Origin of the sequence: Actinomadura sp. 3N407 (assembly GCF_052245875.1) — a bacterium.
Lineage (GTDB): Bacteria > Actinomycetota > Actinomycetes > Streptosporangiales > Streptosporangiaceae > Spirillospora.
This window is the reverse complement of record NZ_JBQQBP010000029.1, coordinates 1-55153: the sequence shown is the minus strand read 5'-3', so window position 1 is coordinate 55153 and position 55153 is coordinate 1. Positions and strand designations below refer to the sequence as shown.

At 70.4% G+C, this 55153-nt stretch carries 55 protein-coding genes and 2 pseudogenes (1 of these 57 cut by a window edge); 18 read left to right on the top strand and 39 right to left on the bottom strand.

What is annotated here, in order from left to right; all coding sequences use genetic code 11:
- Nucleotides 1-945, top strand: partial view of a hypothetical protein gene (locus ACTWPP_RS41235; RefSeq protein WP_443109921.1) — the 3' portion only. The gene continues 87 nt to the left of window position 1, outside the view; the window shows 945 of its 1032 coding nt (coding positions 88-1032); its start codon lies beyond the left edge, outside the window; the stop codon is at nt 943-945.
- Between the two features lie 35 nt (nt 946-980).
- A complete protein-coding gene (locus ACTWPP_RS41230) occupies nt 981-1295 on the top strand; it encodes a pilin (protein WP_443109920.1) in 315 nt (104 codons plus the stop codon).
- Between the two features lie 67 nt (nt 1296-1362).
- On the opposite strand, the gene ACTWPP_RS41225 is transcribed toward ACTWPP_RS41230, so the two are convergent.
- Nucleotides 1363-1737, bottom strand: a complete 375-nt coding sequence (locus ACTWPP_RS41225) for a hypothetical protein (RefSeq protein ID WP_443109919.1) — start codon at nt 1735-1737, stop codon at nt 1363-1365.
- Between ACTWPP_RS41225 and ACTWPP_RS41220 the strand changes: the two genes are divergently transcribed.
- The 9 genes from ACTWPP_RS41220 (at nt 1706) to ACTWPP_RS41180 (ending at nt 12603) form a co-directional block, all read left to right on the top strand.
- Complete coding sequence (locus ACTWPP_RS41220; RefSeq protein WP_443109918.1) at nt 1706-2929, top strand: proline-rich domain-containing protein; 1224 nt, start codon at nt 1706-1708, stop codon at nt 2927-2929. The genes ACTWPP_RS41225 and ACTWPP_RS41220 overlap by 32 nt on opposite strands.
- 88 nt (nt 2930-3017) lie before the next feature.
- Nucleotides 3018-4037: a PrgI family protein gene (locus ACTWPP_RS41215; RefSeq protein WP_443109917.1), complete on the top strand. Its 1020-nt coding sequence runs from the start codon at nt 3018-3020 to the stop codon at nt 4035-4037.
- A 2-nt stretch (nt 4038-4039) separates the two neighbouring features.
- Complete coding sequence (locus ACTWPP_RS41210) at nt 4040-5884, top strand: VirB4 family type IV secretion system protein (RefSeq protein WP_443109916.1); 1845 nt, start codon at nt 4040-4042, stop codon at nt 5882-5884.
- A complete protein-coding gene (locus ACTWPP_RS41205; protein ID WP_443109915.1) occupies nt 5881-8514 on the top strand; it encodes a type IV secretory system conjugative DNA transfer family protein in 2634 nt (877 codons plus the stop codon). The genes ACTWPP_RS41210 and ACTWPP_RS41205 overlap by 4 nt, the downstream gene beginning before the upstream one ends.
- A gap of 69 nt (nt 8515-8583) precedes the next feature.
- Complete coding sequence (locus tag ACTWPP_RS41200; RefSeq protein ID WP_443109914.1) at nt 8584-9486, top strand: replication-relaxation family protein; 903 nt, start codon at nt 8584-8586, stop codon at nt 9484-9486.
- Nucleotides 9483-10121 (top strand): hypothetical protein, encoded by a 639-nt coding sequence (locus ACTWPP_RS41195; RefSeq protein ID WP_443109913.1) that lies wholly within the window; start codon nt 9483-9485, stop codon nt 10119-10121. Before ACTWPP_RS41200 ends, ACTWPP_RS41195 begins: the two co-directional genes overlap by 4 nt.
- Before the next feature lie 143 nt (nt 10122-10264).
- Nucleotides 10265-11272 (top strand): C40 family peptidase, encoded by a 1008-nt coding sequence (locus tag ACTWPP_RS41190; RefSeq protein ID WP_443109912.1) that lies wholly within the window; start codon nt 10265-10267, stop codon nt 11270-11272.
- Between the two features lie 309 nt (nt 11273-11581).
- Entirely contained in the window at nt 11582-11992 is a 411-nt protein-coding gene (locus ACTWPP_RS41185; RefSeq protein ID WP_443109911.1) for a hypothetical protein, read from the top strand.
- On the top strand, nt 11989-12603 hold the full coding sequence (locus ACTWPP_RS41180) for a DUF4314 domain-containing protein (RefSeq protein ID WP_443109910.1): 615 nt from the start codon (nt 11989-11991) through the stop codon (nt 12601-12603). The genes ACTWPP_RS41185 and ACTWPP_RS41180 overlap by 4 nt, the downstream gene beginning before the upstream one ends.
- A gap of 154 nt (nt 12604-12757) precedes the next feature.
- Here the strand turns inward: ACTWPP_RS41180 and ACTWPP_RS41175 are convergent.
- Together ACTWPP_RS41175 and ACTWPP_RS41170 are read right to left on the bottom strand one after the other, a co-directional pair.
- Nucleotides 12758-12850, bottom strand: a pseudogene (locus tag ACTWPP_RS41175) (Lsr2 family DNA-binding protein); the annotation flags it as partial.
- A 9-nt stretch (nt 12851-12859) separates the two neighbouring features.
- On the bottom strand, nt 12860-13186 hold the full coding sequence (locus ACTWPP_RS41170) for a histone-like nucleoid-structuring protein Lsr2 (RefSeq protein WP_443109909.1): 327 nt from the start codon (nt 13184-13186) through the stop codon (nt 12860-12862).
- A gap of 633 nt (nt 13187-13819) precedes the next feature.
- Between ACTWPP_RS41170 and ACTWPP_RS41165 the strand changes: the two genes are divergently transcribed.
- Entirely contained in the window at nt 13820-14554 is a 735-nt protein-coding gene (locus tag ACTWPP_RS41165) for a hypothetical protein (protein WP_443109908.1), read from the top strand.
- Nucleotides 14547-15098, top strand: coding sequence for an ArdC family protein (locus ACTWPP_RS41160; RefSeq protein ID WP_443109907.1), 552 nt, complete (start codon nt 14547-14549; stop codon nt 15096-15098). Before ACTWPP_RS41165 ends, ACTWPP_RS41160 begins: the two co-directional genes overlap by 8 nt.
- Before the next feature lie 317 nt (nt 15099-15415).
- Here ACTWPP_RS41160 and ACTWPP_RS41155 read toward each other — a convergent pair whose 3' ends face one another.
- The 7 genes and pseudogenes from ACTWPP_RS41155 to ACTWPP_RS41125 all read right to left on the bottom strand — a co-directional run bounded on the left by ACTWPP_RS41155 (nt 15416) and on the right by ACTWPP_RS41125 (nt 23330).
- Nucleotides 15416-16327 carry an alpha/beta hydrolase gene (locus ACTWPP_RS41155; RefSeq protein WP_443109906.1) on the bottom strand — a complete coding sequence of 304 codons (912 nt, stop codon included), beginning with the start codon at nt 16325-16327 and terminating at the stop codon, nt 15416-15418.
- A gap of 58 nt (nt 16328-16385) precedes the next feature.
- Nucleotides 16386-17193: pseudogene (locus ACTWPP_RS41150) on the bottom strand (IS5 family transposase).
- Nucleotides 17194-17514: 321 nt separating this feature from the next.
- On the bottom strand, nt 17515-19269 hold the full coding sequence (locus ACTWPP_RS41145; protein ID WP_443109905.1) for a hypothetical protein: 1755 nt from the start codon (nt 19267-19269) through the stop codon (nt 17515-17517).
- 36 nt (nt 19270-19305) lie between these two features.
- Nucleotides 19306-20526: an AAA family ATPase gene (locus ACTWPP_RS41140; protein ID WP_443109904.1), complete on the bottom strand. Its 1221-nt coding sequence runs from the start codon at nt 20524-20526 to the stop codon at nt 19306-19308.
- Nucleotides 20527-20616: 90 nt separating this feature from the next.
- Nucleotides 20617-21642, bottom strand: a complete 1026-nt coding sequence (locus ACTWPP_RS41135; protein ID WP_443109903.1) for a MarR family transcriptional regulator — start codon at nt 21640-21642, stop codon at nt 20617-20619.
- 948 nt (nt 21643-22590) lie between these two features.
- The gene (locus ACTWPP_RS41130; RefSeq protein WP_443109902.1) at nt 22591-23079 is read right to left on the bottom strand and encodes a hypothetical protein; all 489 of its coding nucleotides are present in this window, start codon (nt 23077-23079) and stop codon (nt 22591-22593) included.
- Nucleotides 23076-23330, bottom strand: coding sequence for a hypothetical protein (locus ACTWPP_RS41125; protein ID WP_443109901.1), 255 nt, complete (start codon nt 23328-23330; stop codon nt 23076-23078). Before ACTWPP_RS41125 ends, ACTWPP_RS41130 begins: the two co-directional genes overlap by 4 nt.
- A 326-nt stretch (nt 23331-23656) precedes the next feature.
- Here ACTWPP_RS41125 and ACTWPP_RS41120 point away from each other — a divergent pair, with 326 nt between their 5' ends.
- On the top strand, nt 23657-24076 hold the full coding sequence (locus ACTWPP_RS41120; protein ID WP_443109900.1) for a hypothetical protein: 420 nt from the start codon (nt 23657-23659) through the stop codon (nt 24074-24076).
- A 737-nt stretch (nt 24077-24813) separates the two neighbouring features.
- Nucleotides 24814-25671 (top strand): DUF4062 domain-containing protein, encoded by an 858-nt coding sequence (locus ACTWPP_RS41115; RefSeq protein WP_443109899.1) that lies wholly within the window; start codon nt 24814-24816, stop codon nt 25669-25671.
- Nucleotides 25672-25735: 64 nt separating this feature from the next.
- Here ACTWPP_RS41115 and ACTWPP_RS41110 read toward each other — a convergent pair whose 3' ends face one another.
- From ACTWPP_RS41110 to ACTWPP_RS41100, 3 genes are all read right to left on the bottom strand, one after another.
- The gene (locus tag ACTWPP_RS41110; protein ID WP_443109898.1) at nt 25736-28210 is read right to left on the bottom strand and encodes a helix-turn-helix domain-containing protein; all 2475 of its coding nucleotides are present in this window, start codon (nt 28208-28210) and stop codon (nt 25736-25738) included.
- Nucleotides 28211-28386: 176 nt separating this feature from the next.
- Nucleotides 28387-28797 (bottom strand): ATP-binding protein, encoded by a 411-nt coding sequence (locus tag ACTWPP_RS41105; RefSeq protein WP_443109897.1) that lies wholly within the window; start codon nt 28795-28797, stop codon nt 28387-28389.
- A 344-nt stretch (nt 28798-29141) separates the two neighbouring features.
- Nucleotides 29142-29831, bottom strand: coding sequence for a uridine kinase family protein (locus tag ACTWPP_RS41100; RefSeq protein ID WP_443109896.1), 690 nt, complete (start codon nt 29829-29831; stop codon nt 29142-29144).
- On the opposite strand from ACTWPP_RS41100, the gene ACTWPP_RS41095 reads away from it, so the two are divergent.
- Nucleotides 29809-30057, top strand: coding sequence for a hypothetical protein (locus ACTWPP_RS41095; protein WP_443109895.1), 249 nt, complete (start codon nt 29809-29811; stop codon nt 30055-30057). The two genes, ACTWPP_RS41100 and ACTWPP_RS41095, sit on opposite strands and share 23 nt — an antisense overlap.
- 435 nt (nt 30058-30492) lie before the next feature.
- Nucleotides 30493-31611 carry a hypothetical protein gene (locus ACTWPP_RS41090; RefSeq protein ID WP_443109894.1) on the top strand — a complete coding sequence of 373 codons (1119 nt, stop codon included), beginning with the start codon at nt 30493-30495 and terminating at the stop codon, nt 31609-31611.
- 66 nt (nt 31612-31677) lie between these two features.
- Here the strand turns inward: ACTWPP_RS41090 and ACTWPP_RS41085 are convergent, their stop codons facing one another.
- The 21 genes from ACTWPP_RS41085 to ACTWPP_RS40985 form a co-directional block, all read right to left on the bottom strand.
- Nucleotides 31678-32331: a hypothetical protein gene (locus ACTWPP_RS41085; protein WP_443109893.1), complete on the bottom strand. Its 654-nt coding sequence runs from the start codon at nt 32329-32331 to the stop codon at nt 31678-31680.
- A gap of 229 nt (nt 32332-32560) precedes the next feature.
- Nucleotides 32561-33496, bottom strand: a complete 936-nt coding sequence (locus tag ACTWPP_RS41080) for an endonuclease/exonuclease/phosphatase family protein (RefSeq protein WP_443109892.1) — start codon at nt 33494-33496, stop codon at nt 32561-32563.
- A 72-nt stretch (nt 33497-33568) separates the two neighbouring features.
- Complete coding sequence (locus ACTWPP_RS41075; RefSeq protein ID WP_443109891.1) at nt 33569-34354, bottom strand: hypothetical protein; 786 nt, start codon at nt 34352-34354, stop codon at nt 33569-33571.
- Entirely contained in the window at nt 34347-34883 is a 537-nt protein-coding gene (locus ACTWPP_RS41070) for an HAD family hydrolase (RefSeq protein ID WP_443109890.1), read from the bottom strand. Before ACTWPP_RS41070 ends, ACTWPP_RS41075 begins: the two co-directional genes overlap by 8 nt.
- A 185-nt stretch (nt 34884-35068) precedes the next feature.
- Nucleotides 35069-35254: a hypothetical protein gene (locus tag ACTWPP_RS41065; RefSeq protein ID WP_443109889.1), complete on the bottom strand. Its 186-nt coding sequence runs from the start codon at nt 35252-35254 to the stop codon at nt 35069-35071.
- Between the two features lie 59 nt (nt 35255-35313).
- Entirely contained in the window at nt 35314-35607 is a 294-nt protein-coding gene (locus ACTWPP_RS41060; RefSeq protein ID WP_443109888.1) for a hypothetical protein, read from the bottom strand.
- Nucleotides 35608-35612: 5 nt separating this feature from the next.
- Nucleotides 35613-36584, bottom strand: a complete 972-nt coding sequence (locus ACTWPP_RS41055) for a CPBP family glutamic-type intramembrane protease (RefSeq protein WP_443109887.1) — start codon at nt 36582-36584, stop codon at nt 35613-35615.
- Between the two features lie 101 nt (nt 36585-36685).
- A complete protein-coding gene (locus tag ACTWPP_RS41050) occupies nt 36686-37645 on the bottom strand; it encodes a hypothetical protein (protein ID WP_443109886.1) in 960 nt (319 codons plus the stop codon).
- A 101-nt stretch (nt 37646-37746) separates the two neighbouring features.
- Complete coding sequence (locus ACTWPP_RS41045) at nt 37747-38988, bottom strand: acyl-CoA dehydrogenase family protein (RefSeq protein ID WP_443109935.1); 1242 nt, start codon at nt 38986-38988, stop codon at nt 37747-37749.
- Nucleotides 38989-39053: 65 nt separating this feature from the next.
- The gene (locus ACTWPP_RS41040; RefSeq protein ID WP_443109885.1) at nt 39054-39671 is read right to left on the bottom strand and encodes a GAF domain-containing protein; all 618 of its coding nucleotides are present in this window, start codon (nt 39669-39671) and stop codon (nt 39054-39056) included.
- A 17-nt stretch (nt 39672-39688) separates the two neighbouring features.
- On the bottom strand, nt 39689-40333 hold the full coding sequence (locus tag ACTWPP_RS41035; RefSeq protein ID WP_443109884.1) for a GTP-binding protein: 645 nt from the start codon (nt 40331-40333) through the stop codon (nt 39689-39691).
- The gene (locus ACTWPP_RS41030) at nt 40330-40713 is read right to left on the bottom strand and encodes a DUF742 domain-containing protein (protein ID WP_443109883.1); all 384 of its coding nucleotides are present in this window, start codon (nt 40711-40713) and stop codon (nt 40330-40332) included. The genes ACTWPP_RS41035 and ACTWPP_RS41030 overlap by 4 nt, the downstream gene beginning before the upstream one ends.
- Entirely contained in the window at nt 40703-41203 is a 501-nt protein-coding gene (locus ACTWPP_RS41025; protein WP_443109882.1) for a roadblock/LC7 domain-containing protein, read from the bottom strand. Before ACTWPP_RS41025 ends, ACTWPP_RS41030 begins: the two co-directional genes overlap by 11 nt.
- 41 nt (nt 41204-41244) lie before the next feature.
- A complete protein-coding gene (locus tag ACTWPP_RS41020; RefSeq protein ID WP_443109881.1) occupies nt 41245-42783 on the bottom strand; it encodes a sensor histidine kinase in 1539 nt (512 codons plus the stop codon).
- Nucleotides 42780-43148: a hypothetical protein gene (locus ACTWPP_RS41015; RefSeq protein ID WP_443109880.1), complete on the bottom strand. Its 369-nt coding sequence runs from the start codon at nt 43146-43148 to the stop codon at nt 42780-42782. Before ACTWPP_RS41015 ends, ACTWPP_RS41020 begins: the two co-directional genes overlap by 4 nt.
- Entirely contained in the window at nt 43145-44008 is an 864-nt protein-coding gene (locus ACTWPP_RS41010) for an SAM-dependent methyltransferase (protein ID WP_443109879.1), read from the bottom strand. The genes ACTWPP_RS41015 and ACTWPP_RS41010 overlap by 4 nt, the downstream gene beginning before the upstream one ends.
- Entirely contained in the window at nt 44005-44805 is an 801-nt protein-coding gene (locus tag ACTWPP_RS41005; RefSeq protein ID WP_443109934.1) for an SAM-dependent methyltransferase, read from the bottom strand. The genes ACTWPP_RS41010 and ACTWPP_RS41005 overlap by 4 nt, the downstream gene beginning before the upstream one ends.
- A 128-nt stretch (nt 44806-44933) precedes the next feature.
- Entirely contained in the window at nt 44934-45779 is an 846-nt protein-coding gene (locus ACTWPP_RS41000; protein WP_443109878.1) for an SAM-dependent methyltransferase, read from the bottom strand.
- A complete protein-coding gene (locus ACTWPP_RS40995; protein WP_443109877.1) occupies nt 45776-45988 on the bottom strand; it encodes a hypothetical protein in 213 nt (70 codons plus the stop codon). The genes ACTWPP_RS41000 and ACTWPP_RS40995 overlap by 4 nt, the downstream gene beginning before the upstream one ends.
- A 233-nt stretch (nt 45989-46221) precedes the next feature.
- Nucleotides 46222-46482, bottom strand: a complete 261-nt coding sequence (locus ACTWPP_RS40990) for a hypothetical protein (protein ID WP_443109876.1) — start codon at nt 46480-46482, stop codon at nt 46222-46224.
- Between the two features lie 505 nt (nt 46483-46987).
- Nucleotides 46988-48205: a helix-turn-helix domain-containing protein gene (locus ACTWPP_RS40985; RefSeq protein WP_443109875.1), complete on the bottom strand. Its 1218-nt coding sequence runs from the start codon at nt 48203-48205 to the stop codon at nt 46988-46990.
- Between the two features lie 1250 nt (nt 48206-49455).
- On the opposite strand from ACTWPP_RS40985, the gene ACTWPP_RS40980 reads away from it, so the two are divergent.
- On the top strand, nt 49456-50463 hold the full coding sequence (locus ACTWPP_RS40980; protein WP_443109874.1) for a phosphotransferase: 1008 nt from the start codon (nt 49456-49458) through the stop codon (nt 50461-50463).
- 30 nt (nt 50464-50493) lie between these two features.
- Here ACTWPP_RS40980 and ACTWPP_RS40975 read toward each other — a convergent pair whose 3' ends face one another.
- The 5 genes from ACTWPP_RS40975 to ACTWPP_RS40955 form a co-directional block, all read right to left on the bottom strand.
- On the bottom strand, nt 50494-51585 hold the full coding sequence (locus tag ACTWPP_RS40975) for a zinc-binding dehydrogenase (protein ID WP_443109873.1): 1092 nt from the start codon (nt 51583-51585) through the stop codon (nt 50494-50496).
- A gap of 25 nt (nt 51586-51610) precedes the next feature.
- Complete coding sequence (locus tag ACTWPP_RS40970) at nt 51611-52813, bottom strand: DegT/DnrJ/EryC1/StrS family aminotransferase (protein WP_443109872.1); 1203 nt, start codon at nt 52811-52813, stop codon at nt 51611-51613.
- The gene (locus ACTWPP_RS40965) at nt 52810-53199 is read right to left on the bottom strand and encodes a cupin domain-containing protein (RefSeq protein WP_443109871.1); all 390 of its coding nucleotides are present in this window, start codon (nt 53197-53199) and stop codon (nt 52810-52812) included. The genes ACTWPP_RS40970 and ACTWPP_RS40965 overlap by 4 nt, the downstream gene beginning before the upstream one ends.
- A gap of 13 nt (nt 53200-53212) precedes the next feature.
- Entirely contained in the window at nt 53213-54211 is a 999-nt protein-coding gene (locus tag ACTWPP_RS40960; RefSeq protein WP_443109870.1) for a phosphotransferase family protein, read from the bottom strand.
- Nucleotides 54208-55153, bottom strand: a 946-nt coding sequence (locus tag ACTWPP_RS40955) for a Gfo/Idh/MocA family protein (protein WP_443109869.1), incomplete at its 5' end; no start/stop codon positions are given. The genes ACTWPP_RS40960 and ACTWPP_RS40955, both read right to left, overlap by 4 nt.

The window sequence follows — 55153 nt, the reverse complement described above, 5'->3', positions numbered from 1 at the left end:
TTGCAGGCGATGCTGCTGCACCCGGCCACTGGCCGCGCCGCGCGTGATGCCGTCTGGCGGCGGGTGGTGGCCGAGGCGCACTCGGGGTCGCCCGCGTGGGTGCTCGGGGCAGTGGGGTTGGCGTTGCCGGCGTTGTGGCGGATGGCCGGTGATCTGGCCGAGGGCTACCGCGGTGAGCCGGCGGATCTGCACGCCGCGCTGTTGACCGGGTTCGTGGACGCGCTGCACCGCGTCGATACGAGTCGTCCGGGGATCATCACCCGGTTGCGGTGGTCGGCCTACCGTGCCGGCCTGCTGGCCCGCTACACCCGCCAGGGTGTCGCGCCGATGCCGCTGCCGCCGCTGGAGTCGTCGCCCCCGCCGCCTCCGTGGAGCCATCCCGACCTGCTGCTGGTCGACGCGGTCGCCAAGGGCGTGCTCTCGCCGCTGGCAGCGGAGTTGATTGGCCGGTCCCGGCTGGAGGACCTCACCCTCAAGCAGGCCGCAGCCGAACTCGGCGTCGGTGTCCAGGCCGCCTACAAGGCCCGGCAGCGTGGGGAACGTCGCCTGGTCGCTGCGCTGGCCTCCGGCGAGGTGGAGCACCGGGTGTCCAATCCGGACCGCGATCGCGGTCTTTTCCTAGTGCGGGCAGCAGACGCTCGCCGGGCTCAAGACCGGCGGCCGAGCCCTGCCGAGGGGTCCAGGGCAGGGCTGGGGCCGCGACCGCCTGGCGTGCGGGGCCGATCCACCCGGTCGGACGGCACAACCGACCCCGAACACCCTCACAACGAAGGAGGTGAAGCCTTCTGCGGCCCCGCACGCCAGTCTCCTGCGGCCCCGCAGCCCTCGTCCTCGTCTGCTTTTTCCTCTCCGGCATCGCTGTCCCGGTCGGGCCGGCGTCGGCGCCGCGGCGATAGCCGTGGTCGAGGCCGAGGGGCGCCAGGCGACTCCCGGGGGACGCAATGAGCCGCCGGGCCGGTCCCGTTCACGTGGTCACGACGATGCTGCTTCGCCTCGTCGCCGTCGCCGTGCTGGTGCTGGGTGCGGCGGTGGCGGGTGCGGGAGCGGCGTGGGCGGAGCCGCCGCAGGATCTGAACACGGTGATCAACAACATCACCCGGTGGCTGGTCGGGCTGCTGGTGTCGCTGGCCACCCTGTTCCTGACGGTCGGCGGGATCCGGTACCTGCTGGCCGGAGGTGACCCGGGTGAGGTGGGCAAAGCCAAGAACACCTTGAAGTATGCCGCGATCGGCTACGGCATCGCCGTGCTGGCACCGGTACTGGTGAACATCCTCAAAGGGTTCGTGGGGGCGTGAGCCGGATGCGTACCCGTCCTGGATGGCCGCGCCCGCCGCAGTGTATGGCGCGTCTGCGAAGGGGCACTCAGGTCAAGCCCGTGCTGATCTGCTGCGCCACCGGCTTGGCGGCCCTGGCCGTCACCGGCATGGTCTCCGGGGTCCGCGCCGAACAGGCCACGGAGCCGACGTCGGCAGCCGCGTCCACCCCATCGCCCTCCACCCCGTCGCCGACTCCGAGCACGTCGGCGCCCAGTTCACCGTCGGCTCCGGCGTCCCCGGCACCGGCTTCGCCGTCCCCGTCCGGCTCGGCCCCGTCGAGTCCGGCCCCGTCGAGCCCGCCTGAGTCGGATGGCGGTGCGGAAGGGTGCGGGTTGCTCGATGTGAGTTGCCGGTTCGAGGGGATGGTCAGCGGCTGGTTCAAGAGCCTGGTGACCTCGGCGATCAACCCGGTGTTCGACATGCTGGGCACGTCGCTGCTGGCCACCCCGCGGCTGGACCAGGCGCCCCGGGTCTCGGGACTGTGGACCGCTTCGCTGACGGTCGCCAACAGCGTCTTCGTGTTGTTCGTGCTGGCGGGCGGGCTGATCGTGATGGGCCACCAGAGCGTGCAGACCTCCTACACGGTCAAGGACATCGCGCCGCGCCTGGTGGTCGCGGTGGTGTTGTCCAACATCAGCTTGCTGCTGGTCGGCCAGGCGATCGAGCTGGCCAACGGCCTGTCGGGGGCGCTGCTGGGCGAGGGCGTGGACGCCGCGCAGGCGGCCGGGCAGCTCAAGAAGATCATCGTGCACTCCATCAACCCCGGCGACGTGGGTGTGTTCATGGTGCTGGTGATCTTCTGGGTCGTGCTGCTGGCGCTGATCTTGTCGATCATCTACATCGTCCGGGTGATGCTGACGATCCTGCTGATCGCGGCGGCCCCGCTGGCGTTGGCCTGTCACGCGCTGCCGCAGACCGAGCCGATCGCCAAGCTGTGGTGGCGCGCCTTCACCGGTGTTCTAGCCATTCAGGTGGCGCAGGCGCTGGTGTTCATCACCGCGATGCGGGTGCTGCTCACTTCCGACATGGTCTCCTGGTTCGGCGTGCGCGCTCCTGGTGATCAGCTCGATCTGTGGATCGCGATGTGCCTGCTGTACATCCTGGTGCGCATCCCATCGTGGATCTCCCGCCAGATCTGGCAGGGCGGCTTGTCGCGCAGCCCCCTGGTGCGGGCAGCCCGGACGGCCGCCATGCTGGTCATCTTCCGCGGCGTCCTCGGCAGAGTCAGGGGCGGCGGCCGGTCCGCAGCCACCGAAGGAAGAACACGCCCACCACCGCCATCGCCGGGACCGCAGCAGGCTCCTGCACCCGGCCCCGCGCCGCTCCCGCTCCCGCCCACGGCGTCCGAGCCGCAGGCGCAGCCGCGCTGGGGCCGCCCCGAGCAGCGGTGGACACCACCCGACCCCGCCGGCCATGAGCGCGCGCACCGCGGCCGACCTGATCCCGATAGCACCGGCCAGCAGCAGCGCTGGGGTAACCCGCACACGACCTGGGCGCCCCCGCACGCCGGGGACTGGCGCCAACCGCCCACGCCCCCGCGGCGATCGGCGCAGGGGGACCGGCAGGTGTGGCCGCCGCCTCATCCCGGGCGCCCATGGAACCCGCTCACCTAGCCGATCCCCGCCTCGGCATCGCCTCGCCCCCTGCCGACGCTTGTTGACCTGCCTGTTCGTGGTTCGTCTCGTGGTTTAGGAGCCTTGGATGTCCGAGCAGTACCGGGTGACCATCCCCGCCAATGTGGAGCGCCCCGATGTGATCGTGGCGAATCTGACCGCCCGGCAGTTGGCGATCCTGATTCCGGCCGCCGCGATGGTGTGGCTGGGCTACCAGGCCACCCGCACCTTGCTGCCGTTGCCTGTGGCCGCCGGGTTCGCGGTGGTGGTCTTGGGCGCTGCGGCGGCGCTGGCGCTGGCCGAGCGGGACGGCGTCGGGCTGGACCGGCTGCTGGTGTTCGCGCTGGCCCAGCGTCGCCACCCCCGCCTGCTGGTCCCCGCCTCCGACGAGCCGTCGGTCAGTTGGGCCGCAGCGGGCGAACCCAAAGGGCAGGCCACCGGGCGGGCGTCGCCGTTGCGGTTGCCCGTCCGGGCGATGGGCCCGGACGGTGTGCTGGATCTGGGCGCCGAGGGCGCGGCCGCGGTGGTTGCCTGCAGCACGGTCAGCTTCGGGTTGCGCACCGGTGATGAGCAGGCTGGTCTGGTCGGGGCGTTCGCGGCCTGGCTGAACTCGCTGTCGGGCCCGGCGCAGATTCTGGTGCGGGCGCAGCCGATCGATCTGCACCCGGCGATCGCCGCCGTGCGGCGGCAAGCCGGGGGCCTGCCGCACCCCGCGCTGGAAGAGGCCGCGCTCGAGCACGCCGATTACCTGGCCGAGCTGTCGGCGTCCCGTGTCTTGCTTGCCCGGCAGGTGCTGGTCGTGCTGCGCGAGGCGGCCGCCCCATCCGGCGCCACCTCGGCTACGGGCTGGGGGGGGCGAAGCGTGACGGGTGCGTCCGCGCGGGTCGTGCGGCGTGCCGAGCAGACCACCCGTGCGCTGTCGGCCGCCGGGATCAACGCACAGATCCTCGACGCCGCCCAGGTGTCCGCGGTGTTGGCGCAGGCGGCAGACCCGACCGCCCCACCCATGCCGCCGGGGGCGGCAGCGCCGGAGGAGACCATCACGGCCGCCCCGGAGCCCACCGGTGGTCGGCGCCGACGCGCCCACATCGAACCGGGGAGGCGGTAGTCATGCGCACCAGGCTGCGCGGCATCTCCCGGCGCCTGCTCGGGGGCGTTGCGGCCGAGACCTGGGCTGCCGCCTTGGGGATCGGGCCACCGGCGATCGAGGTCCACCCCCGCCGTCTGGACTTGGGGGAGGGGGCGTGCGCGTCGCTGGTGGTCACCGGGTACCCGCGCGAGGTCGGGCTCGGCTGGCTGGAACCCCTGCTGACCTACCCCGGCCGGCTGGACGTGTCCCTGCATATCGAGCCGATCCCGCCGCAGGTGGCCGCCGCCCGGTTGCGGCGCCAGCTGGCCCGGCTGGAATCGTCGGCCCGCTCCGATCACGAACACGGCCGCCTGGTCGACTTCGCGGGGCAGGCCGCGGCCGAGGACGCCGCCGAACTCGCCTCCCGCCTGGCCCGCGGCGAAGGCCGGCTGTTCCGCGCCGGGCTGTACCTGACCGTGCACGCCGGCGACCCCCGGCAGCTGGAGGAGGAGGTGGCGCGGGTACGGGCCATGGCCGCCGCGCTGCTGATCGACGCCAAACCCGCCACCTTCCGGTCGCTGCAAGGCTGGATCACCACCCTGCCGCTCGGCATCGACGTGCTGCAGAGCAGGCGGACCTTCGACACCGCGGCGCTGTCGGCTGCGTTCCCGTTCACCTCCCCCGACCTTCACGCCCCACTGGGCGAGCACGCGGTGCTGTACGGCACCAACGCGGGCTCGTCGTCGCTGGTGATGTGGGACCGGTTCGCCCAGGACAACCACAACTCCGTCATCCTGGCCCGCTCCGGCGCGGGCAAGTCCTACCTGGCCAAGCTGGAGATCCTCCGCTCGGCCTACACCGGCGTCGAAGTGTGCGTCATCGACCCCGAAAACGAGTACGCCCGGCTGGCCGCCGCGGTCGGCGGCGCGCACATCCGGCTCGGCGCCGCCGGGGTGCGGCTCAACCCCTTCGATCTGCCGCCTGGCGCTGGCCGCACGCCTGATGCGTTGACTCGCCGCGCACTGTTCATCCACACCCTGGTCGGTGTCCTGCTGGAGGAACCACTCGACCCGGCGGCGCGGGCGGCGCTGGACCGCGGCATCGTGGCCGCCTACCACCATGCGGGGCTGACCTCCGACCCGCGCACGTGGACCCGCCCGGCCCCCGTCCTGGCCGATCTGGCCGCCGCACTGCGAGACGACGGCGACGCCAAGGCCAGCGAGGTGGCCGCCCGGCTCGCTCCCTACACCACCGGGACGTGGCGGGGGCTGTTCGACGGGCCCACCACCACCCGCCCCGACTCCCACCTGATCGTCTTCAGTCTGCGTGACCTGCCCGACGAGATGAAAACCGTCGGCACCCTGCTCACCCTGGACGCCATCTGGCGGCGGGTGTCCGACCCGCACCAGCGCCGGCCCCGGCTGGTGGTGGTCGACGAGGGCTGGCTGCTGATGCGCCAGCCCGAAGGCGCGCGGTTCCTGTTCCGGATGGCCAAGGCCGCCCGCAAGCACTGGGCCGGGCTCACGGTGGTCACCCAGGACGCCGCCGACGTCCTGTCCTGCGACCTGGGACGAGCGGTGGTGTCCAACGCCGCCACCCAGATCCTGCTCCGCCAGGCCCCGCAAGTCCTGGACCAGGTCGCGGAGGCGTTCGCGCTCACCGACGGTGAACGACGCTTGATCGCCTCCGCCCGCCAGGGCCAGGGACTGCTGGTCGCCGGCGCCGACCGGGTGGCCTTCGACGTCGCCTCCAGCCCCGCCGAGCACGCCCTGTGCGAGACAGGCCCGGAGTTCCTCGCCGAAATCGGCGACATCGACACCGCCGGGGCCAGGTTCGGCGGTGCAGCCGACCTGAGCCGGCCCGATGACGCGGAGGACCCGCTGTGATTTCTGATGCGCTCATCGCGGTGCCGCTGGGCACAAGGCGTCCGCATCCGGCTCCGACGCTTGCGCCCTCACCGTCGAAGTCCCCGTCACAGCATCCACACCGCGCCCCTACGGATTCGCCGCTGGGGCGGCTGGTCGCCGATCCGCTGGGCACACTCGCGCACTGGTGGGACCTGGCCGCACAGTTCCTGCTCGCACACCTACCGCTGGTGATCGTGCTCGTCGTCACCGGTATCACGCTCATTGCGGCGGTGCGCCGCTTGATGCTCACCAAGAGGCACACGCACCTGGCCGCCGGGGCTCGCGTGGTGCAGGTGCAGGTCCCACCTCAGGTCGACCCGCCGGCCGCCGCAGCATTGTGGGCGAACCTGATCGGGCTGCTGCGCCCCCGGTGGCGACGGATCATCTTCGGGCAGCCGCACGTGGCCTTCGAATACTGCTGGACCGGAACGGAACTGGCCGTCCAAGTCTGGGTCGCCGGCCCGGTTCCCGCCGGGCTGGTCGCGCGTGCCGTCGAAGCGGCCTGGCCCGCCGCCCGCGCCCAGGTCCTCGACCCGCAGCCCCTCGTCCCTGCCGGGGCCGTCACCGCCAGCGGGACGCTGCGGCTCGCCCGTCCCGATCACCACCCCATCGCCAGCGACCACCGCACCGATCCGATCCGGGCGCTCCTCGGTGCCGCCTCGGGCATCAGCCACGGGCAGTGCGCCGTAGTGCAAGTGCTTGCCCGACCGGCCACCGGACGCCGCCTCGCACGAGCGGCCACAGCCGCCGCCGTACTGCGCGGCGCGCACCGCCCCAGTCCCGTAGGTCGGCTGCTCGACCTGCTCACCCCCGGCATGAGCAGCCGGCCGCCCCGACCGGCCACGCTCGCCGCCGCACACCCCGAGCGAGCCGGCGAGATCCGGGCGATCCTCGACAAAGCCGCCGCTCCACGCTTCGAAGTCGCGGTGCACTACACAGCCGCCACCTCTGTCACCGCTGATGAGCAGGCGGCACGGGCGTGGGCGCGGGGACGCGCACACGCCCTGGCATCGGCGTTCGCCGTCTTCTCCGGCCGTAACTACTTCGATCGGCACCGTCTGCGCCGCGCCGCCGAGGTCATCAACTCCCGCTGGATGGGCCGCGGTGACCTGCTGTCGGTCGATGAGCTAGCCGTAATCGCTCACCTGCCCCAAGATCCGGCCGTCCCCGGCCTGTCCCGCGCCGGAGCGAACGCGGTACCGCCACCACCGGCCGTACCAGCTGGTGGGCACGACACCAAACCGCTGGGTGACAGTGACGCCGGGGCCGCCCGCCCCGTCGCCGTACGGGTCATCGACAGCCGCCAGCACCTGCACGTCGTGGGCGCCACCGGGTCCGGCAAATCCACCCTGCTCGCCCAGATGATCCTTGCCGACGCCGAGGCCGGACGCGCCGCAGTGGTCATCGACCCCCGCGGCGACCTGATCAACGACCTGCTAGGACGCCTACCCGACACGGCAAGCGGCCGGGTGTGGCTGATCGACCCCGACACCACCCCACCGCCCGCCTTGAGCGTGCTGTCCGGCCCGGACGCGAACCTGGTCAGCGACAACCTGGTCGGCATCGTCCACCGCATCTTCGCCGACTCCTGGGGGCCACGCACCGACGACATCCTGCGCTCGGCCGTCCTGACCCTCCAGCAAGTCCCCAGCGCCACGCTGGCCGATGTTCCACGGCTGCTGACCCAGGACGCGTACCGGATCCGCGCCGTCCGCCGCATCGGCGACGACGACATCCTGGCCGGGTTCTGGAGCTGGTACGCGGGCCTGTCCCCAGAAGCACGCGCCAACGCCATCGGCCCGGTAATGAACAAACTCCGCCACTTTCTGCTGCGCCCGTTCGTCCGGCAGATCGTCGGAACACCCGGCCCCGGCCTGAACACCAGCCGCCTGCTCGACCATGGCGGCATCCTGCTGGTCCGCGTCCCCAAAGGCACCCTGGGAGACGACACCGCCCGGCTGCTGGGCTCCATCGTGCTGGCCAAGGTGTGGGAGACCACCACAGCCCGCGCCCACCAAGGCGAGGCCACCCGCCGCGACGCCGCCCTGTACGTCGACGAGGCGCACGCGTTCTTGAACCTGCCGCACGGCATCGAGGAAATGCTCGCCGAAGCCCGCGCCTACCGGTTGTCGGTGACGCTGGCCCACCAGAACCTCACCCAGTTCCCGCCCAGCATGCGCGACGCGGTCGCCGCCAACGCCCGCAACAAGATCTTCTTCGCCGTGTCACCCCAGGACGGCCGCGACCTGGCCCACATGACCTGGCCGAACCTCACCGGCCACGACCTGGCCAACCTGGGCGCCTACCAGGCCGCCGCCCGCCTCACCATCTCCTCCCAAGAGACCCCGGCGTTCACCCTGACCACCCGCCCGCTGCCGCCACCGACCCCCGGCCGCGCCGAAACACTGCGGCAAGCGGCACGAAGCAACGCCGAACCCACCCGCCAACCACCTCGGCTGCCCGACCCCCGCCGAGCCCCACACCGCACTCCCGACCCCACCGCCGAGCCCGCAGCTGGTCTCGACGCCCCGGCCGACGTACCCGGTGCTGCCTGGGAGGACAGCGCCCCACCGCCGGCCTCGCCACCCACCTGGCCGCCACCCACCTGACCGCCGCCACGCACCCGTTCGGCGCACCCCGCCCCCGACGGCCTGCACACAAGAAGGGAGAGGTACAGCATGAACGCACCGAAGACGGCACGCACCCGCCGGACTTACGTCGGTGCAGGCAGCACGCGGGAAGCGTCCCGTCCGCGGGTCAGCCCGGAGCTGATCGCCGTGCTGGCCACCCGGCTCCAGCCCCGTGATGTGTGGCTCCTGGAACTGCTGCACGAACACCGAGTGCTGACCACCCACCAGATCCACCAACTGGCGTTCTCTAGCATCTCCGCAGCCACCCACCGGATGCTCGTTCTGTGGCGGCTGCGCGCCGTGGAACGGTTCCGCCCCGCCGTGGCAGCCGGGTCGGCGCCGCTGCACTACGTCCTCGGCCCGGCCGGCGCCACCATCCTCGCCGAACGCCGCCGCCTCAGCGCCGCCCAGTTCGGCTACCGCCTCGACCGAGCCCTTTCCTTGGCCGTCTCCGACAAGCTCACCCACCTGGTTGGCTCCAACGGCATGTTCGCCGCCCTGACCGCCTACGCCCGCACCCACCCCGGCGCCCGGCTGGACGCCTGGTGGTCCGAGCGGCGCTGCGCCGCGGTATGGGGGAAGATCGTCCGCCCCGACGGGTACGGGCGCTGGCACCACGACGGCCACGCCACCGACTTCTTCACCGAATACGACACCGGCACCGAACCCCTGAACCGGCTGCTGGCCAAGATCGGCGACTACATCACCCTCGCCGACATGACCGGCATAACCCACACCCCCGTCCTGTTTGTCCTGCCCAACCCCGCCCGCGAGCAGCACCTGCACGCCCGCACCCACCCCACCGCCCCGCCGATCGCCACCACCACGCCGCAAGCGCTGAACGACGCAGGCGGCCCCGCCGGCCCGGCATGGCACCCCATCACCCCGACCGGTCAGAACCCACCGCGGCGCCTCATCGACCTGACCGCCCAGACCGGAGGCACTCCATGACCGGCAAACCCACCCTCGCCCTCATCCTCATCGGCCTAGTCCTGCTCGCCGCCGCACTCTGGTCCACCTCCCGCAGCACCACCCGACCCGACCACCCCACCGCGCATTCCACGCCGTCCTCGGATACCACCCCATCGCCCGGCGCCACACCCGCCTCGCGGCCGGTGACCGCCCACGACATCGCGGGCCTGCTTCCCTTAGGCGAAGACCAGATCGCCACCGCAGCAGAGGTGGCGCGCCGCTTCACCGCCCTGTACGGCACCTGGCGTTACACCGAGTCCACCCCCCAGTACCTGGCCCGCCTCACGCCCTTGATGAGTGCGCAACTGCGGCCTGAACTCGAACGCGCCGCCGCCGACATCGCCACCGCCGTTCAGCGGTACCGGCTGCAACAAACCTCCACCGGACAAGCACGCGTCGACGCGCTCAGAGCGCTCGGCCCGACTTCGATCACCGTCCTGGTCACCGGCACCGAACACATCACCACACCGCACTCGACCTGGCAGGACACCTCCCACTACGCCATCACCGTCATCCACCACGACCAGAACTGGCGGGTCTACGCCTTCGATCTAGCCACCACCGGCGACCACGGCGACCGCCCCGACCGCGAGCCGACCGAAGAGGCCCCATGATCGGCCGTCCCGGCTCTGCCGCTGGCCGGCCCTCCTTCGCGCGGGCACGGCGTTGGACAGTCGGGCACGGGAGAAGCAAGTGCAGCCCCGACCGGGGCGCCATCCAGGCCCCCGCAGCGGCCGCCATCGCCGCCGCCGGGCTGTTGGCCATCCCCCTGCTGTTCGGCGCCGCCGTCCTCACCGCCGGCGACGGCACCAGCGGCTGCGGTGCACAAGTGGCGCCCCAGCCAGACGCGGCCCACAGCGCCAAGAGCGGCATCCCCGCCACCTACCTGCGGCTCTACCAAACCGCCGGCAAGCAATACGCGGTGCCCTGGAACCTGCTGGCCGCTATCGGGAAAGTCGAGTCCGACCACGGCCGCGACCCCGGCCCAGGAGTGCGCAGCGGCGCCAACCACGCGGGCGCCGCCGGACCCATGCAGATCGGCATCGGCGGTGCGGCTACCAACAACTGGGGCGGAGCACCCCGCCACCCCGCCACCCGCAACACCGGTGGCGTCGGGACCGACGGTAACGGCGACGGCTGGGCCGACGTCCACGATCCCGCCGATGCCATCCCCGGCGCCGCCCGCTACCTCCTCGCGCACGGCGCTCCGCACAACCTCGCCAAGGCAGTCTTCGCGTACAACCACTCCACCAGCTACGTCCGCAAGGTCCTCGACCAAGCCGCCCAATACGCGGCCGGAAACCTCCCGCCCGGCACCGCCGCCGGCCCCGTCCCCGACGAGTGCTCAGGCGATGTGTCCGCTTACACGGCCGCCCCCGGCAGCGTTGTCGTCAAGGTCATCGCCTACGCCAGAGCCCAACTCGGCAAACCCTACGTCTACGGAACCGAAGGCCCCGACGCCTTCGACTGCTCCGGCCTGACCATGCGCGCCTACCAGGCCGCCGGAATCACCATCCCCCGCACCTCCCAAACCCAATACCACTTCGGCCGCCGCATCCCCCAAGGCACCGAACAACCTGGTGACCTGGTCTTCTTCGCCGGCACCGAAGGCACCGCCGCCAGCCCCGGGCACGTCGGCCTCGTCATCGGCGCCGGACGCATGATCGAAGCTCGCTGTACCACCTGCGGCCCCATCACCACCGCCTCCTACCACGGCCGCAACCCGGTCGGCTTCACCCGCCCCACCGCACACCAGACACGCTGAACCAGAGCCCATTCGAAGCCTTCAGGTACCTGGGTGGAACCCGTCGGCGGCGCGGCACCCACCGATGAGACCCGAGCCATGGACAACAGGCCCTCACGTGAGGGCAGCCGGGTCGGCCTCTCCAAGGCGGGAAGGCGTTCGGCCCTCCAACGGCCTCGCACCTGCCGGACGAACCGGCGACCCGTCCGTTGCTTCGATCGTCCGCTTGCCCATGCCGCTGGAGACAGATGATGCTGCGCGCCGGGGGCAGCATCCCGGCCCGCATTGTGGCCCGGGAACGCCTCACGAACTCACGGAACGGAGTAGACCATGACCGAAGCTTCTCCTGCGGGCCAGGTAGACCGGCTGGCGTGGGGTGCGGTGTACACCCTGCTCACCCAAGCCACCAACCTGGCCGCAGACGACATCCCCATCACCTCCAAGGTGCTGGAAGCGGGCGCCTTCGGTGAATGCCGAGCCTGGCAACTCCCCGAACGCGACACCCCCTCCTGGATACTGCGCCAAACCCGCTACCAGATCGCCTGCACCCTCGCGCTCCCACCCCGCAACCCCGACGACCCGCTGATCGACACCGTGCTGGAGATCCTCGCCCGCCACCCCACCGAGATACAGGCACGGGTGCTGCGCGCCGCCGCCACGCACCTGCCCCACCACCCCGCCGACACCTCGGCGAGAACGACCGGCGCCCACGGGCGGCAACTGAGGGCCTCACGACCATGAACGCCAACGGAGCAGACCCCGCCCACGTGCTGGATCGCGACACCGGCAAGGTCCGCATCCTGGAGCGCCGCTGCGCCAGCTGCATCTTCCGCACCGGTGACCCGATGCACCTGGGCGACGCGCGCACCCGCCAGGTAATCGAGGCCAACCTTCACGCCGGGGCGCTGCTGACCTGCCACGCCACCTTGCCCTACGGGCCGCACCCCAGCTTCGGCCCCGCGGTCTGCGCGGGGTTCTGGGCGCGGCACCGCAACGACGTCCCCGCCGGGCGCCTGGCCCAGCTCATGCTCGGGACCATCCGCATCCCGCCCCCGGACCCTGACGACGATCACTGGCAGGAGGCTTCGACGCCCCACGGACCCGGTGGCACGAGCTCTGGAAAACCAGGGGCCGATTCGGCAACGCCGCGCGGTAGCCGGATCCGGCTCCTGTTCACCTCCGACGCCCACACCCGTCTGCAGCCCGGCGCCCTGGGCACCGTCACCGGCGTCGACAGCCAAGGCACCCTCCGGGTCAAATGGGACGACGGCAGCCGCCTGGGCCTACTCCCCGACCAGGACGAGTTCGAAATCCTCGACCAGCCACCACCGGACACCAGCGGCACGGACTAACAGCCACCGCTGCGCGACCCGCGGATGCACAGAAATCAACGACCGAGCATGACGACGCCGCCAGCAGCGATCGGCCCCCACCCACCGCGGGTGGAGGCCGATGCCATGCCTGGGGAGAGCGCGGCGCAGGGCCAGGGGCGGCGCCGCGTGGCGGCTATCGGGTGCGGGCCATAGCCGGGTCGCCAGCCGCGTAGGCGTCGACGACATGGGCGGGGGTCCGGCCGCGCTGGCTGACCTTGATGCCGTGTCGCTGGGCCTAGGCCCGGATGTCAGCTGCGCGCTCGCGGCCCAGGGTCCCGTGCCGCCCGGCCGTGCTGGAGCGCCGACCGCGCCGTGCCCCGACCTTGCGTGCCTTGGCGATGTAGGGCGCGTAGATGCCGCGCAGCGTGTCTTTGTTCGCCTCGCTGAGGTCGATCTCGTAGCTGCGGCCGTCCAGGCCAAAGCGCACGCTCTCACCGGCGGGCGTGCCGTCAATGTCGTCGATCTTTGTAATGAGTACCTGTCGCGCCATCTGCGTTTTCCTCCCTTTCTTGACGCTAATGACGGACCCCGCGAATAGCAGGGCATATTCACGGTTGACCATAGCATTGCTCTTTGTGGCGCCCGAGAGTGTTCCTTGATTTCTCGTCCATTTCCGTGTGAGCGGATTAGATGCGCCAGCCCTGGTGGTCTCGGGGTGTTCTACTTGATCGTGCTGGCGAAGCCGAGCAACCATGCGCCCGCCATGACCCCTATTGCCGCCCCTTTTGGCGAGATCGCATTGGCCTCCGCATCGTTCCGAAGGAGAAATCCTTCAGGGAGATGTGATAGGCGCCAGAGCACGCAGGTTCCCCTTCACCTCGGCTGGGTGCCACGCCGCGCGTACCGGCCTGACCGGCACGCAAAAGCTTTCCTTGCATGCCGGGGCGCGCGGAAAAGCTGGAGGAGACTTCTATGGACAAATCCATGGGGCGACCAGCGGGTGCTGTCCGGCAGCGCTCTCGGCCCCTGGGACCCAACCCACCTTCACCTCGGGTGACGGCTGGCTCGCCGTTGTCCTTGAAACGACCGTCCACAGCGCTGTCTGCGGCGGCGTCGATGGCGGTAGGGCCAGCGGGGCCGTTCCCCGAGGGCTGGCACGGTTCGGACCGCCCGAGGTTTGAAACGGTCGGCTTCCCCGGCGCTCGGGCGTCGATCACCTTGTACGGCCGGGCAGCTCCGAGGAGGTGGTTCAGCGATGACGGGTGAGCGCCCGGATGCGTTGCTGGAGCAGATCGCCTGCCGGGTCTGGGAGGCGACCCGGCGGCACGGCTTGGAAGAGTCCTGCTGCATCGCCGCCACCCGGATCACCCGGGAGGTGGCGCGTTACTTCGGGGTCCACGGTGGGGCTCAGCCGGTGCGGGTGCTGGTCGCCAATCAGGCGGCGGTGCCGTTAATCACGGCGGGTACTCCTCCGGCTGGTTGGCCTGAGGATGCCTGGTCGACCGGGTCGGACGGCACCCGGCTCGGCCCGGACGGCTACGGCGGGCATCTGGTCTTCACCGCTCACCGGCAGGGCGTCACCCATCTGGTCGACCCCTCGCTGCCGCAGTACGCCCGCCCCCGCCTCCGGCTGCCCCTGACGCCGCTGGCCACCCGCCTGGACGGCCGGTGGCCCGGGCCACCCCGCACCACGTCCGACACCAGACCTGCCGCTGGGCCCGCTGCGGTTGCCGCCGACGACCTGACCGCTGGCATCCCGGCCGATGCCCCGGGTGCTGGGGACGCGGTAGCGATCGACGTGAACCACGGACGTGGAGTGGTGGTCTACCGGCCGCTGGATGACGGCGGCCGGTACCGCCGCTCACCGGACTGGACGGACCGGCACCACCTGAGCCAGAGGATCGCCGGCGAGGTGATCCGCTCCCTGCGATCAGCACAGACCCAGCCGCGCCGCCACCCTCGTCAGCCCCGTCACCAGGGAGATGAGTGACATGCCCCGGTACACCCCCCAGCAGCTCGGCCAGACCGCCGGCGACAAGGCTCGCGCTCTCACCGCAGCCGACCTTGCCGATTTCACCCGCGCTGCCGCCCGGGTCGGCGAGGGCTACTCGTTGCGGAACCGGTTCCTGATGTGGATCCAAGACCCGAAGGTGAGCCAGGTCGCCGGGTTCCGTGCCTGGCGGCAGCAGAACCGCCGAGTCCGCAAAGGTGCCCGTGGACTGGCGATCCTGGCCCCGATCACCCGCCCCAGCACCGACGACCAGTCCGACCGCCAGTCCGGCCACGAGCCGGACGGAGCAGCGGAAGGGCCCAGGGTTGCCGGGGACCGGCCCCGACGGATCGCCTCTTGCAAGGTCATCTACGTGTTCGACATTTCCCAGACCGAGCCTCTCATCCCCTGCCCGCGCTGTGGCCAGTCGTGCACCTGCCCATCACCGGCCCCGAATGTTGCGGGAACGCCAGCATCCGGCGAGGTGACCGCCATGCTCGACGCGCTTGCCGCCACGAACGACGACGGTGACGAGCAGCCGTGACTCCCACGTGCTTGCGCCGATTCGCTACTCCTCCTCGGCCGCCCTGTCAGCGCCATGCTGGCAGTGGTCGGCGCGCTACACCCTCACCGTGCCGAGCTGCGCCGCCAGGTCATCGTCGCGCGTGCGGATGACGCAGGCCACAGGTGTGCAGCGGGCGCGGATCGCGGCCGGCGAGCGGGGGTCCGTACTTCGTCGGCGAGGGAGGCGACGTTCACTCTCCGGCATGTCAGCGGAGTTCATCGCGGCGCTGCTGTCGACCTAGGGCGCGTTGCTAAACGCAGCCATGGGTGAGGGTTTCGCGTCGACAGCGTCGTCCTTCACTGGCCGAGTTGGCCGTCGAGCCAGGTGTGTAGGTCGTCGAGTGCAGCACTGGCCATGGCCGTCGCGTGCCCGGTAAAACCATGAGGCGCGGCGGGGTAGACGCACAGGTCGACTTCGACGCCGGCTGCGGAAAGCTGCGCGGCCATGGCGAGGTTATCGCGCAACAGGATGTCCTCTTCTCCGACGACGATCAGCACCGGTGGCAGGTTCGCCGGGTCGGCGTAGACCGGGGAAAAGTCCGGGTGGGTGCGGTCGGGCGCCTGGCCTGCGTAGGCCTCGATGAAGTACTCGTCGGCGATCAGGCGTCCGCTGGGTGTCTGCCCGCTGAGGTCGTAGGTCCCGAACTGCAGCACGGCGGCGTTGAACGCGGCCACACCGCGATCGCGGAGGCGAACGAGGGTGGTCATCGCGAGGGTGGCGCCTGCGGAGAACCCGCCGATGGCGAGGCGACGTGTTCCGAATCGGTCGGCCGCGTGTTCTGCGAGCCATAGTGCTGCGGTCTCGCAGTCGTCGGGCGCCGCCGGCCACGGATTCTCTGGCGCGAGCCGGTAATCGACGCTGACGACGACGATTCCGAGCGTGTCGGCCAACTCACGGTTGCGGACATCGCTTCCTGCCGCAGATCCCATGTAGAACCCACCGCCATGGATGTCCAGGAACACACCCCTGGGGACGATCGACGTGGGGAAGTGGATCCTCACCGGGACCGTGCGGTCGCCGTGGCCGACAACTTCGGCGACCGCGGGAGGGCTCGATGGCGCGGGAGGTTTCGCCGCATCGCGGATCGACAGGAGCTCGTTCCAGCTGCTCGGGCCCCGGCCCATACCCCGTTTCTCATAGAACGCGCGGGTCGAGTCGACCAGCGGAATCAGCCGAGGGTCGAACAACTGCGACAGACCGAGCTTCATAGACCCACCGTAGCGAGCCACCTCGATCAACGACCTTCAACCCGGCGACGGGCGCGTGCTACACCCATTGGAGCGCGGCAGCGAGGCAGAGCCCTGCACGGTGGTTGCGAGCGAGCTTGTCTGAGCGCATCGCGATTCCGCGCCACTGCTTGAGCTTGTTGAAACACCGCTCGACGACGTTGCGGCCGCGGTAGCGCTGTCGTTGCTGCTCACCGAAGTCGATCGGCCGCCCCGGCTTCTTCGATCTGGTCGTCGCGTTCGGGGATCGTCGCGGCGATGCCACGCTCGCGCAGCCACGCCCGGTTCGCCTTCGACGGATAGCCCTTGTCTGCGATCACCCGATCCGGCCGGGTCCTTGGTCGCCCGCGGCCCGCGGGCACCCGGATCTGCTCGAGCGTCGCAATCAGCATGCTCGTGTCGGCGGCCTGCCCTGACGTCAGCACGAACGCGAGCGTGCGGCCCCTGCCATCGCAGACCAGGTGATTCTTGGTCGTCAGGCCGCCGCGGGAGTGGCCGATCGCATGATCAGGTGGCTCATCACCGAACTTCTTGTAGTTCGATCCCGCCCCCTGTGGCGCGCGGAAGGATCGCACCGTGCTGATGCACTCGCACGATCGTGGAATCGATCGACGTGACCCAATCCAGATCCCCGGCCTGCTGCGCGAGGGACTGCACGTTCTCCAGCACCTGCGCCCACACCCCTGCGCAGCCCAGCGGTTGAAGTTCTTATAGATCGTGTTCCAGTTCCCGAACCGCTCCGGCAGGTCCCGCCACGGCGCACCGGTGCGAAACCGCCACGCCGTCGCCTCGACCACAGTGCGACGGTCCACCGGTGGCCGACCCGTCGACTTCGCCGCTGGGAACAACGGGCCGATCACAGCCCACACCTCATCAGAGATCACGTCACGCGACACTCATCAAAACTCGCCCGCGCACGGCCAGCATGGGTTTAGCAACACGCCCTAGTCCGCTAGGCCCTGGCTCGGGCCTCGACCGCCCAGGGACGCGCCCGCCATCAATCCTTATTGCTGCCGGACGATTGATCCCGGCGCCCCAGGCGGTCGCCCGTGCGCCCGTGCGGCCAAGGCGCTCTGGTCCCCGGCCGGGTGTTCAGCGTCGCCACGACGGCTGGGACGGCCCGCCGTCTGGTGGGCGGGCCGTCCGGTGCGGGTTTGGGGGCGGGGTGGTTAGGTGGCGCGCAGGGCGCGGGTGGCGGCTTGTCCGATGGCGGGTGCGGCGTCGGCGGGGTTGGTGAGGTCGACCTGGTGGGTGCCGTTCATGGTGCGGGCGCCGCCGAGGCAGAGCCATAGCACCGCGCAGCCGGTGCCGGTCAGGCGGGTGATGCGCCGTTGCCCGTGGGTGCGTTGGTCGGGAGTGAAGATGCCGTCGGAGACGATGACCAGCAGGCGGGCGGCGCCGGGGTGCGACAGGTCCAGGGCGGCGTCCAGGGCGTCGATGGCTTGGCAGAAGTCTTCGGTGTTGTCTTCGGCGGAGAATTCGTGGACGCGGGCAGGGATTTGTCCGGGGCGGGTGACGGGGCGGACGGTGGCGCCGAAGATGACGGTGGCGGCTTGGGCGTCGGGCACGTGGGCGGTGGCACGGGCCAGGATCCATGCCGCTGAGGCGACCGGATCGGCCAGGGCCCACATCGATCCGGACACGTCGCAGGCGATCCCGACCCGCAGCGGCGGGGAGGGTACGTGGCGGTGAACGGTGCGGGTGAAGGGTTCGGCGGTCGGGGTGGCGCCGGCGGCGCGTTGCGCGTCGGCGGCCAGTGCCTCGCGCATCCGTAGCCTGCCGGGCGGGGTGGCCGAGGTGAGGTGGGTGGTGGTGCGTTCGCGGTGGGCGGCGGCGCGCAGCAGGCGGGCCAGCCGTCGGGCGGCGGCCTGCTCGGCGCGGGTGGGCGCCCGGGTTCCGGTGATCTTGGTGGGTCCGGTCGGGGTGACGGCGGGGTGGGAGGAGAACACCTCGCGGGCGGTGCGGCGCGCCCGGTCCCGTGCTTGTGCCTCGGCGCGCCGCTCGGCCGCCCGATCCGGGGCAGGCGGGGCGGGCAGTGGCGCATCGGCGGCGGCGACGGCGTCCAGCGCGTCATTGATCGCGACCGCCAGCACCGACGGCCCCGTTTCGGCATTCGCCTCGGGCAGGGGTGGCGGCTGGTCGGGGTCGAGGTCCAGGCAGTGGCACCACAGGCGACCCAGCTCGGCCATGGCCGCCGAGTCGTCGTCGGCGACCTGGTGCGCCCGGTCCCAAAGTGCGGCCAGCGCGCCCAGCCGACTCGCTCCGATCACCTCGCACACCGCTTGGGCGACGGGGGCGGTCTCGCCGGTTTCCAGAACATTGGCGGTGACGCGTGCCAGCAGCAGCGCGGCGGCGCAGCCCGCGTCCCACGGTGTCATCGCCGCCCGCACACTGCCGGGAGTCGCGGCCGGCTCGGCCGAGGCGGGGGCCGACTTCGGGCTCGAAGTCGGGGTGAAGTCGGCGAGGATGAGGCGGGTGGCCGAGGCGCGCAGCCACCGCTGGTCGGTGGGGCGGCGGCGCAGATGGGCGGCCTCGATCCGGGACTCTTCCAGCATGGTGGCCGCCTGCACTTTGGCGGCCGCTTGGTGGACGGTGGGGATGGTCCAGGCGCTGTGGCGGGCGTGGGCGGCCTCGTGCACGAACACTCCCCACAGCGCCTGGTACCGCTCCCGGTCGGACGGGCGGGACGGATCACAGGTGTGCGGGTCCTGGCCGAGGTGGACACCGTCCAGTTCAATGGCGGCCAGCGCCGGGATGAAGCAGCCCGGGGCGCCGCGCCCGGCGCCGGGCGCGCACGTGACCGTTAAGTCGACGCGTTCGGCCAGCGTGGCGGCCTGCCCAGTGAGCGCGTCCGACAAGGCGCGCCAGGGGCCGTGCGCGGCTACTGCGGTGGGGTCGAGGGTTGCGATCAGGTGCGTCGCCATCGCGGGGCCTCCTCTTTTGGGGTTCAGGGTGGGTGGTCAGAGTTGGCGGCCGAGGGCCAGTGGGGTGATGGCGCGGCCGTAGACGGCGGTGAGGAGTTCGGCGACCACGTCGCGGTCCTCTTCGGGGGCGATGCCCAGCAGGTTGGCTACGGCGGCGTCGGTGCCGAGCACCCGGGCGATCTTTTGGAAGGCGATCAGCTCGCGTAGTTGCGGGGCCCAGCCGATCTCTCCGGAAGCCTGGCGGGCGGCCAATCCTCGGGCGACGCGGACGGCGCGGGAGTCGATCTTGAGGGTGCGGGCCAGGTCGTAGTCGGTCGACACCTGGATCTGCGCGGCGAACCTTGAGGCGAGTGCTTCGGTGAGGACGGCGCCGTGCACGCCGGGGTTGTGTCCGGCGATCACGTAGAAGCCGGGCTCGGCGGTGATGGTCTCGCCTTTGTGGGCTTTGATGGTGATCTGGCGGCGGCCGTCCATGGCCGGGTACACCACCGCCAGGACCTTGGGGGAGATGAGGGTGGCGTCGTCGATGAACAGGCACCGGCCCTCGGTCATCGCCGCGACCAGCGGCCCGTACACGAACTCGTAGCCGCCGCCGGACGCCTGGGTGTACTCGCCGATGAAGTCGGCCACTGCGGTGTCCCCGTCACCGGCCAGGGTGATCAGGTCGGGGAAGGCGGCCTCCACCAGCGAGGTTTTGCCGGTTCCGGGCGGCCCGTACAGCAGCGAGGCGATGCCCGCCTCACGCAGGCGCCGCAGCGCGCCCACATCGGGCAGGTCGGCCAGCTGGCGCGGGTGGTAGGTCTGCCCGTTCGGGCGCCGCACCGGCCCCACCGCAGAACCCGCCCCCGCAGCCGAGGGGGACGGTGTGGGCGGGCTTCCCGCCGCACCGCCCGGCGGGCTCCCCGACGCAGGCGGCGGAGCGGGCGAAGGCGGGGCGGACGAGGCCGGGGCGGGTGACGGCGACGGGGCAGGGGGCGGTGGGGAACCGGCGCGGGTCCGCCGGACGGTGGCCGCTCGGGCGGCGATGCTGGTGGAAAGGGTGGCGCGGTACCGGCGCGGCCGGACGGCGACCTGTTCGGCCTGGCCGTGGTCGGCCAAGGCGTCCAGGGCGTTGCCGACCGCACCGGATGACCGGCCCAGGACCCGGGCGATCTCGCCCGGCGTGAAGGCGGACGACGGGTGGTCAGCCAAATGCTCGGCCACCTGGCGGCGAAGCTCACCCTGCCCCAGACGACCGCCGCTCGCAGAACTCGTCATGACGCACTCCCTCAAAGACGTTCACGGGGGTGGGGGAAGACCGGCCGCGGGGCGGGGCCGGGGGCATTCCCGGCCCCGCCCCCGGGCAGGTCAGGCCGTTGCGGCCTCGCTGGGCGCCTCGGCGTTCGCACCCTCGCCTGCCGCGGGGGCGACCGGCACCGGGGTGTCCGGGGCGGCGCTGAAACGGCGGGGCCGCTCACACGTGGTCACCGCCTCGCCGAGGGCGACCAGGCGGTCCAGGGCGTTGGCGATCGCTCCGGCCGAGTGCCCGACCACCTTGCCGATCTCATGCGGGGTGAACTCGGCGCCGGGGTGGGCGGCCAGGTGCGCGGCCACCTTGCCGCGCAGTTCCCCCGGGTGCGAACGGGCGCGCCCCGAGGCGGTGCGGGGACGGCCGTTGGCGGCGGCCCGCACCAGGCGGCGGGCCTTGCCCGACCCGGTGTAGATCGTCTCGGCCACCGCCAGCGCCGCCGCGCGGTCCCCTGATTCCAGGGCCGTCAGCGCCGCGCCGACCGCGTCCCGCAGCTCCGTCAGCGCGCCGCTCGCCTCGGTCACGGCGGCGGCATCCATGCCCTCCTCTTCGGCGTCGGTTGCCTCGGCCTCGGCCTCGGCGTCAGCGGGGGCGTCGGCGGTGTCGGTGTCGGCGGGGGCGGTGTCCTCACTGGCAGCGGCACCCTCGGCGGACGGGGCGTCGGCCGTCTGATCCTCAGTCGCCGCGACGCCGCGGTCCGGGGTGGCGCCGTCCGGAGTGCCGCCGTCGGGGGTGCTGGTGCCGTGGGGGGTGGTGTCCTGATCGGCGTCGGGCTCGGCGGGCCGCCAGGTGTCGGGGGCGCGCTTGCCGCCGTTGCGTCCGCCGGGGGTGCGCACGACCAGGTCCTGGGACTCCAGGGCCTGCAGGGCCTTGCGGGCGGTGCCCTTGGGCATGTCCGCCGCCGCCGCGATTGCCGTGACGGTGGCGCCGGGGTTGCCCGCCAGCGCGTCCCACACGGCCGCTGCCGCGCCGTCCAACCCCGTCCCGGCGCTGGCGGCGGGCGCGGTGTTGTCGGCCGCGGTGGGGCCGTCAGGGGCAGTTTCGGTACCGGCGCGGCGGGGGGCGGCGATGTTCGTCTTCGCCATTGTTCAACTCCCTTTCCCGTAGGGTGCGGCGCCAATGTTCCTGATGCCGCTTTCGTTGTTTGCAGGCTCGACCATCGCTCTGCCCAAACGGCCCTTGCAATAGAAATTCGCGGGATTCTCGGTTACCGAAACGGCTGGACACCCTCACCTCCCACCCGACGACAGGTCACACCCTCTATCTCGACAAACATTGCCCAGTCAAGCCCCGCAACCGAGTGAATTCTGCTCGTTTTCTCATCTGCCTTTAACGGCTGGGCAGGCTTACCGGGCAGGCTGGCCAAACTCACCGGAACAATCCGGCCGAATCGTCTTGACTTGCCCGGGAATCGAGATTTAATCGACCCACCAAACGAAACCGGCCACTACCTGATTACGGCACCGCGCGAAGGGAGCGAAAGATGAACTATCGTCATCAAAGGGCGCCGCGTTCTGCGGCGAAGGCGGCACACAATCACGCGGTGGAACCGTTCAGCCCGCTGCGCCCGCCCGGCCAATGCCCGCGCTGTGACGCCCGGCGCGCCGACCGCGCCGCGCGCGGTCTCGTCGACCACGCGCACGAGCCGTTGCCGTTCGGGCGTCGGCTGCCCTACGGGCAGTGCCCACGGTGTGATCAGTTGCATGACGGTGCGCCACCCCGCCGCGCCAATCGCCGGTCCGCCCGGGATACGCGACAGCAGCGGCGGCACGAGGAGATACGCGCGCATTTCGCGCCTGGCGGTCCGCATGACCGCGGGCTATGCGGCCCGGTATGCACCGCCTTCGAATGGTGACCACCGGACACACGGCAACGGCGGGCTCCCGCCCGACCGGCACCTGGCCCGGCGCGCTAACCGCCCGGGCAGGCCGGGAAGATCGAGGTGGCTCCCGGGGGAGGCCAGCGCGTCCGGGGTGATGCCCTGCCCGAGGGCGTCACCCCCGGACGCCTGCATTGGCGCCCTCGCCGCGCCTTCAGGCCAGCCAGCCGCACGTCTCCCCGTCGACATAGCGGGTGCCGCAGCACCAGCAGGAGGGGTCGGTGTCACCGATCGGGGTCACGGTCCCGCAATCGGCGTCCGGGCAATATTTGAGGCACCCCTGGTCCTGGCAAGGCGTCAAATCGAAGACCCGGTCGCCGATGTGTTCGCACATCCCGCGGCCGTCCGCGACCTTGATCTGCGCGTCACGGTGTTCGGCCGAACGCTCACCCTTCTTGCAGGTGCACAGCTGCTCGGCGAGCCCCTCGGCGTACACCGCATCGGGGTGTTCGGCGTCATCGAAGCTTTGCGCCCAATCGGCCAGCAGATGCGCCAGGACGTCCAGCGCCATCTCACCGTCGTCAACGGTGACCGGTTCGGCCTCGGGCAGGTACCCGGCATCTGACTCGGTGATGTGCCAGTGCCGCACCGCCGGAATAGGGACGTCCGGCTGCGCGAGCGTGGTCGGCGATGTCGTGATCATTTCAGCCCCTTCTGGTGCTCGGCGTACCGGTCATCAGCGAACGCGGTCAGCAGCTCGGCGAGGAAGGACGCCGGGTAGACCTCGGCGCCCGGGTCGAGGGCGGGCAGGTCCTGCCGCGTGGTGATCACGAACGCGCCCGGGTAGTCCCGTTCCGCGCTGACCTGCGGCACGACCCGCACCACGGCGCCGTCGTAGATCAGGTACGCATTTCCCAGTGCCGCGCGGAACGCCTCCACGTCAGCCGCGGTCACCACAAATTCCGAGACCATTAAAAATCCCCTTTCGATACGGGGAGCGGGATTCGTGATTCGGGACGTTCCCGAGGGTGAATCCCGTATTCGTTGATTCACCACGAGGTTCGCTCTGCGGCACCCCCGGGTCAAGCGGTTATCGCTTCTTTTTCCCAGCCGTTAACGGCTGGAGTCCCTTACCTAGGTGCCATGTCGGCCAGCTGGTAAATCACACCCAATTCGGGGTTGACTTCACCGGCACACGAGATTCAATAGGTATAGCGACACCAAATGGCGGGCACGCCCCGGGAATTCGAAACCGGGTCCGCGAAAGAAATGGAGTGATCATGAATCCGTTGCCGGACGGCGAAACCTGGTACGACGTGGAGCTGCCCGCACAAAAGCTGGCGGAAGGTATGCCGATCTACTATGAAGAAGACGTCTACGTCACCGTCACCGCGCTGATCTTCGACGAAGACCGGCACCGGGTGATCGCACAAACCCGCGGAGATGACGACGGCCGCAAACGGGTCTACGACCTCGCCTATGACACCGAGGTGTACGCCGGGATCATCACCCAGTACGGCATCGCCCGGCCCGACCACCGTGACGTCATGCCCGTACACACCAAACACGGCGCCCGGGCTCGGCGAATGGCGCTGAGCTACATCGCCCGGCGCGGCGGGCGGCTCATGGCGCGCCCCGTGATCCCCGACGCCACCGATTACGGCGCCAAACCGGTCGGCGAGTTCGAACCGGCACCATGATCACCAACCGCGCGCCCCGGGTACGGCGCGAAGGGCCCTCGCGCCCGCGCCGCCCCGGGTGCCGCGCCGAGCCGACCTCACCGATGGGGCGAGGTCAACTCGGACCCCGGCAGCCGGCACTGCTCCGCACGCCCTAGAAGTCGCCCTGGACCACACCGCCTCCATCCCCTCAATCCACACAAGCCAACCAGCCCTCACCCCGTACCCCCGCACACCTCCGACATTTCCGTTCGTACTGAAGGAGTCGGGTGAACCATCGGCAAGGACAAATCCGCCGCTACCAGGAGCGTCAGCACCACGCAGGTATACCGATCTGGTCGGTATACCCATCGGCATGGGCGCGCCCGCCTGGGCTGTCAACGGCCCCTACGTGCGGCTATTCCGTTGATGATCATGCCGATCTGGCCGGTACCCCCATCGGCAACATCATCTGCGCTTGCGGTCCCGCCCGCGCCTAGATTGCTTCTGACCTCTGCCGACAGACGTGAACCACCCGACCGCTTGAGACGCGAATCCCGGTAGTGGTGTCAAGCGGTCCATGAGCACGCCGAACCCGGGACGGCAAGCGGCGGTGAAGGAACTGCCCAGGCGTGCGATCCTGCCTAAAAACGTCCCTTACCTGCTCGTATCGCATGCCGATCCGCTGCGCGATGATCGAGATGGACAGCCACTGTCGATAACGCTTCGGGGCGTAGAACCTCGCCGTGTTGTCAGTGTCGGCGCGTAGCCTTCTGGTCATGCCGTATACCGCTACCGTGCTCAGGGCGATGATCGCTTCGCCGTCCGATGTCCCCGAGGCTCGTGACGCGGTGGAGAAGGCCATCCACGGTTGGAACAGCGCCCACGCGCAGAGGAAGGGCCTCATTCTCCAGCCGTGGCGGTGGGAGACCTCAGCAGTCCCGATGCTGGGCGCCCACCCACAGAAACTCATCAATGCCCAGGGGGTCGACGACTCCGACATCGTGTTCGCGCTGTTCGGTGGACGGCTCGGCTCCCCCACCCCCGACGCCGTCTCCGGAACCGCCGAGGAGATCGACCGTGCGCTGAAGGCGGGCAAACCGGTCCATCTGTACTTCTCCACCGCACCGTTGCCACACGACATCGACACGGTGCAACTCGACGCGCTCCGCGCGTTCAAGACAGACATGTACGATCGCGGGCTGCTCGGCGAGTTCAGCACCCCCGAACAGCTCAACCACGAGGTCTGGAAGGCGATCGAACACGACATCGCCACCCTGTATCCGGATACCGAGTCCGCATCACGTCCAGATCCGACCGCCGTCGACTTCCGTGTGCAGCCGCAGCAGGAACGAGAACTGTCGGGCCACAATTCGAAGGGGAAGCCTCGTTACAGGACCAGGCGCTGGGTTGATGTCACCAATACCAGTGGCCGTGACGCCGAAGAGGTCACCTTCGCCAGCGCCGACAAGGACAGCGGGATGACCCTCGGCCCGAACGGCCCCACGACAATCCACGCAGGACAGACCCGGCGCGTCCCCATCACACTCAGTTTGGGCGGGTCCGGCGACCCAGTTCTGCGTATCCGATGGACCGAGGACGGCGAGCAGAAAGAACGCGACTTCCACGTAGGGTAAGTCATTGGCTCTATCGTCCCCCGTTGGCTTCCCTGCCTTCCCCCGGCGGGCCGGAAGTAGGCGGTTATCGGTCCCAGACCCTGACGCGTTGGATTCCTTGGATAGGTTTGTCGCCGGGTCCGGCCAGGTACGGGCTGATCCAGCGGCGTTCGACGCGGGCGCGGCCCGGGCCGACGTGGTAACGGCGCCAGTGGCCTTCCACCCACCACTGCACCGAGTACTCCCGCCCGCTGCGCCCCTCGGGCGGCTGCACGGGGGCGCGTTGCGGCCGTCGTACGTGGACCAGGCGTACCTGACCATCTGGGAGACCAGCGCGTTGCAGTCGACGCCGCGCTGGCCGGGGCGCGCGTTCGGTTCGGTGGGCGGCCAACGGTTGCTCCATGAGGAGGCAAGCGGCGATCGCGGTCTGGCCCCAGGAACTGGTGAGATCGTCGTCGCTGGGAACATCTTCGGGTTGCCCGAGCGCCCAGATGAGTTCGTTGTCGGGCATGACCGGGCCGACTTGCCGCAGCCGAGTCACCTCGATGTCGGCGACGCGGGCGAAGCGGCGGGTATGGGCGTCGACGAATCCGTGTGGGTCGCTGTAGAAGGTGAACCACGCGGCCTTCTGCTGGGCCCAGTCCGCTCCTACCGGTACCTCGTAGTCCCCTTCGCGTGCCAGCAGGGGCGGGGTGACGGTGCCCCAGCTGACGGCGACGATCTCCAGGTCGATGCCGGCTGAGGAGACGGTCGCCATCGGTTTCTCGAACACCAGGAACCCGGTGGAACTGGGCAGGTCGTGTTCGTGCAGTTCTACGTGGGTGAGTTGGCGGCCGGCGTGGCGAGCCAGATCGGTCATCTCACCGCTGACCCAGTACAGCTCCCCGCACACGCGGTGGTGCTCGTCGGCCGCCAACTGGGCGGCCGAGTCGGGGAGCGGGCCGGGACGGCGGATCTGCTGGCTGCCTGCGAGCAGCATCTCCAGATAGAACGCGCCGCCGCGTTCAGCCAGCCAGGCGGCCAGTTTGCCTCGCAGCTCAGGGACGCGCCGGGCGTCCGGACACCGCCAGCGCGGCCCTGGCTCCCGCCCTTGCGCATCTTGAGCCCTAGTCATGGGGGTGGACGCCGATGGCGGCCAGCGCCCGCCGGTAGAACCGGGCGCGGCGCCGCTGGTCATGGTCGGAGAGGTGGTCTGCGCGGGTGTCGAGCAGATGGGCGGCTTGGGCCCAGGCTTGTGCGGCCTGCCGGGAGGGGCCGTGGCCTTCCAGTAGTTCGGCTCGTTGGACCAGCGCGGTGATCGCCTCGTCTGGGTCGCCGAGGCGGGCGCAGGCGTCAGCGAGGACGGCCAGCGCTGTGCCGTGGCCCGGTCCGTCTCCGGCCTGCCAGGGGTGTGCGCGTCATCGGCAGGAGCGTCGGCCTTCCCACCGGGGTGGTCGGTGTCGGCGCCCTGCAGTGCTGTGCGGGCGTGGGCGGCGGCCTGCTCGGGGTGGTCGAGGAGGAGTTCGGCCTCGGCCAGATCGGCCAGCGCCTGGGTGGTGCCGCCGAGCAGCGCCGTGTGGGTCAGCTGCTGGGTCAGTAGGTTGCGGGCGCGTTCGGCCTGGGCCGGGCGCACCCGAAGTAGCAGGGCGGCGCACCGGGTGCGCAGGTCGATCGCGGCCCGCAGGTTCTCGTCGTTCTCCAGCAGTCGCAGCGCCCGGTCGGCCCAGTGCGCGGCCTCCTCCAGGTCCCCGAGGGCCTCGGTGGCCTGGACCGTCTGCCGGTAGGCCAGCAGCCGGGCAGCAGGGTGCCCGGAGTGCTCAGCCAGACGCACCAGGCGGGCGCAGGTCTGACGGGCCAGCAGCAGTTCACCGGCATCGCTGAACGCTTCCGCCAGCCCGCCGCCGATCTGCACCGCCGCCTCGGTGGCCCGCACGTCGTTCTGGTCGGCGGCTGTGGCCGCGACCGTGAAGGCGGCCTGGGCGGTGCGGGCTGCACGCTGGGCGTGGCCGCCTCGGCGGTGGCAGCGGGCGAGCGCGACCTGCGCGGTGGCCCACCGCTCCCAGCCGATTTGCGGTGGCGGACTGCCGGGCAGCGTCCCCGGCCCGGAGCCCTGGCCCTGTGCGGGCCGCGGACGCAGAACGGCGGACCATGGTGAGTCGGCCGTCCCGTCTACCTCCGCGACCCGCACGTCCGGCAGCCGGTGGAGCATGGTGATCGCCTCGCCGAACCGGCCACGGGACTCCAACGCCAGCGCAGCGGTGCAGACCACCTCGGCGTGCAACTCCGGCAGAGCACGCAGATCGTGGCTGGCCACCAGGTCGATCAGTTCCGGTAGGGCCTGCTCGGAGCGTCCGGCGTACAGCGCACGCCGGGCGGTGCTGTATCGGGTGTTCAGGTCGGCCAGGGTGGTTTCCGCGATCCCGCAGCGCAGGTAGTCCGTCGAGCAGTCCAGCCGATCGGCGAGTGCGCCAAGGACGGCGGGTGAAGGTGTGCGCCTACCGGACTCGATCAGGGAGATGTAGCTGTCGGACAGATCCCGCCCGGCCAACTGCGCCTGCGACATGTCACGCTGCTGCCGCAACGTCCGGACGCGATCCCCAAGCTGAACGGCAGACCAATGTGGTGTTACGTGCTCGGCCAAGGCTGTGACCTCCGTGTTTGTGTCAACACGCCCGCCGGGATCCACAAACAGGACGATCGCCCGCATCACCGCCCCGCCGCAGGGGGCGGGGGCGGCAGCGGTCTATGCCGGGGGGATCAGCCCGCGCAGGGGACAGGCACGCCGCCTGCCGACAGCCCTGCCCAGACGGTGTGGCCCGCGACCGGATCCCCCTCGATACCCACGTGGGCGGCCGACGCTGCCACCAACCGCAGGCCGTGACCATGCTCGGCGAGCATTCCGCACCCTTCGGCGGTATTGAACGCGGGAACTGAGCGCCCGCCCAGGTCGTGTACGGCAATACACAAATCGTGCCCGCGGCTCAGTTCGACTCCGAACCAGCCGCCGGGCTCTCCCGAGCGGGTGTGCAGCAGCGCATTGCTGACCAACTCGACCGCGATCAACACGGCGTCATCGGCCCCTTCGATGTCGGCGCATTGTGCCTTCACCCACGAACGGACCTGGCCGACTTGATCGAGCCGTCCGGGGTAGACCCGCCGCCAGATCATGCGGCCTTTTCCCTGGAGCCATGCATCGGCCAGAACAGCGAGATGAGTTCCAGAGCGTGGGATGCGCTCGCCTGATGCTGTCATTGTCAACCGCCTCCTGTATCCCGGGCGGTGCCATGCGGGCGTGCATTTGTTTGTGGACGGCACCGCACGCGGCATCGAGCGCCGACTTGTCAACCGCCGTCAAGTCACGCCGACCGTTTCCCACCTTCTGCTGGGTATGAAGAGCTCGACCGAAGCGAACCGTCCGAACTCGTGGCTTTCATGCTCCCGGATTGGATGCTGGGTTCGCCTACTTACCATGGAGATGCCGCATTGTGATCATTCACCCAAAAATATGCTCGTTATCGATTCCGGCGGTGGGATCCGGTGACCGATGCCAGAAACCAGAACCGGGGAGGTAGACGCCCGGCCTCTGCCGTGCGGCCTGGCCGCCGTCCGGCACCGAAGGCCCGCTGGGCTCTTCGCCGCAACGCAGGCCGTTGAGGTCTTCCAGCGCGGCCGTCAGGAGCTGTTCGGTCGGCCGGGTGGTGTCCAGGAGTCGGCCGGGTGGTGTCCAGGAGGAGGTCGGCGTGGTCGTGTCCGGGCAGGACGTGCCGCAGATATCCGGCGCGGCCGCGGGCGAGGTAGCCGCGGATGCTGGGGGCGATGTCGGCGCCGGCGTCGAGTTTGCGGAGCAGTTTGCGGGCCAGCCCGATGTCCATCGGGACGTCCAGCCAGATCCGCCGGTACGCCACCGACCGGAGTTGCTCCAGCGATAGCGCGAACATGCCTTCGACGATGACCAGCGACTCGCCGCCGGTGGCGTGCCGGTCGACCTGGGCGAGCACGGCGGGCACATCCATCGTGGCCGGGTCGCTGAAGTCGGTTGCGCCGGAACGGTAATGGGTGTCCATCTCCACCACGGGGGCGGCGAGCCGGTCCCCCAGGCTTCTGGCCAGCACGGATTTGCCGGACCCCGGCAGTCCGGCGACCAGCAGGCGCCGAGCGTCCGACGTGGTGGACGGCTGGATGGGCGACCGGGCGGGTGGCATTGGCGGCTCCGCGCGGGAACTCCGGCACCCCGCCGACGTCGACGCTCCGGTTGTCGCGGAACCCGATGTCGGCCTGCGGGTCCTCCCCGTTCAGGGCCTCCAGGCCGGCCAGCAGCTCCTCGCGGGTGGCGGCGACCGGTTCGGTGAACTGGACGGTCATCTCGTCCCCTTTCCAATGGGCGGATCCGGAGCCTTCATCGTGGCTTCGCCGATCCGCACCGAATAGGACGACCGCCGGTGGGGCCGGTGTGGAACCGCGACCTACCGGTGTGGTTGGTGCGCTTTGGCCCGGGCGAGCACGTCTCGGGCTACAGTCGCCTCACCGGGATGCATCGGAGGTCTTGCGATGGCAGCCGCATCGGCCGCGCCGCAGCGCCGCAGCGCCGACTCCAACCATCGGCTGGACGAGCTCCTGCACGCCCTCGGCTAGCGTCCGGAGACCTTGGCCCGCAAGGTCAACGCCGCGCTCGCCCCCTACAGCACCCGGCAACTGCACCACAAGACCCCCTACCGGTGGATCAACCGCGGCGAGGTCCCCCACGCACCGGTCCCCGACCTGGTTGTGCAGCTGTTGGGCTAGGCCCTCGGCCAGCCGCTGGACTTCCATCAGGTCTGGCCCGAACGCGCGACCAGCCGGGCCAGCCTGACCGTCGACGACGGCTTGAACGTACCGTGGACGCACCAGGGCCTGCTGCGCCTACTGGAGGGATGGCCGCACACGATGCTGGCACGACGCGCCTTCATCGCCCTGTCGGGCGCCGCTGTGACGGCGTCGGCGTGGGAGTGGATGGACGCCCCCGCCCCCACCACGATCGCCCGCCGGGCAGCGGCGGGCGGACGGGTGTCGGCGGAAACCCTCACCGTCATCGACATCATCGTCGCCGCCGCGCAGCAGATGGACGACCAGCACGGCGCCGCCGGCGCCGGTTTCGTCAGCGACCAGTTCTCCTGCGTCTCCCGGCTGCTGCGCCAGGCCAGCTACGACACCGCGACCGGGCGGCGGCTGTGCGGCGCGCTCGCTCAGCTCGCCCAGACCGCCGGGTTCATGACGTACGAGACCCTTCACGACGGCGCCGCCCAACGCTGGTACCTGACCGCCCTGCACGCCGCCCACTGCGCGGGCGACCACGCGCTCGCGGCCAGCATCCTCGCGCTGATGAGCAACCAGCAGGCCGACATCGCGGGCCAGACCGGCCAGGCCCTCCAACTGTCCGCCGCCGCGCAGGAAGCCGCCACCCGCGCCCCGGCGGCGGTGCAAGCCCTCATCGCCGCCCGCAGCAGCCTCGCCTACGCCGCCGCCGGCGACTTGAGCGGCTTCCAGCGCACCCGGGACCAGGGCCTGCAGGCGCTCGAGATCGCCGACTCCCACCGCGACCAGACTCCCCGGTGGGCCCGCTACATCACCCGCACGGAACTCGACGCCATCACCGGCCGCGGCATGGTCACCCTGGCGCAGCACCTCACCGGCCGCCAACAGCGCAAACTCCTGGCCAGCGGCACCACCCTGCTGCACGACCGGGCCCTCACCCCCACCACCGCCTACCAGCGCTCCACACTGCGCCACCTCACCTGGCTCGGCGTCGCCCACGCCCACGCCGGAGACCTCGACCAAGCCTGCAGCGTGGCACGGGTCGCTGCTCAGAAGGCACCGCAGATCACCTCGCCGCGCTGCCGCCGCCTGATCGGCGATCTCCGCGACACCCTGGCAGCCCATGCCCGGCATGCCCCGGCCATCCGCCCCCTGCTCGACGATCTGAACCGCATCATCCCGGTTCGCTGAACCGCTTGCCGGAGCACGCACGCGGGGCGTGCCGCTGTTCACCGGTCGGTTGCTACTCAAGGGCCGTCACCGCCATTGCGGCGTTCGCTGCGCCGTCTTGACGCCGTCATCGACGATGTAGGGGCTGGCGAGCGGATAGTCCTTGGCCTGCGTGGCGTCCAGCAGGTCATCCCACGAGGGCGTGTCGGTTGCTGCGTCACTGAGGTGCGGCGAGGTGACCAGCCACCGCTCTCTTTTGGAGCGGCTATCGGTGAAGGTCACATCGATATGCGGAATCAAGACCCTAACGTCGTCTTCGACGAGCCGCTCGACAAGCGGCCTGTATTCATCGTCGCCGGTCAGGAGCATCACCAGGCGAAGTTCAGCCGTCTCAGACCAGCAGGTGAGGGCGAATTCTGTTTTGACGCCCACAGCGCGGTTCCGGCGCGGGTCGAACGAAAGCTGATGGACGGTGATGCCCAGCCGCTTCAGCACCCTGAAGAACCTGTATGGGGCGCCAGCTGATACCGCCTGAAAGTAGTGTGCTCTATCGATCTGGACTTCATCTACCGGCCGCTGGAACTGCTCGCTCGCATACCAGCGAGCAACGTCCCGCACACCTTCGATCGCGAGCTGGGTTCGCATCGAGTGGTGATGCAGCCAGTAGTGGGCCAGGTTGAACCAGAAACTCCCATCGATGAAGACGCCGATCTGAATAGGGTCGTCCTGGGTCGAATTCATATGTCGGTTCCTCGGAGCTATCGGGTGGGGCGGGCTAGGTGTTCCTCCCCGCCCGGCGCGGGGTGGGGAGGAACGACCACGAATCGAGGGGGGACGGGGGGTTTACGCGGCGTCCTCCTGGGCGGCCTTGGACCGGCGTTCGAGAGGGTGCGGCGCGGTGAGGTGCACCCAGCCGCACCGAGTACGGCTGCCGGGTCCTCCAGGTGCTTCTGGGCGTCCTGGTGGATGTCTAGACGTTGACCGTGACCGATATGCGCTTGTGGTCGGAGTCGGGGTCCCCGGGGTCGCGCCAGTCGTGGACACGGTACGAGCCGGGCACGTAGGCGTCACGAAGCGGGTCGTTGAGCAGGATGCCGTCGATCGCGAGGCACTGGCGGCCGTTGGGCCGCTCGATCTGCGTCGGCGTGTAGTCCTGGGCGAGTTCGGCGGTGTGGTGGAAGCCGACGCCGCCCTCCCGCGTGCGCTTGTCGGGGTTCCACCATCCGACCAGGGCGTCCAGGGCGCGGGTGTCGTAGATGTACGGGCCCGCCTGCCGGGCGCCGCCTTCCCACTTGACGCGGTAATTGATACCGCGGGGGTTGTGGACGCCGGGAGTGTTCATGTCGGTCGGCTCGAAGTGGGGGCCGGAAGGGACGGTGTTCCAGTCGCCGAGGATCGCGCAGGGGATGGCCGGGTCGGCGAGCCGGTCGAACCGGCGGGCGTCGGCGAGCCGGGTGTCGCCGGAGTAGATGTCGCCGTGCGTAGCGACGATCCGAATGGGGTCGGTGCGACCGGGGAGGGTGAACAGCAGCAGGTTGCGGTTGCGGGAGGCGAAGTCGGGGAGCCGGTGGGAGTAGAACCGCCGGACCACGACCTTTTGCGGGTCGACGTAGATGACGGGTGCGAACATGCCCCACTCGCGGGGCAGCGAGCACGGGTGCGGGACGTAGGCGGGGCCGCCCGCCTGCCGCAGCGCGGCGGCGGCCTCGTAGGCGCCTTCCATGCCGTTGAGTTCGTAGCGGTCGCCTTCGCCGATGACCAGGATGTCGGGCCAGTCCCCGTCGTGGAACATCCCGGTGACCCGGCCGAAGTCGTACGGGCCGCCGTCACCGGAATAGGAGGAGTACCCGGCTTCGGTGCGGCCGCCGTGTTCGATGTTGACGTAGCTGAAGCGGAGTTCGGTCATGTGCAGCGCCTTTCGTTGGGGGGACGACCGGCCGCCGCGTCGCCGGCGGCCGGTGGGCTGAACGGGGGTGGGCTATCCGCCGAGCACGAATTCGGCCCAGACGGGCCGGTGGTCGGACAGCGGCCGCTGCTCCTGAACGACGCCGTAGCCGTGGATCGAGTCGCGGGGCAGGGTCGTATAAATCCGGTCGCACCGGTACGCGAGCTTGTCGTCGCCGTGGCCCACGGTGGGCGTGCGGTCGCCCAGGTGAGAGGCGACGTCGCAGAACCCGGCCGCAGCGAGTTCCTCGGCCGGTGCCCTATCGCACTTCCGCGCGATCTTCAGCGGATCGATCCCGGTGGTGTCGGGGTCGTCGTCCAGGGCGGCGGCGTTGAAGTCGGCCACATAGATGAGGTCGAGGTTGCGGTACACGCCGACCAGCTCGGCTTCGGCGCGGCGCATGGTCGGGCTGGACGGCGACAGGTGCCCGACCATGAAGTGGACGCGGCGGTGCCACTGGGCGACGTACAGCTCCACGTCGACGTGGGCGTGGGTGAACGGCGACCCGGTCAGGTGGTGCTTGCGGGTGACCTTGAGGGAGTCGCTCTCCCGGACGAGGACGGCGATGTCGCAACCGTAGAAGTTCGAGCGGGCGACGGTGTGCCAGGACATCCCGAGCATCTGCGCGACGTGCCTGATCCGCGTCGCGCTGCCCGCTCCCCAGGTGGCCTCCTGCAGGCCGAGGAGGTCCAGGTGGAGCGGGGCCAGCATGGAGATCTGCTCTGTGAGGCGGGCGTCGTCTTGGTGTTCACCGTCGCCGTTAAGGCCGCCCTCGAACATGTTGTAGGTACCGACACGGACCTTCAATGGTTCAGGCATGGGCGGTCTCCGTCCCCGTGAGCAGGCCAGGTAGCTGGTTGATGGACGCGATGCGGGTCGCGCCCGGCGGGAGACCTCGCGGCGGAGCCCAGCCGAGAAGGACGGCGCGGATGTTCTGCGCGGCGGCCGGGTAGATGTCGTAGGCGACGTTGTTGCCGCAGTACAAGAGTTGCTCGGGGACGACTTCGAGGTCGGCCAAGACGTGCAGCCAGATCCGCCGGTCCGGCTTCGCGAGGCCGAGCTCGTCGCTGAGGTAGACCCGGTCGCCGAAGGCCCCGTCGACGCGGGCGGCTTCGAGCGCGCGGCGGCGGTCCTGGCCCGGCTGGGTGTTGGACACGAGCGCGAGGGTGACCCCGGCCTGGTCCAGATCCCAGATGGCCTGCTCGGCTTCGGCGGTGACGGGCCGCATCCCGAGGGCGTGATCTCTCTGGTCGTGGCCGCTGGTCAGCGTGCCGGTGTAGTCCAGGGCGACGTGGGTGATTCCGCCGCCGTGCTGGCGTGCCCGGAAGGCGGCGAGGGGATCGGTCATGGGTCTCCTTCTCGCAGGGGTGCCGGGCCGGCCGCGAGTGGGCTGACCGGCGGGGGCTCGCCCGGCCGGGACGGGGGGTGGGGACCGAGTGTGGGGCCGCTGAGACAGAGGCACGGTCCCCGGTGCCCGGCCGGGCGAGGTACTGGCGGGTATGGGGTCTGGACGTGGGGTCTGGGGTGCGGGGGTCAGGCGCGGTCGATGAGCAGCTCCAACGTGTCGGGGGTCGCGGCGGCGGCCCATCTCGTCTTCCCGCGGACCGCGATCCAGCGGCGGCGGAACGGGGTGAACAGGACGCCCCATTGCCCGCCGGACGGCCGGTTGTACCGTTCGCGGAGCCGGACGATCTCGATGTACGCGATGAGTTCCAGCACGTCGTCCTCGCGGGAAGGCGGGGTGGGCAGACCGGGCCGGACCGTGGCAGGCGTGTCGGTTACCTGCTCGGGGGATGCCGCGCGGCCGCCGCCGTGTACGCGCACTGGCGGCGCCGCTGCGTACTGGCCGGTCCGGCCCGGCAGCTGGTCCCGTCCGTACCGGCCGGTGCGTCGGGCGGCGCAGCCAGCGGCGGCGGGGCCATGAGGCGCCCGCGGTGCTGCTGCTCCTGGGCCCACAGCGTCGCGGCGTGCCGGACAAGGAAGCGGTGGGTCGCGCGGCGCACGTGGAACAGGCAGTCGATCCGTTTGCTGGTGCCGGGGGAAGCGAACGGGTCGGCATCGAGTGAGTCCATCGAGGTCACAGGGCTGGGCCTTTCACCTTGATGGGACGGTCGCTGCGGGCGGGTTTGCCTCGGCGCCACCTGCGGAGCCATCGGGGGGCGGCGTTGGGTGCGCCTGCGAGGAGCAGGGCGGCCAGGGCCGGTGTCGCCAGCAGCGCCGCGTATCCGGGCGCGCCGCCGAACATTGCGAGGGCGTTGAAGAGTGTGTGCGCGACGATGATCGGTCCGATCCGGTGGGTGGCGCGGTACATCCACCAGGACGCTGCGGCGAACGCGACCGTGGTGAGGGCGGCGGTGCCGAGGTAGGCGTGCGGGATCACCCGCAGTACGCACACCACCAGGAGGATCTGCCAGCCGGGGCGGCGCGCGGCGGCCATCAGCGCGGCGGGCAGCGCGAGCAGCGGGATCTCCTCGCGTACTCCGGCGGCCAGCGCCTGGGCGGCGAACAGGGCCGGGTTGTGCAGGCCGGTCGCGTCGGCCTGTGCTGCTTGGCTGGTCACGGCCGGGCCGAGCCGCGTGACCCAGTCGCCGGCGAGCATCGCGGTCACGTGTCCGGCGAGCACCACGGCGAAGACCGCGACCGCGTCCGCATCCCAACGATGCACGAGCTCGCCGGGCAGGCGGCCCTGCCACAGCGGCGCGCCGGCATCGGCGGCGAGCTGGGCGCACAGCCACACGCCCGCCCCGCTCAGCAGGATCGTCGCGGCGGTGGCGGCGGCCTCGCCGAGGATCGGCAGCAGCGCGGCCCCGGCGATGGCGAGCGCGGCAGCGCACCACACCGCGCCGCCGTGCCGGGAGTGGCGGGCGCGGATCAGCAGCCAGACCCCGGCGACGGTGAGGCTGGCGGCGGAGACGTTGACCGGGGCTGGCAGGCCGGGCCAGTCGATGTCGGCGCCGGCGAGTTCGGCGGCGTTGAGGGATGCGGCGAAGTGGGGGCCGAACAGCACGGCTAAAGCGGCGGTGCCGCGGAGGAGAGAGGGCTTGGTCATCTGGGGGGTTTCTGGTCTCGGGGTGGCGGTCAAGGACGTGCCGATGCGGGTGGCTCCCCGCATATGTGCGGTCGCCGGCGCTCCTTGGTCGGCGTTGGGGGTTAGGGAAGGGGGCGGTGGGCGATGCGGTCGGCCAGGGCCGCGCGCAGTGTGATCGGCGGATGTGTCGGCGCCAGCACCGCCATGGCGGCGCCGGTGAGGCGGGACAGGGCGGTGCGGGTGGGGCGGGCGGCGCGCAGCATCGTCCAGAAGGTGCGGGCGGCGTCGGGGCCGGTGGTGCGGGCGGCGATGTCGGCCGCGAGTTCGTTGACCCAGTGCAGGAGCATGGTTGCCACCCACACGGCTGGGGCGACGACGACCAGGGCGTGCCAGGGAAGGACCAGACCCATCCCCAGCCAGCCCGCCAGGGTGATCACCTGCAGCGCGCTGTAGACCAGCAGCCAGGGGCGGCGGGCGTGGTTGACCTCGTGCGCCAGGACGTAGGCCAGTGCGGCGGGCTCGTCCAGGAGCCGGTCGCCGACCAGGATGACCGGATGCCGCCGGTTGGGCAGCACCGCGGCGTTGACGCGCATGCGGGCGCAGTCGCAGCCGGTGGTGTCCAGGGTGCAGGCGTGCTCGGGCAGCTGGTCTGGGCTGTACAGGTGGACGCGTGCGGTGGCGGGAAGCTGCTGACGGACCTGGTCTTGGGCGCGGGCCAGGACGGCGCGGACATCCGGGTGCAGGCCCGAGGTGAGTTCCTGCTCGTAGGCGTCGGCGGTGGCCCAGTCCACGTCCCGCAGCGGGTCGACGCGGAACGCCACCCAGAAGGCCGAGACGGCCCAGCCGGCGATCAGGGCGGCCAGGGCGCCGGTCACAGCCGTGGCCCAGGCCGGGGACAGTCCGGCTCGGGCTGCGGAGCCCAGGCCGATGCCGACGGCCAGGAGCAGGGCGGGGACGATCAGGATCCGGCGCTTGCTGGCCTTGTGGCCGTCCTTGGCGACGTACTTGGCGTGCATCGCCTCAGCGAAGTCGCCCCGCAACGGCGGGGTCTTTGCAGGTGCGGTGTGGGAGGTCGTCTTCACTTCTCGGTTTTTCCTGTCGATTATGTTGAGTGTCTGGGAAGGCGAGCGGGTGTCCTCCCCGCCCCGCGCCAGGACGGGGAGGACGGTCGGAATGGAAGGGGTTATGCCGCAGGCTCCTGGAGTTTGGGCTGAGGCGTTGCGGGGTTCAGAGCGGTCAGGTGCGCGAACCTGACCGACCATTGAGGGCCGTGCTCGTCGCCGAGAGCGACCTCGGCCAGACGGAGGAGCTGGATGTCGCCGGTTCCAGCGGGGGCGTAGATGCAGGCGGCATCGCGGTAGTACCGCTGTGCCTCCCGGTCGGTGCGCAGCCCGGCGGCTGCATGGATCTCCATCGCGGTGCGGGCCGAGTCCATCGCCGCCTCAACGTTGCCGTATTTGGCGCTCATCAGCTCGCCGTCACAGGGTTCGCCGTGGTCGAGCAGGTGCACGGCGTGATATGCGGCCACTCGCGCGGTGAGGAGCCGGTGCTGCATCTGCCCGATCTTGTGCTTGATGGTGGGCAGGTCGGCCAGCGGGGCGCCGTAGCGGACTCGGGTGGTCACGAACTCGACGGTCGAATCCACGATGGCCTGATGGATGCCGAGCGACACTGCAGTCAGGTTCGGCCGGCCGTACAGGACCGATGAGCTGTAGGCGACGTCGAGGCCGTCGCCCTCCTCGCCGATCCGGTCGCAGATCGGAACTCGGACGTTCTCGAACACGATGTCGCCGAAGCTGAATCCGTGCAGGCCCATCGCGGGCTGGTGCGGGATGAGCCGGACGCCCGGCAGGTCCGCCCTCACCAGGAACGCCGACAGGCTCTTGGAGGGCCGGGTGTCGGAGTCGCTGGTGCGGACGATGACGCCGTGGACGTGGCCGACGTGGCTGTTGCCGACGTACTGCTTGCGGCCGTTGAGGATGTAGTGGTCGCCGTCGCGACGGGCGGTGGCCCGCATCCCCAGCACGTGCCCGCCCGAGCCTTCTTCGGTGGTGGCGATGGTAGGCAGGCACTTCCCGGCGGCGATCGGTGGAAGCCACTGCTGCTTCTGCTGCTCGGTGCCGAAATGCAGGATCTTGGCGACGCCGAGCTGGGACGCCTGCGCGATCGCGGCCGCCGCGCCGCTCACCCGTGCCAGCTCCTCGTTCACGATCGTCTTAGCGAGGTGCCCGGCGCCCATGCCGCCGTACACCTTGGGGATGGTCACCCCGATCCACCCCTGCCGGGCGATCAGAGCGGAGGTTTCGACATCGACGGCTTGGGTGGACTCCATGCGGGCCACGCGCGGCGCGACCTCGGCGAGCGCGAAGGCGCGGACGGCCTTACGCAGGTGCTGGTGATCGTCGGTCTCGAACACGGACACCATCCCTTCCACTTGGACCACTGCCGGACGGTCGGCTCCGGCAGACGTCATTCACCCCGATGCGGCCGCTAGCCGAGGGCAGGGCCGGTCTTCTTGGCAGCGGGCGGGCCCGGCCGGGGCACTGCGGTGCGCTGCTTGATGAGCCCCATCAGGCGCGCGCCGCGTTCCTTGATGAGGGCCAGGGAGAGGTCTTCGGTCTGTTCGGGCATCCGATGGGTGCCGATGACGCATAGGGTGCCGAACACGATCCCGCTGTCCTGGTCGACCAGCGGGGTTCCGGCGTAGGTGCGGATACCGATCGCGTCCACGACGTGGTTGCCGGCGAACCGGGGTGCCGCGAGCACATCCGCCAGGACCAGGGAACGGCCCCGGTCGGCGACCGCCGGGCAGAACCCGTGTTCGCGGCTCATGGTGCGGCCTACCGGCGGTTTGCCGGGCGGGTTGTGCAGCCCGGCGAACACCTGCTCGTCGCTGATGAAGTTGACCATGGCGTAGAGGCCCTCGGCGACGTCGCCGAGCTCGGTCGCGAACGCGGCCGACAGATCGGCGGCGAACGCGTCGAACTCCTCGTCCTGGCCCAGCCCGGCGAGCCCGAGACCGGTCAGCAGACCGGCCCGCTGCCGGATCGTGGCGTCCTGGGTCGCGCGGTCGCAGGCGTGCAACCCGAGATAGGTGTCGTAGCTCATCGTGGTGCTCCCTGCGTTCACGGGTGGGCTGCCTGACGGCCGGCCAGCAGTTCCGGCCCGTCCGGTGTGGGTGAGGTGAGGGCGGTCAGGGCGTGGCGGACCAGGGTTTTCAGCACGGTGAGGGTCGAGCCGAAATCGCGGGCGTCGCAGTCCACCACGGGCACCCGCTCGGGGAGTTCCAACGCGGTGCGGACTTGGCCGGTGGTGTAGCGGTGGCCGTGCTCGAAGTGGTTCACCGCCACCACGAACGGGACGCCGCGTTCCTCGAAGTAGTCGACGGAGGGGAAGCTGTCGGCCAGGCGGCGAGTGTCGGCCAGGACCACGGCGCCGACCGCGCCCCGGGTCAGGTCGTCCCACAGGAACCGGAACCGGGCCTGGCCCGGTGTGCCGAACAGGTACAGCATCATGGGGGCCGGAACGGTGAGGGTGCGGCGGCCGTGGTCGAGCGACACCGTGGTGGTCGCCTTCTCGCGCACGCCGTCCAGGGAGTCGATCGGCTCCCCGGCCTCGGTCAGCACCTCCTCGGTCCTCAGCGGCGGAATCTCGCTGATCGAGCCGATCAGTGTGGTCTTCCCTGCCCCAAAGCCGCCCGCAACAACGATCTTGAGCGACAGGAACGCGGCCGTCTCCGAGCCGGGGTGCGTCGTCGGCTGCGCGGTCATGTGGCGTCCAGGGCGTACAGGCCGGCGAGCGCAGTCTCCAGCAGGTGGCGGCTAGGGGCGGCGAGATCGGCGTGGTCATGGGCGGCCAGCGCACCGCGGTCGATCAGATCCGACACGATGATCTTGGCGACCAGAGCGGGCTGCCGGATCGTGGCCGCGACTTCGGCGAGCGTGCGCTGCTGCCCTCTGCACAGCCGCAGCGCTTGGGCTGCCTCGGGCTGCAGGACTTCCGTGGGCACGGGCTTGGCGGTGGCGGTCAGCACGGTGTCGAGCTGCATCACATGGCGCGGGCGGGTGCGGTTCCCGGTGACCATGTAGGGCCGCAGGACTTCGGGGGCCTCCTGGGTGATCCACGCCCGGCCCGGCGGTTCACCCCTCATCGCCAGCCCCGGTCCCGGCGTCGCCGCTGCTGGCGGCCGTGCTGGTGCGGGTGGTGGTGCTCAGGTGCCTGGCCACGCTGGTGATCAATGTGGCCATCTCGCTGCCGACCATGCGGGTGTCGACGTCGGGGGCGGCCAGCACAGTCAGCAGGGTTCCCGCGACGCCCGTGCCGGTCGCCCCGCCGTGCTGGGTGTTCATCACGAACAAGTACTTGCGCACCTGCTGGATCATCACGAGCTGGACGTCGCCGCCCGGCGGGTCGGTGATGCTCCCCCCGGCCCTGCCGGAGGAGTGCAGCGTCGTCGCGACGGCCGCGAGATGGGCGGCCTGTTCCGCGGATAGGCCGGCCGACGCCAGCGGCAACCCGTCCAGGGTGCCCAGCACCGCGGCGTCGACGCCGGGCACCTCCTCCAAGAAGTTGACCAGCAGCCACCCCAGATCGCCGGTGCCGCTCTGCGACTGGGTGATGGAGGGTAGAGAACTCGTCATCGTCATCTCTTCTCTTCTCTTCTGGGCCTAGCGGGAGCAGGTCAGTTCGGTAGCGCTTCGGGAGGCGGACCGCCCTCGGTCTGGTCGGCGTCTGGTTCTGTGGCCGGGTCGTGGACGCCCTGCAGGAAGGCGGCCGCCGCCCCGATACCGGCCCCGGAGGTGTTGCTGCCGGTGGAGTCGTTGGTGGCGCTCGGGTTGCTCACCGCCCGATGCGAACCGCCCCGCCGGTGCGCTCCGCCCCGCGAAGGAAGCGGAGGCGGGCCCCCGGCGGCCGAATCGGTCTTCGGCGCCGACGCGGGCTCGGCCCCGGCCGCCGGTTTGGTGCGGCGGCGGGGAAGAGGCGCGTCGACCGCGCCGGCTGCCTCGACCGGCTTGGCGGGTTGGGCAGGCTGGGCGGGTGCCGGGACGATCACTGGTTCGACTGCGGGTTCGAGGACGCCCCTGATCACCCGTGCGGTGGGCGCGGCCGACAGGAGCCGCAGCCGCGACTCCAGCAGCAGCGCTTCCGGCAGCTCCACCACGGCCTGCGACCCACCGCCTGTGCGCGGATGCAGCACCACCCGCACCCCGTGATGCTCGGCAAGCCGCGCCACCACCAGCAGCCCGATGCGCTTGCTGATGATCTGCTCCCGCAGGACGGCCGAGCCCGGCTCAGCCAGTAGCCGGTTTAACGCGGCCCGCTGGTCCTGCGGCATCGGCAGCCCCCGGTCGGCGATCTCGATGCGCAGCCCCGCGGACGGGACCGGCGCCGCCGTCAGCAGCACATCGGTTTCCAGGGGCGAGAACCGGGTCGCGTTCTCGATCAGCTCGGCCAGCAGCAGCGTGATCTCGGGCGCGACATCCCGTGGCAGTTCCACGTCGATGCCCGGCGGAGGGATCCGCACCCGCGAGTAGTGCTCGACCTGCGCGGCCGCCTGCCGCATCACCGTCGACAGCGGCAGCGGCTCGGGGAGCTGCCGCGCCATCGCCCCGCCGAGCACCGCGATCCGCTCCAGACCCCGCAGCGTCCGCATCGCCAGATGATCGATCTCGTACAGGCGGCGCAGCAGCGCCGGGTCCTCCACGCCCCTCTGCGTCGCGTCCAGCGCTACCAGCTGCCGGTACACCAGCTTGTGCAGCGGACGGCCGACGTTATCGAGCACCTGCCGCTCTCCCGCCTCACCGTCCGGCCGCGCGAGCAGCGCCTGCACCGGGCCGGCGTCCCCGCGGCGGTCACGGTTGCGCAGATCAACATCGATCGCCGCGACGATCTCGTTCGCGGTGTCGTCGTAGGCCGACGCCGGGCAGAACGGCTGGAACCAGCGTGCCCCGGTGTCTTCGTAGCCGGAATAGGGCCGCGGCCAATGCCAGAACGGCTCGTCCAGCTCCTGCGCCGGCAGCAGTAGAGCCTGCCGCCAGGCGTACGGATGGACGTCCACCCGCTGCGCTGCCACCGCCATCACACCCGGCAGGCCACCAACGTGCGGCGCGCCCACCGCGCGCAGACCCCGGCCGGTGAGGCGATCGACAAGCCGACGCGCGTGCTCGGCCAGCTGGTCATCACCGGGCCGGGTACGCGTCCGGGGATGCGAACTGGTCATGAAACCGCTCCGAAGGTAGCGGCGGACCTGACTGCCCGCCCGCCGCCAGCCGTCCAGAACATCCCGGCGGCCTCATGCCCCCGGCCGAGGGCGGTGATGTCCTGCAGGAACACACCCCCGATCACCTCCGCCAGGCCGGGCACCCGATCCAGGTAGCCGCCGTGGTCAACTACCACCGGGAAGGATCCGCTCACCCGGTCTTCAGCGGAGCCGAACACGAGCGTGAGGAACCCCTCGTACCCGGGTGGTACGGCCTCACCGGTTCCCGCAGCCGTGTCGGGGCGCGCGTCCAGGACACCGCCGTAGTCCAGCGCGACACACCGCACCGGCGGCGCCCACACCTCGATCACCCTGCCCGCTCTCACAGCGCACTCCTCTCTTGGTCCCGGACGCGGCCGATGCCGCACCACAGGTCAACCGGTCCCGCCTCCCAAGGGGATGGCTCCGGCCGCCACTGCGGCACCGGCACCACGCCCGGCTCGACCACCTCCAGCCCCGCGAACAGGGCCCGCACGGCTGCAGGGTTGCGGGCGCGCGGCAGGCCGGGGATCGAGCTGATCTGCAGGGCGTTCAGCGCCGCCATCGCCCGCCCGGTCGCACCGGTCAGATGACAGATCGCGATACAGCTCCCGGGCGGCAACGCACCGCCCAGCACGCCGATAGCGTGCGCGGCTGCGGTGTCGTCCAGACCGTCCAGGCTGTTGAGCAGCAGCACCCCGACCGGACGGTCCAGGTCCAGAATTTGCGCGGCCCCCTCCAGCAGCCCGGCGGGATCCTCCAGCCCGGCCTCGACATACCCGCAGGAGTCCGGCCGGGGGCCGCACAGCAGCGCCCTGGCGTGCGCCATGACCCAGGGGTCGGGGTCGGCGTACACGACGCGGACCAGCGGATCGACCCGCTGCGCGATGTCGTGGACCTCGTCGTGCAACGGAAGGTCGACCCCGGCGACCAGGAACTGCCCGATGCGGAAGTCTTTGACCACGGCCCGCGCCGCGCGGGCCCGGAACACGATCCGGTATCGCGCGGCATCCAGGATCTGCGGGTGCATGGCCTCAACGCACTCCCCGAAACACTGGTCGGCGGGGTAGTTGTCCTTACCGCAGGCCCAGTAATTCCAGACGCGAGGCAGGAACGGCGTCGTGGTGTCCAAGCCGTCGTCGAAGCTGTCGTTGGAGCCGGAGCGGCCGCACTCGGCCGCGCCCCACTCGAACTCGCCCGCTGTCACGGCCGCCCCCGTCCTGGTCGACGTCCGGGTGTCCGGGCGACCGCGCACCACAGGTCGACCTCACCGGTGTGGTCGAGCAAGGTTTCGGGCCGCCACCGCGAGCAGGAGACCGGGCCGGGGTCCAGCAACTCCAGCCCGTCCAGCAGGTGCGCGATACGCGCCGGAGCGCGCACGATGATCGGCTCGGCGCCCTTGCCCATCGCGGCCTGGACGGCTTGATGGACCGCGTCGCCGTGGACTTCGGCGGTCAGGTCAACGACTGCGATGTGGCTGCCTGCGGTCAGCCGCCCGGCCAGCCCACCGATGATCGCCTGCGCCTCATCGTCGGTGAACAGGTGCAGCACGTTCAACAGCAGCACCGCGACCGGGCGGGCGAGATCGAGCGTCGCGGCCGCCTGATCGCAGATGGCGGCGGTGTCGCGGGCATCGGCCTGCACATGACCGACCGCACCATCGATGGCGCTGGTCAGCAGCGCTCGGGCATGAGCGATGACGACCGGGTCGTGGTCGACGTAGACGGTTCGTGCCCCCGGGGCGTACCGCTGGGCGATCTCGTGGGTGTTGTCGACACCCGGCAGGCCCGCCCCGATGTCCAGGAACTGCCAGACCCCCTCTGCGGCCAGGTACCGCACCAGCTTGCGCTGAAAGTTCCGGCTGCATTTGGCCGCACGGGAGATGCCCGGCACGATCTCGGCGAAGACGCCGGCAGCCGCGCGATCAACCGCGTAGTTGTCCTGGCCGTCCAGCCAGTAGTCCCACATCCTGGCCGATTGTGGGCGAGTCGGGTCACCGATCACGGCACTGGCCTCCGCGCCAGCCCGCCCAGCAACAGCCCCGCGGCCGACCGATCGGCGTCGTGCTCCTGAAGGTCGGGATGCCCAGTCCGGCAGCGTGACCAGACCCGGGGGCACCATGTCACCGCCGGTCATCGGGCACCACCCGGCGTACGGACCTGTCCCTGCCAGTGGCCGCGAAGCACGGCAACCATTCCGACGACGCCGACCGGCTCATACGACGGGCCGTCGTATGAGCCGTCGACGGACCATTGTTGGACAGGGACCATGCCGGGCGGGTCGACGATGTCCCAGCCATCGGCCAGCGCCCGGATCTCCTCCTCGTCCCGGAAGGCGATCGTGCTGCTGGCCTTGTCGTCGTAGACCTTGGTCATCCCACTGACACGAGCCTGGCTGGTTTTGGTCGAAGTCGCGTGGGACAGCACGACGACGCTGCCGCCGACCAGGCGGTCCCGCAACCCCGCCATGACGGCGGCGGGCTCGTCCACGAAATGCAGGATGGCGGCTGCGACCACCACCATCGGCGCGGTCAGGTCGATGAGGCCGGCCGCCGCGGGGTGGTGGAAGATGCCGTCGAGGTCGGTGATGTCTCCGCGGAGCACTCCGCCGTAGCCGGGGCGCAGCGCACGCGCGTGCGAGAGCACGACCTCGTCGTGGTCGAAGGCAAGCACCGTGGCGTCGGGATCGACGTCGTGGACGCAGGTCTCGACCGAAGGGAGCGGAACATCGTCGACGATGCCGACGCCGATGTCCACGACCTGCCGGATGCCGTATTCGCCCACGACCCATGAGGCGGCACGGCCGGCGAAAAGGAAGTTCTCCCGCGCGACGATCGGCACGGCCGACGCGTCGGGCGCCGACCGGATGACCGCTAGAGCGGCCTCCCGGTCGACCGCCGACCAGGACTTGCCGCCCAGGTAGTAGTTGTACATGCGGGCGGTGCTGGCCTGCGCGTAGTTGAGCCCAGGGTCGGTCATGACTCAGCCGCGGCGAGCTTGTCGTGCAGCTCCTCGGGGGTGTCGGCGTCGATGTCGAGGGGATGGACGTCGGGGCGCGACTCACGCCGGTCCGGGGCCAGGAAGGCCCACCAGCGGTCCGTGTTCGAGTGGACGATGTTCCAGTCCGGGAAGTCCCGCTTCAGCTCGGCTTTGGCGGCGTCCACGGGCGGGCTAGTAGATGCGGTCATGGTGGGTTTCCCTGTTGGTGGATGCGGGGGTTCATGCGGCGGTGGGGATCCGGTGTGCGGCGGTCTTCCCACCACCGCGGTCAAGGAGGGGCGGCGATGCCGGTCATGCCGTCTCGCCTGCCATCTGGAGGCAGCCTGGCCAGCACTCGGAACTGGCCGGGCTCGTCGAGATGCTGCTGCCTGGCGCGCGCAGGAGCTGACAGCCTTCCTGGCGGACGGCGCGGGAGAGCTGATCATTGCGTGCCCTGTTGCTGCACCGTGCGCAACTGGCGCTCGATCCGGTCGGCGACACCGGGGACGTCCGCGATCGTCCCGATGGCGGGCCCCCAGGTGTAACGGAACTCGCCTTCGGTGAAGGTGACAGTGTCGTTCAGCGCCGGGACGTTCGGATTGCTGACGGCGAGCACGCGCTCATCGAGCCGCGCGCTCCAGCCGCGTCCGTGAAGCTCCGCTTTCAGCTGGCCCAGCGCTCTACCTGGTTCCGTCGCGTCCATGACCGGAACCGTAAGGATGTGACCGCGCACCGATTTCACAGGTGTGAAATTGCCGCGAAATCGGCCGAGAAGTTCAGTGCGGCAGGCCCATCCAGGCAAGACGCAGGCGCAGCAGGTGGTGGTCCGGAACGCGACGATGGAGCGGGTCGCGGTCAGCGCTGTTTCCAAGGCCGGGCCGCTGGTGCCGCCGTGGTTTGCTGCTCGACTGCCGGGGTGGTGCGGGAGCGCCGTTCCGTGGACAACGGCGCTCCGGCCGGGCCGGTCGCCGGTCGGTCGCACTCAGTAATCGGGTTGCCGGGGGTTATGTACCTGCTCCGCCAGACGCTAGCCCCACAACGCTGGTGTGCCTCGCGTTCCGGCACATTCCGGGCAGTCAACGCCAGAGGATGCCCGCACCTCCCACAGCAGTGGATCCAATCGAGGGTTTGTCAACACGCACTAACCGCACGGGCGTCGGCCTGCGTGTACAAAGACCGCTACGGTGATCGGTGCAGACGGTGATGAGTTAGTGGGGCACGCCCATGCGGGCCGCCATCCCGCGCAACTCCCGGCCGACCGCAGCGACCCGGGCCTGTTCGAGCATCACCGCGATGCTCTCCCGCACCCGTTGGTTGTTGCGGATCCGCTGGGGTGCGGCGGCCTCGGCCTTCCGCAACCACTCCAGCGCGATCGGCTGTGTCTTCGGGTCACGTGCTAGCCCCCGCCCTGTGTCGGACAGGAACCCGGCCATCCGGTACGGCAACTTGACCAGCTTGGCTTTGTCGACCTTTTGGGCCAACTCGTACACAGCGCCGCCGCGCAGCCCGGCCTCCACGCCCACGGTGATCCGCCACACGGCGACGTTTGTCCGCGAAAACTGCTGCCAGGCGGATGCGGGGTCATCGGGCACGTGCCGCGCGAGCTGCCCGGCCTGATCCAGCCAGCTCTCCGCGCGATCGGCGTCATTCACCGCTGCCGCCGCCAGCGCGGCGTTCAACGCCAGCATTCCGAGGACCTGCAGGCCCTCCCCGTCACGGGCGTGCGGCTCCAACTGGTTCGCGGCGCGTTCGGCGAGCGTCACTACCCGGTTCCAGGCACCTTCGCGGGGCGTGTTCAGGACGAGCGGGAAGTGCGCCTTTCCTATGGCAACTGGGTCATCCAGCATCAGCGCGACGGCCAGTCCTCGTTCGGACGCGCCGTGCGCCAGGTCGGGGTAGGAAAGGTTCTTGCAAATGATGCTGGCGTAGTGGGTGGCGTCTAGCAGCAGGTAGAGCGCTGTGCGCTGGGCCGCTTCGTCGGCCGGGTCAGCGACATACGAGTACAGCTCATCGAGAACGGCGGGGAGTTGCGTGCCCATCTTGGTGTAGTCGTCGTCGCGGCGCAGCTTCTCCATCGCCCGGACTTCGGTGGTCAGTTCGGGAAGAGGTCGCGTCTGGTCAACGAGCCCGTATCCGAGGGCGTTGGTCATCAGCGCTGAGCGGAGCGCGGGCACGCACAGGTGCGGATCGGACTGCACACGGTCGGTGCCGAGGTGTGGCCCGCCGGTCAGCTCGGTCTCGGAGACACGCAACGCGTTCGCGAGAGCGGTGATGTGCGATCGGCGGTCGAGAGTCCGCAGACCACGTTCAGCCATCGACAGAAATGACACGGAAAGCTCCGCCTGCCCGCCTAGCTGGGCAAGAGTCATGCCGCGCCAGCGTCGGAGCGCCCGGAGACGGGCCCCGATGGTAATCTCATCGTGCATCGGCATCGCACCTTTCCCTACGGTCTGCAACCCCAGGGTAAGGCGCGGGGCCGAAGTCGTCATACAGCGCTAGTGGGGCACGCACAGGCGCGTGCCGCCATCCCGCGCAGCGCCTTGCCTCCGGCGGCCGCGCGCGCCTGCTCCAGCAGGACCGCGACGGCCTCGCGGATCGGCTTGTTGTTTGCGGATCCACTGCGGCGCGGTTCGCTCGGCGCGGTGCAGCCAATGCACGCCTCCCCTTTGGTCTTCGGGTCCCTGGCCAGGCCCCGGCCCACATCGGCGAGGAATGCCGCGTGGCGGCCCGCTCTTGCCGGCGAGCTTGCTCTCGTCCACTGCGTCGGCGAGCTCCCGGACGGTGCCGCCCCGCTGCCCGCATTCGACGTTCACCGCGACTTTCCGCAGGTTGACGTGGATCGCCGAGAAGCTCATCCAGTTCTCGTCCGGGGCATTGGCAGGTGGGCGGCAAGGTCGGCGGCCTCAGCAATCCAGCCGCTGGCGCGGCTCGCGTCGTGGTTCACGGCAGCGGCGAGCGACGCCGACAGAGCTGGCATCCCGAGCACCTCCCGACCGAACCCTTCCCGGCATGAGGGTCGATGGCGTCGGCGGCGCGCTCTGCGGTAGACAGCGTACGGTTCCAGGACCCGGCGCGCGGCATGGTGTGGACGCGCAGGATTGCCCCCGCCGTACCGGGTCGTCCAGGATCGCGGCGGCCTCTTCTGTTCGCACGGCCAGGTCCGGGTAGCCGAGATCCTTGGTCGTGAACGTAGCCGCGGTGCACGCGTCGACGAGGGTTTCGAGCGCGAGCTGGTAGGCGGCTTCGTCCGCGCGCTCACAGGCATGGAAGTGCAGCTCGTCCAGCAGCCAGGGCAGGGATCGGCGACCTCCAGGTAGTCGCATGCTTGGTGGTGCGGCTCGATGCGGGCCATCTCGGCGACGAGTTCGTTCAGCGGCTGGGCACGCTCGGCACCAGGCGCGGTGAGCGTGTTGGTCATCAGCGCGACGCGGATGGGCGGGACCACGGTGTGCGGGTCGGACTGGAGATGGTCGGCGCCCAGCGGCCCCGACGGTGAACCCGTCGTCGTCCGGCTGGACCTAATCCCGTTCCCGCTGACACTCCACCCGTCGCCAAGCAGAGTTGAGCCTCGCGGTGCGCGATTCGTGCGTGGCCGCTGCCTTGTCGTGGTTACGGTTGGCCTGTGGCTGCGAATGGGGCGGCGGGGACGGGGGGCGTTGTGGCGGACGGATTGGCAGTGGAGGATCTTTCGCTTGTCGCTCGGGCATTTGGGCTCGGCGAGGTCAGGCAGACTGCGTACCTGGCCTCGGGGATCATGAACCGTAACTGGCGGGTCGAGACGACGACGGGCACCTATGCGCTGAAGTTGTTGTGTGATGTCCCGGCGGAGCTGGCGGAACGTAACGCCGCGGTGCTGGACGGGCTGGCTGAGGCGGGCCTGCCGGTCTGCGCTCCGCTCCGTACCGCTGCGGGTGAGGCACTGGTGCGCGTGGAGCCGCGCGAGTATCTGGTCTCGCCTTGGGCGGCGGGGTCCCATCGCGAGGGGACTGACCTGTCTCTGGCCGAGGTCGAGGCGTTCGGCGCTCTGACTGCCGAGATCCACGATGCCCTTTCCGGGCAGACCGGGGTGACGCTCCCTGCTGCTGATGTGCGGCCGAGGGCGAAGGTGACCGACCCGGATGCGGCGATCGGCAAAGCCGATCTGTTGCTGCGACATCTTTCGGCCCTGGTGGAGTTGACCGAGTTTGACGTCACTGCGCGGCGTCTGCTTGAAGATCGCAAGGTATTGATCGACAAGCATCGTTTCCAGGTACCTGTGCCTGGGGATGCGCCTGGCCTGTTCGGCTGGATCCACGGCGACCTGCAGTACCGCAACATCCTGCGCGATGGAGCGATGGTGAGCGCGGTGCTGGACTGGGACCGGATCGCGGTCAAACCGCTCGGTGAGGAGGTTGCCCGCACCGCCCAGGTGCAGTTCGGCGGCGAGCACGGCTACTTCGACCTCGAACGGGTGGCGGCGTTCGTGACCGGCTATCGGACGGTCTGCGTGCTGCCGAGGGCGGATCTGGCGGACGCGGTCGAGCGGCTGTGGTGGAAGCGCCTGTCCGACTACTGGATCTTCGAGTTCCACTACGACCGCAGCGATCATGGTCCGGATGGGTTGATGGAGCCGAGCGAGGCTTTGCTGGCGTGGTGGACCGACCGGCGCCAGGATGTGCAGGAGGCGTTCGCGGCTGGAACCTGACCGGTGGCGGCTCCAGCCGGACACCGTTTGTCAGAACTCGATCATCGTGCGGATGCCGTGCCTGCCGGCGGCATGGTCGAACGCGTCGTTCACCTGGTCCAGTTTCCAGGTGGAGGTGGCCAGTTCGTCGGCGACCATGCGGCCGGAGGCCACCATCTCCAGGTAGGCGGGGATGTCGTGGCGGGTGCGGACCTCGCCCATGACCGACCCCGTCATGCTTCGGCCGTGACGCACAAGCGCGGACGGCAGCGAGATGCGGCTGCCTGGGGGCATCATGCCGACGACGACGGCCTGGCCGCCGGCGGCGAGCGTGGTGAAGGCTGCCTCGGCGAGCGCGGGGTCGCCGACGACCTCGACGGCGACGTCGACGCCGCGCTGGCCGGTGATGGATGCCATCGCTTCTGCTAGATCGGTGGTGCCGGGGTCCAGGATGTCGGTCGCGCCTAGGGCGATCGCGGCCTCACGGCGGTGGGGTTCGAGGTCGACGGCGATGATGCGTGCCGCGCCGGCGATGCGGGCTGCCTGGACGGCGCCGAGCCCGACACCGCCGCAGCCGATCACGAGGACAGTTTGGCCTGGTCGGGTGCCTGCGGTGTTGAAGACGGTGGCTGCGCCGGTGGTCAGGCAGCAGCCGAGCAGGGCGCCGGCGGTGTAGCTGATCTGTTCGGGGAGGGCGATGAGCGCGGCGGCGTCGACGAGCATGCGGTCGGCGAGAGCGGAGACGCCCAGGTATTGGCGAAACGCCTGTCCGTCGAGGCTGAGCCTGGTCTTCTGGCGCTGTTTGGTGCTGGTGTCGGTGCAGTACACCATCCGTCCGGACAGGCAGTTCCCACACTGTCCACACGGGATCTGGTCGTACACCAGGACGCGGTCCCCGGACTGGATGCCGGTGACGCCGACGCCGGTCTGCTCAACGACACCGCTGGCTTCGTGGCCGAGCACGGTGGGGGCAGGGTAGGGGAAGCGGCCGGTGGCGAAGTGCAGGTCGGTGCCGCAGATACCGACGCTGGTGGTCCGGACCAGGACTTCGCCGGGGCCGGGCTCGCGGAGGTCGATTCGTTCGATGGTCATGGGTCTGCCGGGCTCGTGCAGGACAGCGGCCTGCGCGGTGATGGCGGTCATGGTCATGTGCTCCATCGCGGGGAGGTCAGCTGGGCTGTCGGGTGATCGTGAGTGCTGCGGCGACTTGTTCGACGTAGCCGGGTGCGGGGGTGTCGGGGATCTTCAGCAGCAGGGTCTGCTTGCGGAAGTTCTGGTAGTTCGGGAAATCGCGGACGTCGGGTGGGTTCCACCGGCCGCGCATGTGGGGCCAGTACCGTTCGGTCAGGGCGGGCTGTTGCAAAAGTGGGGCGGACATCCAGTCCGGGTACAGGGCCCGGACCGGTAGGTTCGCCTGCTTGCATGCGGCGGCCAGGGCGGCTGGGGCGGTGACGGGTTCGAGCAGAGTGAATGGTGCTCCGTACCAGCCCCGTAAAGAGCCTTCGGGCGCCGGCACTGGCTGTAGTGGAAGGTCGATGGTGCGGATGAGGTGGGTCAGGTGGGCAAGGTTGTCTTCGCAGGCTCGCATCCGCTCGGGCAGCGTCTTGAGCTGCTCGGTCGCGATCGCCGCGGACAGGGCGGGGATCCGGTATTTGTAGGAGGCTGCTGCGGTGGTCAGGGGTAGCAGGCGGAGGTCGGTGAGCTCGGCGGCGAGCCGGAACGGGTGGTGCCCGACTGTCATCGCCGCCTCGTACACGGCCCGGTCGTCGGTGGTGAGAACGCCGCCTTCACCGCCGGAGACCGCCTTGGATTCCTGAAGGCTGAAGCAGCCCGCACGTCCCCATGAGCCGATCGGGCGGTTCTGATAGAGCGCCCCGTGGGCGTGCGAGCAGTCCTCGACGACCGGGACGGACTGGTGGGCGAACTCGTCCATCCGGGCGGGGATGCCCCAGGCGTGGGTAACCAGGACCGCCGAGCAACCGGTGGCGCGGGCGGCTGCGGGGTCCAGGTTGGGTGAGTGGGGAGCCAGGTCAGCGAAGACGGGGTAGCTTCCGGCGTGGAAGGCTGCGGTGATAGCGGAGATCCACGTCATCGGCGACATGGCCACCCCGGCGACCAGGTCGGTGCTTGCGGCATGCTGGACCGCGTTCAGGGCGGCGTGCAGCGAGGCGGTGCCGGAGTTGAACGAAAGCGCGTACGTCGTGCCGATCAGCTCGGCGAAGGCGTCTTCGAGTCCCGCGCTGGCCGGACCGCGGCCGATTTCCGACAGTGACCCCGACCGCAGGAGCGCGGTCGCTGCGGTGATCTCGGCGTCGCCGTACTTCGGGCGGCGCGGGAACGGCATCGTCACCATGGGCGCTGCGGCGGTCATGTGGGCCTGCGGAAGGCGACGAGATGTCCGGCGGCGGCGTCGGGGCTGCGGTGCAGGTGCTGGCCGCTGGCACCCACGGGAAGGGTCCAGGACAGCCAGAAGACGTGAAGGTCGCCGGGTCCGGTGATGGCGAGGACGTCGTGGTCAGTGTCGGCGGGGGTGTAGATGATGTCGCCGTCCTGGACGTTCAGTTCGGTGTCGCCGAGCAGGATGGTGGCGCTTCCGGTGGCGACGAACCAGAATTCGTCGAAGTCGTGGTGGTGTCGGTCGAAGCGGCTGGTGCCGTCGGCGCGAAGCCGGAACCGGCCTGCCGAGTGGGCTGGGCAGCCGCCGGGCCGGTTGTCGGCGGTGAGCTTGTGCCGATCGGCGGTCCGGATGAGGTTCATGGAAGGAGCCTCCTCAAAGTTTGGACGAGGGCTGGTGTGAGTGCGGGGAGTGCGGCTGGGCCGACAGGACGGTCGGAGTTTCGGTGGTGATCGCGTGCAGGTCGGCTGTGAGGAGTTCGGCCAGATGCTCGGCGGGCCGGTATTCGCGGCGGGTGAGGTGGAACAGCATCAGGTGGGTGGCGATGCGGGTGCGGTGCAGGGTGAGCGCCCAGGTCTGGTCGACGGTGGCGCCGTCGGGGAAATAGCCCTCCAGCAGTGCGCGGGCGAGGTCGCGGTGTTCGCGGACGCTGAACCCGGCCAGGTCAGCTAGCGGATCGCCGCCGCGGGCGCTTTCCAGGTCGATGAAACCGCTCACCTGGCCGGTGTCGGGGTGGTGGAAGATGTGGCGGGCCGCGCAGTCGCCCAGCAGGAGGTGGGGGCCGGGGTCGCGGAGCCGCCACAGATTGTCGGTGACGAGCTGACGGGCGCAGGTGGCGAGCCCGCCAGTTGGATCGGCGCTCAGCCGCCTACTGAGGTCGTGGCGGATCGAAGCGGTCAGGCTGTGGTGGTGGCCGGTTCCGGGCGGGGTGAGCTTGCCGTATCCGCCGACCGTGATTCTGTGGGCGACGCGCAGCAGGGCACCAGCGTGCAGTGCTGCCCGCATCGCGGATTCGGAGAGCGTGGCGTCGGTGGTGTCGAGCCGGCACGGTGTGCCGGTGAGCGGGAGACCTGGGCAGCGGGATTCGACGCAGACCGCCCCACCTTCCCAGACGTAGTGCCGCAGGACGCGCGGGGCCGGGACACCATGTGCGGTCAACGCCTCAGCAGCCCAGGCCGCAGTGGCGTAGCGGGGGGCCGCGCGCAACGGCACCTTGATGATGAGGTGGCGGCCGTCGACGGTGCGGGCGGCGAACACGGCGTTGTCGGCCCCGCTGACGTACGGGGTCAGCCCGGTCCGGTCCAAGGGGATGCCGGCCGAGCGAATCCTGGCTGCGAGCGCCTCGCCTGCCGGGAGTGGTGGCCCTGGACTCATCTGTGCTCCCGGCCGACAACTGCGGTCGCCGCGTTCTGCGCCGAGTGCACAGCGGCATCCAGCAGGCTGGTGGAGGCGAGCGCGTCCGGCGGTGGCGTGCCGCCGCACAGAGCGTCGATCATCTGGGTGATGCGGGGGCCGTGACCGTCGCTGACCATCGTCAGTTCGGTGGATACGCTCTGGCCGCAGCGGTCGATCATGGTGACCGTCTGCTGTCCGTCCCAGCAGCATGCCTGTCCGTCCGGTAGTTCGAGGCGCCAGTGCCCATCGGCAGAGGTGCGCAGCCCTGGCCCAGTGAATCCGCCGCGGAAGGCCAGCAGTGACCCGTCTGCGAAGCGGACGTGCGCGGTAGCGATCGAGCAGTGCCCGCCGAGGCGCGGCAACGGCGTTTCGAGGCAGGTGATGGTGGTGGCCGGGGCCGCGACGAGGTGCTGGATCTGGTCGAAGGCGTGCACGGCCAGGTCCTGGAGGGCTGGATAAGGCAGCCGGTGACGGAATCCAGGGTTGGGGAGGTGCACCAGCATCTCTGCGGTAGCCACGTAGGGGCCGGGCCCGAGCGCGTGGGCGGCCTCACAGAAGCCAAGAAAACGCTTGTCTGAACCGCGGTTGCTCATGACGCCCAGCACCAGACCGCGGCTGTGGGCCAGCGTCACCAGCTGTTCGGCCTCCTCCAGGGAGAAGGCGAGCGGCTTTTCGGTGAGCACGTGCAGCCGCTGCTCCAGGGCGGCCCTGGTGGTGTCGGCGTGCAGGTCGGCTGGGGTCAGGTTGACGACGACCTGCGGGCTGCTGGTTTCGGTGAGTGCCGACTGCAAGGTCGGGAACTGAGGTGCCCCGGATCTTCCGGACAGGGCCCCAACTAGAGTTGGGGAGAGAACCGGAAAGGAAGGCCGTTGGCACGACAGAGGCGGCATTTCACCCAGGAGCACAAGGACGAGATCGTCC

What these genes read in the sequence shown, in the direction of transcription:
- ACTWPP_RS41195 (WP_443109913.1), top strand. Translation starts at nt 9,483, where the DNA reads ATGACCGGCAAACCCACCCTCGCCCTCATCCTCATCGGCCTAGTCCTG.
- ACTWPP_RS41075 (WP_443109891.1), bottom strand. Translation starts at nt 34,354, where the DNA reads ATGCCTGAACCATTGAAGGTCCGTGTCGGTACCTACAACATGTTCGAG.
- ACTWPP_RS40985 (WP_443109875.1), bottom strand. Translation starts at nt 48,205, where the DNA reads ATGCACGATGAGATTACCATCGGGGCCCGTCTCCGGGCGCTCCGACGC.
- ACTWPP_RS41225 (WP_443109919.1), bottom strand. Translation starts at nt 1,737, where the DNA reads ATGTCGAACACCGGGTTGATCGCCGAGGTCACCAGGCTCTTGAACCAG.
- ACTWPP_RS41210 (WP_443109916.1), top strand. Translation starts at nt 4,040, where the DNA reads ATGCGCACCAGGCTGCGCGGCATCTCCCGGCGCCTGCTCGGGGGCGTT.
- ACTWPP_RS41020 (WP_443109881.1), bottom strand. Translation starts at nt 42,783, where the DNA reads ATGACCAGTTCGCATCCCCGGACGCGTACCCGGCCCGGTGATGACCAG.
- ACTWPP_RS41030 (WP_443109883.1), bottom strand. Translation starts at nt 40,713, where the DNA reads ATGAGGGGTGAACCGCCGGGCCGGGCGTGGATCACCCAGGAGGCCCCC.
- ACTWPP_RS41135 (WP_443109903.1), bottom strand. Translation starts at nt 21,642, where the DNA reads ATGGCGAAGACGAACATCGCCGCCCCCCGCCGCGCCGGTACCGAAACT.
- ACTWPP_RS41060 (WP_443109888.1), bottom strand. Translation starts at nt 35,607, where the DNA reads ATGGACTCACTCGATGCCGACCCGTTCGCTTCCCCCGGCACCAGCAAA.
- ACTWPP_RS41230 (WP_443109920.1), top strand. Translation starts at nt 981, where the DNA reads ATGCTGCTTCGCCTCGTCGCCGTCGCCGTGCTGGTGCTGGGTGCGGCG.
- ACTWPP_RS41170 (WP_443109909.1), bottom strand. Translation starts at nt 13,186, where the DNA reads ATGGTCAACCGTGAATATGCCCTGCTATTCGCGGGGTCCGTCATTAGC.
- ACTWPP_RS41165 (WP_443109908.1), top strand. Translation starts at nt 13,820, where the DNA reads ATGACGGGTGAGCGCCCGGATGCGTTGCTGGAGCAGATCGCCTGCCGG.
- ACTWPP_RS41180 (WP_443109910.1), top strand. Translation starts at nt 11,989, where the DNA reads ATGAACGCCAACGGAGCAGACCCCGCCCACGTGCTGGATCGCGACACC.
- ACTWPP_RS41215 (WP_443109917.1), top strand. Translation starts at nt 3,018, where the DNA reads ATGTCCGAGCAGTACCGGGTGACCATCCCCGCCAATGTGGAGCGCCCC.
- ACTWPP_RS41035 (WP_443109884.1), bottom strand. Translation starts at nt 40,333, where the DNA reads ATGACCGCGCAGCCGACGACGCACCCCGGCTCGGAGACGGCCGCGTTC.
- ACTWPP_RS41130 (WP_443109902.1), bottom strand. Translation starts at nt 23,079, where the DNA reads ATGATCACGACATCGCCGACCACGCTCGCGCAGCCGGACGTCCCTATT.
- ACTWPP_RS41095 (WP_443109895.1), top strand. Translation starts at nt 29,809, where the DNA reads ATGGGCGACCGGGCGGGTGGCATTGGCGGCTCCGCGCGGGAACTCCGG.
- ACTWPP_RS41145 (WP_443109905.1), bottom strand. Translation starts at nt 19,269, where the DNA reads ATGGCGACGCACCTGATCGCAACCCTCGACCCCACCGCAGTAGCCGCG.
- ACTWPP_RS41160 (WP_443109907.1), top strand. Translation starts at nt 14,547, where the DNA reads ATGAGTGACATGCCCCGGTACACCCCCCAGCAGCTCGGCCAGACCGCC.
- ACTWPP_RS41185 (WP_443109911.1), top strand. Translation starts at nt 11,582, where the DNA reads ATGACCGAAGCTTCTCCTGCGGGCCAGGTAGACCGGCTGGCGTGGGGT.
- ACTWPP_RS41070 (WP_443109890.1), bottom strand. Translation starts at nt 34,883, where the DNA reads ATGACCGATCCCCTCGCCGCCTTCCGGGCACGCCAGCACGGCGGCGGA.
- ACTWPP_RS41105 (WP_443109897.1), bottom strand. Translation starts at nt 28,797, where the DNA reads ATGATCTGGCGGCGGGTCTACCCCGGACGGCTCGATCAAGTCGGCCAG.
- ACTWPP_RS40990 (WP_443109876.1), bottom strand. Translation starts at nt 46,482, where the DNA reads ATGGACGCGACGGAACCAGGTAGAGCGCTGGGCCAGCTGAAAGCGGAG.
- ACTWPP_RS40975 (WP_443109873.1), bottom strand. Translation starts at nt 51,585, where the DNA reads ATGACCGCCATCACCGCGCAGGCCGCTGTCCTGCACGAGCCCGGCAGA.
- ACTWPP_RS41025 (WP_443109882.1), bottom strand. Translation starts at nt 41,203, where the DNA reads ATGACGAGTTCTCTACCCTCCATCACCCAGTCGCAGAGCGGCACCGGC.
- ACTWPP_RS41115 (WP_443109899.1), top strand. Translation starts at nt 24,814, where the DNA reads ATGCCGTATACCGCTACCGTGCTCAGGGCGATGATCGCTTCGCCGTCC.
- ACTWPP_RS40970 (WP_443109872.1), bottom strand. Translation starts at nt 52,813, where the DNA reads ATGACCGCCGCAGCGCCCATGGTGACGATGCCGTTCCCGCGCCGCCCG.
- ACTWPP_RS41000 (WP_443109878.1), bottom strand. Translation starts at nt 45,779, where the DNA reads ATGACCGACCCTGGGCTCAACTACGCGCAGGCCAGCACCGCCCGCATG.
- ACTWPP_RS40995 (WP_443109877.1), bottom strand. Translation starts at nt 45,988, where the DNA reads ATGACCGCATCTACTAGCCCGCCCGTGGACGCCGCCAAAGCCGAGCTG.
- ACTWPP_RS41120 (WP_443109900.1), top strand. Translation starts at nt 23,657, where the DNA reads ATGAATCCGTTGCCGGACGGCGAAACCTGGTACGACGTGGAGCTGCCC.
- ACTWPP_RS41040 (WP_443109885.1), bottom strand. Translation starts at nt 39,671, where the DNA reads ATGAGCTACGACACCTATCTCGGGTTGCACGCCTGCGACCGCGCGACC.
- ACTWPP_RS41080 (WP_443109892.1), bottom strand. Translation starts at nt 33,496, where the DNA reads ATGACCGAACTCCGCTTCAGCTACGTCAACATCGAACACGGCGGCCGC.
- ACTWPP_RS41055 (WP_443109887.1), bottom strand. Translation starts at nt 36,584, where the DNA reads ATGACCAAGCCCTCTCTCCTCCGCGGCACCGCCGCTTTAGCCGTGCTG.
- ACTWPP_RS41045 (WP_443109935.1), bottom strand. Translation starts at nt 38,988, where the DNA reads ATGGTGTCCGTGTTCGAGACCGACGATCACCAGCACCTGCGTAAGGCC.
- ACTWPP_RS41100 (WP_443109896.1), bottom strand. Translation starts at nt 29,831, where the DNA reads ATGCCACCCGCCCGGTCGCCCATCCAGCCGTCCACCACGTCGGACGCT.
- ACTWPP_RS41200 (WP_443109914.1), top strand. Translation starts at nt 8,584, where the DNA reads ATGAACGCACCGAAGACGGCACGCACCCGCCGGACTTACGTCGGTGCA.
- ACTWPP_RS40965 (WP_443109871.1), bottom strand. Translation starts at nt 53,199, where the DNA reads ATGAACCTCATCCGGACCGCCGATCGGCACAAGCTCACCGCCGACAAC.
- ACTWPP_RS41155 (WP_443109906.1), bottom strand. Translation starts at nt 16,327, where the DNA reads ATGAAGCTCGGTCTGTCGCAGTTGTTCGACCCTCGGCTGATTCCGCTG.
- ACTWPP_RS41085 (WP_443109893.1), bottom strand. Translation starts at nt 32,331, where the DNA reads ATGAATTCGACCCAGGACGACCCTATTCAGATCGGCGTCTTCATCGAT.
- ACTWPP_RS40960 (WP_443109870.1), bottom strand. Translation starts at nt 54,211, where the DNA reads ATGAGTCCAGGGCCACCACTCCCGGCAGGCGAGGCGCTCGCAGCCAGG.
- ACTWPP_RS41140 (WP_443109904.1), bottom strand. Translation starts at nt 20,526, where the DNA reads ATGACGAGTTCTGCGAGCGGCGGTCGTCTGGGGCAGGGTGAGCTTCGC.